The following is a 57033-nucleotide window of genomic DNA, read 5'->3' on the forward strand; positions in this document are numbered from 1 at the left end:
GACAAACAAAGTAATTTGCATGCTCCAATCGGAAAAGTATCTTTCGGTGCTGACAAATTGATCGAAAACTTTAAAACTATCCAAGATACAGTGTTGAAAGCTAAACCTGCAACTGCTAAAGGGGTTTACATCAAAAATGTTACAATCACTTCAACATTTGGTCCTGGGGTAAAAGTTAACCCTCAATCATTCTAAAAACCAAAAAAGTTCTTGACCTAGGCGATGAGAATTGGTAAACTCGTCTAGGTTAAGAATAAATTGAATTATTACCGAAGACAGTAGGTGGCTTTTGCCTTAATTTCCTACCGAGGATGATATGTCGTGAATACACACTACACAATCTCTATGTCTACGGTGACATGGGATTTTTTATTTGTATAGGACTTTTTTGAAAAGTCTGAATGGAAAATTCCCGCCAATTGATCAGGAGGTGAAATGTTAATGAGTGAAGCAGCAATCGCTAAAAAACAAGAATTAGTAGATTTAGCTACAACAAAATTTAAAGATGCTGCCGCAGTAGTAGTAGTTGACTACCGTGGATTAACAGTTGAAGAAGTTACTGAATTACGTAAACAATTGCGTGACTCTGGAATCGAAATGCGTGTTATCAAAAACTCTATTTTATCTCGTGCAGCTAATGCAGCTGGACTTGAAGGAATGGACGACGTATTTAAAGGACCTACAGCTATCGCTTTCAGTAATGAAGATGTTGTTGCACCAGCAAAAATTATCGCTAATTTTGCTAAAGAAGCAGAAGCTTTAGAAATCAAAGGTGGAGTTATCAGTGGTAAAGTTTCTTCAGTAGAAGAAATCAACACACTTGCAACACTACCAGACCACAACGGTTTACTTTCTATGTTGCTATCTGTACTTCAAGCACCAATCCGCAACACTGCACTTGCAGTCAAAGCTGTTGCAGAACAAAAAGAAGAAGTTGCTTAAACCTAAGCGCTACTCTTTTAATGAACAAACAAGCAAGCTAATAAAAAACTAAAACATTATAATGGAGGAACTAACAATGGCATTAAACATTGAACAAATCGTTGCTGATTTGAAAGAATCAACAATCTTAGAATTAAACGACTTAGTAAAAGCAATTGAAGAAGAATTTGGCGTAACTGCTGCTGCTCCTGTAGCTGCTGCTGGTGGAGCTGGAGAATCTGCTGCTGCAGAACAAACAGAATTCACTGTTGAATTAACAGACGCTGGATCTGCTAAAATTAAAGTAATCAAAGCTGTTCGTGAAGCTACTGGCTTAGGCTTGAAAGAAGCTAAAGCATTAGTTGACGGAGCTCCTGCTGCAATCAAAGAAGGCGTATCTAAAGAAGACGCTGAAGCATTGAAAGAAGCTATCGAAGCTGCTGGCGGATCTGTAGAAGTTAAATAATTATTTTTTAAATAATTAACTATCCTTTACAACCAATTAAAAGGCTTGAGTCATTGCGACTCTAGCCTTTTTTATTTGCCCACTTTTGAGTATAATTAAAGAAGAGAGTGCAGCAAACCGTTTAGAAGACCGTAGAGTTCATCTTTTCCGTTTGCTTGGGTGTCTTTCCCAAGAAAAAGGAAAAGTGAAATCATAGGACTTCTGGTTTGCGGAACTCGTCTAAAGAAGAGAGCGGAGCATGGCGTTCAGCTTACTGGATATAAGAATACGGCTTATAGGCGCGTAAGTTGCTATGTGCAGCTCGTCTAGAGACCGGAGCAAACCGTTCCGTTAACTGAATTGGTAGATAAGTCTAAAATTTAGCGTTCACATAAAGACAGATAGAACGCATAAGCAAGGAGTGAGTAATCATGTCAGATCATTATTATACAAGCAACCCGCATGCGAAAAGCGAGGTCGTTTCTTGGGAATATACGTTAAGAGGAAATGAATTTCAGTTTACGACAGACTCAGGAGTATTCTCTAAAGCGACAGTTGATTTTGGCTCACGTTTATTGATTGAAACAGTCGACTTTAATGAATTGCCTGAAGGAGATTTGTTAGACGTAGGGTGCGGATATGGACCAATGGGGTTAGCTTTAGCGAAAGAAGATCCGAAACGCATCGTTGAAATGGTGGATGTAAATGAACGTGCAATCGGATTAGCGCAGCAAAATGCACAAAAAAACAACATTTCTAATGTTCTTATTCATACATCTAATATTTATGATGAAGTAAAAGGTACAGAATTGGCAGCTGTTTTTAGTAATCCTCCAATCCGTGCCGGAAAAAAAGTGGTGCATGAAATTTTGACCGGTGCATTTGAAAAATTGACAGTCGGCGGCATGTTGATGGTTGTCATCCAAAAGAAACAAGGTGCTCCAAGTGCAATGTCTAAAATGGAAGAAACCTTCGGCAATGCGGAAGTTGTGACCAAAGACAAAGGCTATTGGATTATAAAAAGTGTAAAAGAATAAAAGCATTCGTCCTTTGAGTAAGATTTTTATCTTGCGAGAGGGAGGAATGTTTTTTTATTGAAAAAGTTGTCGTTGTCCACTAAATAGACAAAATATAGAACAAAAATAGGCTTGACTATTTAAGTAGATAAGAGTAAAATCAATAGATGCAGTAGTATCTAAAAAAATAAGCTGTTGATTTGAAATATTGTCCAAATCAATGGGTTATGTATGCAAAACAAAAGAAAATGTGCTTTTTTTGAAAAAGTTACGGATCTTTTGGTTTTTTTTTGCCTAAAAACAGGGTAGGAATCGCCTTTTTCAGCAAGTTTTTCATTTGTAACACAAATGTAATATAAGGTGGCATACAGGAAGATACGAATAATCTTTTTAAGGGGTGAACAGGTTGGCAGGCCACTTAGTAAATTACGGTAAACACCGTACACGTAGAAGTTATGCACGTATCAATGAAGTTTTAGAACTGCCGAATCTGATTGAAATCCAATCAGACTCATATCAATGGTTCTTAGATGAAGGATTACGTGAAATGTTTAGAGATATTTCACCAATCGAAGACTTCGCAGGAAACTTATCACTAGAGTTTTTGGATTACACATTACAAGAACCAAAATACTCTGTTTCAGAAGCTCGTGCTCATGACGCAAATTATTCCGCACCTATATATGTAAAATTACGCTTGATCAACAAAGAAACTGGGGAAGTAAAAGACCAAGAAGTATTCTTTGGTGATTTCCCATTAATGACTGAAATGGGTACTTTTATTATCAATGGAGCTGAGCGTGTTATTGTTTCTCAATTAGTTCGCTCACCAGGTGTGTATTTCAACTTGAAGATTGATAAAAATGGCCGCGAAAGTTTCGGTTCTACATTGATCCCTAACCGTGGAGCTTGGTTAGAATTTGAAACAGATGCTAAAAACATTACGTATGTACGTATCGACCGTACGCGTAAAATTCCTTTGAGTGTACTTGTTCGTGCGTTAGGGTTCGGTTCTGATGATCAAATCTTAGACATTTTTGGTTCAAACGAATCATTGAACTTAACATTAGAAAAAGACATTCATAAAAATGCGAGCGACTCTCGTACAGAAGAAGCCCTTAAAGATGTATACGAACGACTACGTCCAGGTGAGCCGAAAACAGCTGACAGCTCAAGAAGCTTACTAACAGCTCGTTTCTTCGATCCAAAACGTTATGACTTGGCAGCAGTAGGTCGTTACAAAGTAAATAAAAAATTAAGCCTGAAAACTCGTTTGTTCAACCAAACAGTAGCAGAAACATTGATCGATTCTGAAACAGGAGAAATCATTGTAGAAGCTGGTACGCTATTAGACCGCGACCAAATGAACAAATTGGAAGAGCACTTGGACAATGGATTGAACAATGTTACTTTCTATCCAAGTGAAGATGGTGTAGTTCCAGAACCTATCACATTGCAAATCGTAAAAGTTTATTCTAAAGAAGATCCTGAACGCATTGTAAACGTGATTGGTAACGGAAATGTTTCAGAAGACCACAAACATGTGACTCCTGCAGATATCCTTGCATCAATGAGCTACTTCTTCAACTTGCAAGAAGGCATCGGCAACGTAGACGACATTGACCACTTAGGTAACCGTCGTATCCGTTCAGTTGGTGAATTGCTGCAAAACCAATACCGTATTGGTTTGTCTCGTATGGAACGTGTGGTTCGTGAACGTATGTCTATTCAAGATATGTCTACTGTAACACCACAACAATTGATCAATATTCGTCCAGTTGTAGCATCAATCAAAGAATTCTTTGGTTCTTCTCAATTGTCTCAATTCATGGACCAAACAAACCCATTAGGAGAGTTGACGCACAAACGTCGTTTATCTGCCTTAGGGCCCGGCGGTTTGACAAGAGACCGTGCTGGATACGAAGTTCGAGACGTTCACTATTCTCACTATGGCCGTATGTGTCCTATCGAGACTCCTGAAGGTCCCAACATCGGATTGATCAACAGTTTATCTAGTTTTGCTAAAGTAAACAAATTTGGTTTCATCGAAACACCGTACCGTCGTGTGGATCGTGAAACTGGAAAAGTAACAGAGCACATCGATTATTTAACAGCTGACGAAGAAGATAATTACGTTATCGCTCAAGCGAATGCTCCATTAAACGAAGATGGTACATTTACAAATGATATCGTTCTAGCTCGTTACAAAGATGAAAACTTAGAGATGTCTGTATCTCGTGTAGACTACATGGACGTTTCACCTAAACAAGTAGTTGCCGTTGCGACAGCATGTATTCCTTTCTTGGAAAACGATGACTCCAACCGTGCCTTGATGGGTGCCAACATGCAGCGTCAAGCTGTACCGTTGATCAAACCAGATGCTCCTTTAGTAGGAACTGGTATGGAACATGTAACTGCAAGAGACTCTGGAGCAGCTATGATTTGTAAGAATGACGGAATTGTTGAGTATGTAGATGCTGATCAAATCCGTGTTCGCCGCGACAATGGCGCTTTGGACAAATATTCAGTAATCAAATTCCAACGTTCTAACTCAGGTACTTCTTACAACCAAAATCCGATCGTTTCTAAAGGCGACCGTGTAGACAAAGGTGAAATTTTAGCTGATGGTCCATCAATGGATCAAGGTGAAATGGCACTTGGTCAAAACCCGGTAGTTGCTTTCATGACTTATGACGGATACAACTTTGAGGATGCTATCATCATGAGTGAACGTTTAGTAAAAGATGACGTTTATACTTCTATCCATATTGAAGAATATGAATCAGAAGCTCGTGATACAAAACTTGGACCTGAAGAAATCACTCGTGAACTTCCAAACGTCGGTGACGACGCATTGAAGAACTTGAACGAAATGGGTATTATCCGTATCGGTGCTGAAGTTAAAGATGGCGACTTGTTAGTAGGTAAAGTTACTCCTAAAGGGGTTACGGAATTATCTGCTGAAGAACGCTTGCTGCACGCGATCTTTGGAGAAAAAGCTCGTGAAGTCAGAGATACTTCATTACGCGTACCTCATGGTGGCGGCGGAATCGTTCATGATGTTAAGATCTTTACTCGTGAAGCCGGCGATGAATTATCACCAGGTGTAAATATGTTAGTTCGTGTTTATATCGTTCAAAAACGTAAAATCAACGTTGGGGATAAAATGGCTGGACGTCATGGTAATAAAGGGGTCGTTTCCCTGATCTTGCCTGAAGAAGATATGCCGTTCTTACCAGATGGTACACCAGTTGATATCATGTTGAATCCACTTGGGGTTCCTTCTCGTATGAATATTGGACAAGTATTTGAAACACATATGGGTATGGCTGCTCGTCGTTTAGGTATTCGTATCGCAACTCCAGTATTTGACGGAGTTCGTGAAGAAGACTTATGGGCTACTGTTAAAGAAGCCGGTATGGCAGCAGATGCTAAGACAGTATTGTATGATGGACGTACAGGTGAACCATTTGATAACCGTGTAACCGTTGGGGTTATGTACATGATCAAATTGGCTCACATGGTTGACGACAAATTACATGCTCGTTCTACTGGACCATACTCTCTTGTTACACAACAACCATTGGGTGGTAAAGCTCAATTCGGTGGACAACGTTTTGGTGAGATGGAAGTTTGGGCTCTTGAAGCTTATGGAGCTGCTTATACTTTACAAGAAATCTTAACGTACAAATCCGATGATGTTGTTGGACGTGTGAAAACATACGAAGCAATCGTTAAAGGTGAACCAATTCCGACTCCTGGTGTTCCTGAATCTTTCCGTGTATTAGTAAAAGAGTTGCAATCTCTTGGACTAGACATGAAAGTATTGGACGCACAAGACGAAGAAATTGAATTACGCGATATGGACGATGACGATGACATCGGTACTGTTGATGCGTTGAGCAAATACGCTGAAGAACAAGAAAGAGTTAGACAAGAACAAGAAACTGAATAAATGCGTAAGAGAGTTGGTTTCAAAGCCGAGACCAACTCTGCATCTTATTCAATTAAGTACGAAACAATTCGAGCAGTTAGGGCAGCTCAACAAATAAAGGGAGGTTGGCCCCTTGATAGACGTTAATAATTTTGAAAGTATGCAAATAGGTTTGGCTTCTTCTGATAAAATCCGCAGTTGGTCTTATGGTGAAGTTAAAAAACCGGAAACAATCAATTACCGGACGCTGAAACCTGAACGTGATGGTTTATTCTGCGAGCGCATCTTCGGCCCATCTAAAGACTGGGAATGTGCCTGTGGTAAATACAAACGTATCCGTTATAAAGGAATCGTTTGTGACCGTTGTGGTGTTGAAGTTACTCGTTCAAAAGTACGTCGTGAACGTATGGGACATATCGAGTTAGCAGCACCAGTAACACACATTTGGTACTTTAAAGGTATTCCAAGCAGAATGGGTCTTGTTTTAGACATGAGTCCTCGTGCTCTAGAAGAGATCATTTACTTTGCTTCTTATGTCGTTATTGAACCAGGCAACACACCGCTTGAAAAGAAACAATTGCTGACTGAAAGAGAATATCGCGAAAAACGTGCTCAATACGGCAACGAGTTTAAAGCCGGAATGGGTGCTGAAGCGATCAAACAATTGTTAGACGATGTAAACATTGAAAAAGAAGTAGCTGAATTAAAAGAAGATTTGACTACTGCAACAGGACAAAAGAGAACTCGTGCGATCCGTCGTTTAGACATCATGGAAGCTTTCAGCTTGTCCGGTAACGATCCTACATGGATGGTTATGGATGTTGTTCCAGTTATCCCTCCGGAAATTCGTCCGATGGTTCAATTGGAAGGTGGACGCTTTGCAACAAGTGACTTGAATGACTTGTACCGCCGAGTGATCAACCGTAACAACCGTTTGAAACGTTTATTAGACTTAAACGCACCAAACATCATTGTTCAAAATGAGAAACGTATGTTGCAAGAGGCAGTAGATGCGTTGATCGATAATGGTCGTCGTGGCCGTCCAGTTACTGGACCAGGTAACCGTCCACTAAAATCACTTTCTCACATGTTGAAAGGGAAACAAGGTCGTTTCCGTCAAAACTTGCTGGGTAAACGTGTTGACTATTCAGGTCGTTCAGTTATCGTTGTTGGTCCAACATTAAAAATGTACCAATGTGGATTGCCGAAAGAAATGGCTGTTGAATTGTTCAAACCTTTCGTAATGAAAGAATTAGTTGAACGCGGAATCGCGAACAACATCAAAAATGCTAAACGTAAAATCGAACGCCAAGATGAAGATATCTGGGATGTATTGGAAGAAGTTATCCGTGAACATCCAGTTCTATTGAACCGCGCACCGACATTGCATAGATTAGGGATTCAAGCATTTGAACCGATCTTAGTAGAAGGTAAAGCGATTCGTTTGCACCCATTAGTGTGTGAAGCTTATAACGCCGACTTTGATGGGGACCAAATGGCTGTCCACGTTCCATTAAGCGACGCTGCTCAAGCTGAAGCACGTATTTTAATGTTAGGTGCACAAAACATCTTGAACCCTAAAGATGGTAAACCAGTTGTTACACCATCTCAAGATATGGTTTTAGGTAACTACTACTTGACGATGGAAGAAGACGGTCGTGAAGGCGAAGGAATGGTATTTAGTAGTATCGAAGAAGCTGAAATGGCTTATCAACAAGGATATGTTCACTTGCACTCTAGAGTGGGTATCCAAGTTTCTGATATTAAAGACAAACCATTTACTGAATGGCAACGCGATAAAGTATTGATTACCACTGTTGGTAAATTAATCTTTAACCAAATCATGCCAGTAGAATTCCCTTACTTGAACGAACCAACACAAGTAAACTTAGAAGTCCAAACACCAGATAAATACTTCGTTGAATATGGAACAGACATTCCAGCATTTATTGCTGAACAAGAATTAGTTAAACCGTTCAAGAAGAAAAATCTTGGTAACATCATCGCTGAAGTATTCAAACGATTCAAAGTTGCTGAAACTTCAAAAATGTTGGACAGAATGAAAAACTTGGGCTACAAACACTCAACTAAATCTGGTATCACAGTAGGTATCGCCGATATCGCTGTGTTAAGAGAAAAAGAAGAAATTCTAGATGATGCTCATAAACAAGTTGAGAAAATTACTAAACAGTTCCGTCGTGGTTTGATCACTGACGAAGAACGTTACTCTAAAGTAATTGATGTCTGGAATGCTGCTAAAGACACTATCCAACAAAAATTAATGGAAGTGTTGGACGACAGAAACCCAATCTTTATGATGAGTGACTCTGGAGCCCGTGGTAACATCTCCAACTTTACTCAGTTAGCTGGTATGCGTGGATTGATGGCTGCTCCTAATGGACAAATCATGGAATTACCGATCACTTCGAACTTCCGTGAAGGTCTAAGCGTTATGGAAATGTTTATCTCTACCCATGGGGCTCGTAAAGGTATGACCGATACAGCCTTGAAGACAGCCGACTCTGGTTACTTGACTCGTCGTTTAGTTGACGTTGCTCAAGATGTTATTATTCGTGAGACTGACTGTCATACTGACCGCGGTTTAGTTGTTCGCGCTATTGTGAACGGCAACGAAGTTATCGAACCTCTTGAAGAGCGTTTGATTGGTCGTTACACGAACAAATCTGTTATTCACCCTGAAACTGGTGAAGTGATCGTTGGAAGAAACGAATTAATCACAGAACCATTATCAAAAGTTATTTTAGATGCTGGTATCGAAGAAGTAACAATCCGTTCTGCATTTACATGTAACACTCCTCATGGGGTATGTAAATACTGTTACGGACGCAACTTGGCTACTGGTAGCGAAGTTGAAGTTGGAGAAGCAGTTGGAACAATCGCCGCTCAATCAATCGGTGAGCCAGGTACTCAGTTAACAATGCGTACTTTCCATACTGGTGGGGTTGCCGGAGACGATATTACTCAAGGTCTTCCTCGTATCCAAGAGATCTTCGAAGCTCGTCATCCAAAAGGACGTGCAACAATTACTGAAGTTACCGGTGAAGTTATCTCTATTGAAGATAAACAAGCTGAGCGTATTAAAGAAGTAACGATCAAAGGTGCAACAGATACACGTACCTACACTGTTCCTTACACTTCTCGTATGCAAGTAGCTGAAGGAGATATCGTTCAACGTGGACAAGCCTTGATTCAAGGTTCTATTGATCCGAAAGAATTGATCGACATTAGTGATGTATTGACGGTCGAAAACTATATGTTAGCCGAAGTTCAAAAAGTATACCGTATGCAAGGGGTAGAAATTGGGGACAAACATATCGAAGTTATGGTTCGTCAAATGTTGCGTAAAGTTCGAGTTCTTGACCCAGGTGATACTGATCTATTGCCAGGTGCGAAAATCGATATCGCTGAATTTACAGAGAAAAATAAAGCAGTCTTAACGACTGGCGGTCTGCCAGCTACAAGTCGTCCTGTATTGCTTGGAATCACTAAAGCATCACTTGAAACAAACAGTTTCTTGTCTGCTGCATCATTCCAAGAAACAACTCGCGTCTTGACAGATGCTGCTATCCGCGGTAAACGTGACCCATTATTAGGATTGAAAGAAAATGTTATCATCGGTAAGATCATTCCAGCTGGTACAGGAATGCGTAAATACCGTAAGATGGATCCTAAAGGAATTGGCGTTGTAAGCGAAAATGTTTACAGCATCAATGATTTAGAAACAGAAACTCCTTCAGAATTTTAATGGATCATAAAAAGCCAAGCCAGTTAGACACCTAGTCTAGCGGCTTGGCTTTTTTGTTTTACATAATCGTATTAATTGAACTGCATTATAAAAATGAGTCTATTGATGTAGATTTTTTTAATTCTGTGTTAACGTAAAAGCAAATAGTAAATAGAAGCTGGAGGGGAATTTATTTGGCAAATACACAATCATTACCAAATGTACAAACAAAACTATTCATTGATGGAAAATGGGTAGAAGGGTCGAGAGAGAAACGTGCGGTAATCAATCCTGCTACAGGAGAAGAATTGGTAAAAATCTCTCAAGGCGGGAAAGAAGAAGTCCACCAAGCGATTGAAGCAGCGAAAAAAGCTTTTCCGATCTGGTCAGGGATGGAATTGAAAGAACGAGTAGCCATCATGCACAAAATGGCAGATTTGGTCGAAGAGAATACAGATCGTTTGGCGTTGATCATGACGTTGGAACAAGGGAAACCCTTCAAAGAAGCAAAAGGCGAAATCAAAACCAACGTAGACAACCTGCATTGGAATGCTGAAGAAGCTCGTCGTGTCTATGGCGAAACCATTCCTGCACCGAACAACCATAAATATGAAGTGAAAAAACAACCTGTTGGAGTAGTCGGAGCCATCACACCATGGAACTTTCCGTCGAATATGATCGTTCGTAAAATTTCTCCAGCAATCGCTGCTGGCTGTACAGTAGTATTGAAGCCGGCAGGAAATACTCCGCTGTCAGCTATTGCATTGTTTGAACTATTTGAAAAAGCTGGGCTGCCAAACGGTGTAGCCAACTTAGTCATGGGGCGGGCGAGCGATATCGGAGAAGTATTTGCAGAAAGCAAAGATATTCGCAAGTTGACCTTCACTGGTTCTACGGAAGTTGGTCAAATGTTGTATGAGCAATCAGGCAAGACTTTGAAAAAAATGTCGTTGGAACTAGGCGGACATGCTCCTTTTATCGTCTTTAAAGATGCTCCTATCAAACAAACCGTTGATACTTTAGTCGCTATGAAGTTCAGAAATAACGGACAAGCTTGTACTGCGCCTAATCGAATTTTTGTTGAAGAAGCGATCAAAAAAGAATTTACCGAAACATTAGTAGAAGCTGTTGAGAAAGTAACAGTTGGAAATGGATTGGATGATGTTATGGTTGGACCACTAATCAATGAAGATGCCAGAGAAACCATTGATGCACAAATCGCGGATGCAAAAGAAAAAGGCGCTGAGGTATTGATCGGCGGAGGACGATTAAATGAGGGAGAATACGAAAAAGGTTTCTTCTATCAACCAACTGTATTGGACAAAGTGACAACAGAAATGGATATCTTCTATAATGAGACATTCGGTCCGGTGATTCCTTTAATTGGCTTTACGAACGAAGAAGAAGTCATTGAGCTGGCAAACGATTCAGTATTTGGGTTAGCTTCTTATGTATTTACAAAAGACATGCGCATTGCTGAAAAAATCAGCACAGCTTTGGAATACGGTATGGTAGGTGTAAATAATACTGGTGTATCGCAATCAGAAGCTCCTTTCGGCGGTGTGAAATACTCAGGATTAGGTCGTGAAAACGGCAAATACGGAGTAGAAGAATTCATGGAAGTGAAATTCGTTCATACCACTTATTTTATGGAAGACTAAAATTGGACAGTGTATTTAAACAAAGAGAGGGATAACCTCTCTTTGTTTTTTTGTCTATTGGATGAACAACAACAGATTTAGCCACTCATAGAATGCTGGACCAATGAAATAAGCTAGAAGAGCACCTGTAAAAATAAAAGGAGCAAAAGGGATGGCTTGCTGCGAATTAACTTTTTTAACAAGCAGTAACGGGATTTGTATTGCAAAAACCAGCAGACAAGCTAACAGCAGAGCTAGCACACAGGTCTGGTATCCTAAAAGAAAGCCCAGAATGCCGTAACATTTCACGTCACCTCCGCCTATACTGTTTGGAAGACGTTGATAGAAAAGATAAAACAGGAGAAAGAACACGATACCAGTTGCCGAATAGAATAAAAAGTCTTTCGTGCCGTTAAGAACGTGGACAGCGAAAACAGCAGCTGCAAACCATCTCATGATTCGGTCGGGCAGGATTTGATAAGTAAGATCAGAAACAGAAAAAACGATCCCGAACGTGAGCAAGAGCCCTGAAGTAGCTAAGTTAAATATATGATGGTCAACGTATAGATAAATTAAACAAAATGAAGCGGCTGATACCAGTTCAATAATAGGATAAAGAAGAGAAATGCGTTGATGGCAGTGACGACATTTACCCCTTTGGTATAAAATAGAAAAGACTGGGATCAATTCCACGCCAGTTAATACATGATGGCAATTAGGGCAAGCTGAACGACTAAGAGTTATTGGCTGTTTCAATGGGACTCTTAAGCCGACTACGGTTAAAAAAGAGCCCCACACAACACCGTAAACACATAGAATCAATAAATAGACTGTTTCCATACGGATCCCCTGCCTTTGTTTTTTGTCATTAGTACTGTACGAATAAAGCGTGCAAAACCGTTTTAAAATTTTAGGCAAAAAAGAAGAAAAAAACTTTTACGGTTTGTTGACAAAAAAAATTAGACGTGGTATTATTCATAAGGTGCTTTTGTACGCAGATTCCTGTAAACCAGTCGTTCTGACTGTTGCAAAGGCGTATATCCATATTGTCCAGAAGTTGCGTCATGCAGCGTATATTTTTTTAGAAATAAAAGGAACGCCTGGATGTGTGGGATTAGAATTTAATAACCGGAAGGGAGGAAACAAAAAATGCCAACAATTAACCAATTGGTCCGCAAACCTCGTAAATCAAAAATTGAAAAATCTGAGTCTCCTGCTTTAAACAAAGGGTATAACAGTAAACAGAAAAAACAAACTACTGTATTCTCTCCACAAAAACGTGGTGTATGTACTCGTGTAGGTACTATGACTCCTAAAAAACCTAACTCTGCTTTACGTAAATATGCTCGTGTACGTCTATCTAACTTGATCGAAGTTACAGCATACATTCCAGGTGAAGGTCACAACTTACAAGAACATAGCGTGGTACTTCTTCGTGGAGGCCGTGTTAAAGACTTGCCAGGGGTACGTTACCACATCGTTCGTGGTGCTTTAGATACTGCTGGAGTTACTGATCGTAAACAAGGTCGTTCTAAATACGGTACTAAAAAACCTAAATAAATCTCGTGTTAAAAAACACAACAAACTAAACATATTCGAAAGGAGGAATTTGAATGCCTCGTAAAGGTCCTATCGCAAAACGTGAAGTGTTGCCAGATCCAATTTACAATTCAAAATTGGTTACTCGTTTGATCAACCGTTTAATGGTTGATGGAAAACGTGGTAAAGCTGCAACTATTCTTTATAACGCATTTGATACAATCAAAGAAACTACTGGAAATGATCCTATGGAAGTCTTTGAAGAAGCAATGAAAAATATTATGCCAGTTCTTGAAGTTAAAGCTCGCCGTGTTGGGGGTTCTAACTACCAAGTGCCTATCGAAGTTCGTCCAGAACGTCGTTCAGCGCTTGCACTACGTTGGTTAGTAAGCTATTCTCGTCTACGTGGAGAAGATACTATGGATCTTCGTTTAGCACGTGAGATCATGGATGCTGCAAACAACACTGGTTCAGCAGTTAAGAAACGCGAAGATACACATAAAATGGCAGAAGCAAATAAAGCATTTGCTCATTACCGTTGGTAAGATTCTGCTTTCTGTTTTTCAAAGCTGCCCTATAGCAGCTTTGGGAAATAAACAGATTTAAAAATTTACAAAAAAGAGGTGTATATTCAAGATGGCAAAAAGAGAATTTTCTCTAGAAAAAACTCGTAATATCGGAATCATGGCCCATATCGATGCTGGTAAAACAACAACGACTGAGCGTATCCTTTATTACACTGGACGTATCCATAAAATTGGTGAAACTCATGAGGGAGCTTCACAAATGGACTGGATGGAACAGGAGCAAGAGCGTGGTATCACAATCACTTCTGCTGCGACAACTGCTGCTTGGGATGGTCACCGTGTTAACATCATTGATACACCTGGTCACGTGGACTTCACTGTTGAAGTTGAACGTTCATTACGTGTATTAGATGGTGCTGTTGCTTTACTTGATGCTCAATCAGGTGTTGAACCTCAAACTGAAACAGTTTGGCGTCAAGCAACAACTTACGGTGTTCCACGTATTGTATTTGTAAACAAAATGGATAAAACAGGTGCAGACTTCTTGTACTCTGTAAACACTATCCACGACCGTTTACAAGCAAACGCTCACCCAATTCAGTTGCCAATCGGTGCTGAAGATCAATTTACAGGTATTATCGATTTAGTTGAAATGAAAGCCTACAATTACACAAATGATTTAGGTACTGACGTTGAAGAAATCGAAATTCCTGAAGATAAAAAAGAACTTGCTGCTGAATGGCGCACTAATCTGTTAGAAGCACTTGCTGAAACAGATGAAGAGTTCATGATGAAATATCTTGAAGGTGAAGAATTCTCTGTAGAAGAGATTAAATCAGCTATCCGTACTGCAACAGTTAAAGTAGAATTCTACCCTGTTCTTTGTGGTACTGCATTTAAAAACAAAGGTGTTCAATTATTATTGAATGCTGTTGTTGATTACCTTCCATCACCACTTGATGTTCCTCCAATTCAAGGACATTCTGTGGATAATCCAGATGAAATCATCGAACACCATGCTGATGACAACGAGCCATTTGCTGCTCTTGCATTTAAAGTAGCAACTGACCCATTTGTTGGTCGTTTAACATTCTTCCGTGTTTACTCTGGTACTTTGCAATCAGGTTCATACGTTATGAATGCAACTAAAGGTAAACGTGAACGTGTAGGTCGTATCTTGCAAATGCATGCGAACTCACGTAGCGAGATTCCTGAAGTATTCTCAGGTGATATTGCTGCTGCAGTTGGATTGAAAGATACAACTACTGGTGATACTTTATCTGACGAAAAAGAACAAGTTATCTTAGAATCAATGGACTTCCCAGAACCAGTTATCCAAGTTGCTATTGAGCCAAACTCAAAAGCTGACCAAGATAAAATGGGTATCGCTCTTCAAAAATTAGCTGAAGAAGATCCAACTTTCCGTGCTGAAACTGACCACGAAACTGGCGAAGTTATTATCGCTGGTATGGGTGAGTTGCACTTGGACATCATCGTTGACCGTATGAAACGTGAATTTAACGTTGCAGCAACTGTAGGAGCTCCTCAAGTTTCTTACCGTGAAACATTTACTAAAGCTACTGAAGCTGAAGGTAAATTTGTACGTCAATCAGGTGGTAAAGGTCAATACGGACACGTATGGATTGAATTTGCTCCTAACGAAGAAGGTAAAGGTTTTGAATTCGAAGATGCTATCGTTGGTGGATCTGTTCCTCGTGAATACATCCCTGCAGTTAAAGCTGGTTTAGAGGCTTCTCTAGACAACGGTGTTCTTGCTGGATATCCTTTAGTTGACGTTAAAGCGAAACTTTTTGATGGATCTTACCATGATGTTGACTCGAATGAGACTGCATTTAAGGTAGCTGCTTCAATGGCATTGAAAAATGCTGCGAAGAAAGCTGGTCCTGTAATTTTAGAGCCTATGATGGAAGTTGATGTTACTATTCCTGAAGATTATTTAGGAGATATCATGGGACACATCAGCGCTCGTCGTGGACGCATTGAAGGTTCAGAAGTACGTGGAAACACTACTATTGTTAAAGGTATCGTTCCTCTTGCTGAAATGTTCGGATACGCAACAGCGTTACGTTCATCTACACAAGGACGTGGTACATTTACAATGCAATTTGACCACTACGAAGCTGTACCAAAATCAATTTCAGAAGAAATTATCAAGAAAAACGGTTCTGCAGCTGAATAATATTATTTAGCGTAAAACTGTTAAGTATTGCTTTTCTCTACTAAAATCGTTATAATTTTTACTAAAGAATTGGGTTAGTTTGCCATTTGCTTAGGTCTTTGACTTAGGCAAATGCAGACAACTGGATTCGATTAAAATAGCAACTCAATATGAGGAGGAAATTAATAAAATGGCAAAAGAAAAATTCGAACGTACAAAACCCCATGTTAATATTGGTACAATTGGACACGTTGACCACGGTAAAACTACGTTAACTGCTGCAATCACAACTGTATTAGCTAAAAAAGGTTTTGCAAGTACTGCAACTGACTACGCTTCAATCGATGGAGCTCCAGAAGAACGCGAACGTGGAATCACTATCTCAACTTCTCACGTTGAATACGAAACAGACGCTCGTCACTACGCTCACGTTGACTGCCCAGGTCACGCGGACTACGTTAAAAACATGATCACTGGTGCTGCTCAAATGGACGGAGCTATCTTAGTAGTTTCTGCTGCTGACGGCCCAATGCCACAAACTCGTGAGCACATCCTATTGTCTCGCCAAGTTGGTGTTCCATACATCGTTGTTTTCTTAAACAAAGTTGACATGGTTGATGACGAAGAATTATTAGAATTAGTAGAAATGGAAGTTCGTGACTTGTTATCAGAATACGAATTCCCTGGCGATGACACTCCAGTTGTTGCTGGTTCAGCTCTTAAAGCTCTTGAAGGCGATGCTGACTACGAAGACAAAATTATGGAATTAATGGCTGCTGTTGATTCTTACATTCCAAACCCAGAACGTGATACTGACAAAGCATTCATGATGCCAGTTGAGGACGTATTCTCAATCACTGGACGTGGTACTGTTGCTACAGGCCGTGTTGAAGCTGGTGTTGTTAAAGTTGGGGATGAAGTTGAAATCATCGGTCTTCATGACACAGTTAAATCAACTGTTACTGGAGTTGAAATGTTCCGTAAATTATTAGACTACGCTGAAGCTGGAGATAACATCGGTGCTTTGTTACGTGGGGTTTCTCGTGAAGATATCCAACGTGGTCAAGTATTGGCTAAACCAGGTTCAATTACTCCACATACTAAATTTACAGGCGAAGTTTATATCTTATCTAAAGAAGAAGGTGGACGTCACACTCCATTCTTCGGTAACTACCGCCCACAATTCTACTTCCGTACAACTGACGTAACTGGTGTTATCGAGTTACCAGAAGGTACTGAAATGGTTATGCCTGGAGACAACGTTACAATCAGCGTTGAATTGATCGCACCTATCGCTTTAGACCAAGGTACTAAATTCACTATCCGTGAAGGTGGACGTACTGTTGGAGCTGGCGTTGTTGCTTCAATCGAAGCTTAATCAACTAAAGACAACTTTCTTACGCAAGTAAGATTCAAAAGAAGCTTTCCTTTAACGAGGAAAGCTTCTTTTTTTGTGTCTTTGAGTGTGAGTCATTTTTGCTTGAAGGTTTGGATCTTGAGTATTGAGATGGTGTGGTGAGTTCGGTCGTGAAGGTAGAGAAGAAGAGGCTAATGGCTGAAAAACTGAAGTAATTGGTCATCAAGAAGAAGGATAAGCTGCTCATGGACGATGCGGGAGTTCATTTGGGCCATGACGAGATGAATTGCATTGCTCAAGACCGGAACAGCAAAAAAGAAAATTACCTAAGAGCATTCTCATAAGATCAAGTAAAAGGGGAGAATCTACTATATATAGAAGGGGAAGACTCTATTACATAGGCTAACTGTTTTTTGAGTGTATAGGTCGTTGGTTAAAGGGGTGAATTTTCATGCTGACGGGTGGTGAATCGGCCATGAAGCAAAAGCGGATGTTGCTGATGGCCGGAAAAATATCTTTTGCGGCCATCAGGACAAAAAATATCCAGCTCATGGACAATTCAACGGTTCACTTCGGCCATGGCGTAGAAATTATAACTGCTCATGGCCGAAAGTTTAAGAAACTACATCGACATTCCGTAAAAAAATACCTAAAACTAAAAGTAATCTCTTTTTTCTTCTATTTATTGTGTTACACTAAGTAACAAATTTATTAAGGGGGATTCAAATGGGAAAAGAAGTTTCGATCGACTGGGGAAATTTAGGGTTTAATTACATCAAAACGGATTTACGCTACCTATCTCATTGGAAAGATGGAAATTGGGATAACGGTGTATTGACTGAAGACAATCAATTACATATCAGTGAAGGTTCAACTGCGCTGCACTATGGACAATCTTGCTTTGAAGGATTGAAGGCTTATCGCACAAAAGATGGAGATATCAATTTGTTCAGACCGGAAGAAAACGCCAAACGCATGCAAAGAAGCTGCCGCCGTCTGCTGATGCCGGAAGTGCCGACTGATGTATTCGTAGATGCGGTCAAACAAGTGGTAAAAGCTAATGAACATTATTTGCCTCCATACGGAACGGGCGGAACATTATATATTCGACCATTTCTAATAGGTGTTGGAGATAATATCGGAGTTAAGCCTGCTTCAGAATACATTTTCTCTGTATTTTGTATGCCGGTCGGTCCTTATTTCAAAGGTGGACTGACACCGACAAACTTCTTAGTATCGGATTACGATCGCGCAGCTGGCAGAGGTACTGGTGCTGCGAAAGTTGGCGGGAATTATGCAGGAAGTTTACTGCCTGGAGCAGAGGCGCACAAAAGAGCATTCAGCGATGCGATTTATTTGGACCCTATCACTCATACTAAAATAGAAGAAGTAGGGGCAGCGAATTTCTTTGGAATCACAAAAGACGATAAGTTCATCACGCCTGAGTCTCCATCTATTTTGCCGAGTATCACTAAATATTCTTTATTGCATCTGGCAGAACATCGTTTAGGATTAACGGTGGAGCAAGGGGACGTTTATATCGATCAGCTGGATCAATTTAAAGAAGCAGGGGCTTGTGGAACAGCAGCAGTAATTTCTCCTATCGGCGGTATTCAATATGGAGATACCTTCCATGTGTTCTATAGTGAGACTGAAGTAGGACCTGTGACAAAAAGATTGTATGACGAACTGGTCGGAATCCAATTTGGTGATGTAGAAGCTCCAGAGGGCTGGATCGTCAAAGTGTGACAATAAATGTCCAAATCTGGCAAGGAATTATGAAATAAAAATTTGTATCGATAGACAAACAATTTTAAATAAGCTACTATCTTAATATTGCTGACAAATAAGATAGTAGTTTTTTATTAGGTGAACGAAAAACTTTTCAGAAAACTTAAAAAAACGTTGGAATATGCTTGATTTAGTATTGTATTTCCGTTATACTATTTAAGGTGCTGATTTAAAAGAGAGAAGCACAGACCCCGATTTCATTTCGGAATCGATGGCTAAGAAACGGGAGGTTGCGATACACCCGGCCGCTTTGCCACGGCGAGTGTGTCGGAAATTTTCGTGGAGCAATGTCTACTTTATAAGAATAGGCGAAGGAGGGAAAATTATGGCAAAACAAAAAATCCGTATCCGTTTAAAAGCATACGAACACCGTATCTTGGATCAATCAGCGGACAAAATTGTAGAAACAGCAAAGAGAACTGGTGCTAGCGTGTCTGGTCCAATTCCATTACCAACTGAGAGAAGTGTATATACTGTGATCCGTGCGACTCACAAATACAAAGACTCTCGTGAGCAATTTGAAATGCGTACACACAAACGTGTGATCGACATTGTTAACCCAACACCAAAAACTGTTGATGCATTAACAAAACTTGATCTACCATCAGGCGTAGATATCGAAATTAAATTATAATACAAACTAAAAATAATGGAGGTGTACTCATGACCAAAGGAATCTTAGGAAAAAAAGTAGGTATGACACAAGTGTTTACTGAAGCTGGGGAATTAATTCCTGTAACAGTAATCGAAGCTACTCCAAACGTTGTTTTACAACTTAAAACAATGGAAAACGATGGCTACGAAGCAGTTCAACTTGGTTACCAAGATAAACGCGAAGTATTGTCAAACAAACCTGCTAAAGGTCATGTAGCAAAAGCAAATGCTACTCCTAAGCGCTTCATACGTGAATTCGACGATGTTGAGCTAGGGGAATACGAAGTAGGAAAAGAAGTAACTGTAGAAGTATTTGAAGCCGGAGACATCGTTGATGTAACGGGGACAACAAAAGGTAAAGGATTCCAAGGTGTTATTAAACGCCATGGCCAATCTCGTGGACCAATGTCTCACGGATCTCGTTACCACCGTCGTCCTGGTTCTATGGGTCCCGTTGATCCTAACCGTGTATTCAAACGTAAATTATTACCAGGTCGTATGGGTGGAAACCGTGTAACAATTCAAAACCTTGAAATTGTACGTGTTGACGCTGAAAAAAATGTTATCTTAATTAAAGGTAATGTACCTGGAGCTAAAAAATCCTTAATCCAAATCAGAACTGCTCTTAAAGCAGTTAAATAAAGATCGAAGAAAGGAGGAGCAAAGGAATGGCAAAATTAGTCTTATTTAAACAAGACGGTTCTCAAAATGGCGAAGTTACATTAAACGATGCTATTTTCGGAATTGAACCAAATGAAAATGTTGTTTTTGATGCAATCATCATGCAACGTGCTTCATTAAGACAAGGAACACACAAAGTTAAAAACCGTAGTGCAGTAAGAGGCGGTGGCCGTAAACCATGGAGACAAAAAGGTACTGGACGTGCTCGTCAAGGATCTATCCGTTCACCACAATGGCGTGGCGGTGGTGTTGTCTTTGGACCTACACCTCGTTCTTACAGCTACAAACTTCCTAAAAAAGTTCGTCGTTTAGCAATCAAATCTGTTCTTTCTTCTAAAGTAGCAGACGAAAACGTAATCGTTGTAGATGCATTGAACTTCGATGCACCAAAAACGAAAGAATTTGCACAAGTGTTAAACAATTTAAACGTTGATACAAAAGTATTAGTAGTTGTAGAAGACGGAAATGATTTTACAGCATTATCAGCTCGTAACCTTCCAGGAGTAACAGTAGTATCTCCAAGCAACGTTACAGTTTTAGATGTTGTAGCTCATGAAAAATTGATTTTTACACAAACTGCTCTAACTAAAGTAGAGGAGGCTCTTCAATAATGGAAGCACGCGAAGTAATCTTGCGTCCGATGATCACTGAAAAAGCTATGCTTGCTGAAGACAGCAAAAAATACACTTTTGAAGTTGACGTTCGCGCAAACAAAACTCACATCAAACAAGCAATTGAAGAAATCTTTGGCGTAAAAGTTAAAAACGTGAATGTTATGAACGTACGTGGAAAATTGAAACGTATGGGTAAATATTCTGGTTACACTAAAAAACGTCGTAAAGCTGTAGTAACTTTAACTGCAGACTCAAAAGATATCGAATTTTTCGAAGCTGAATAATTCAAAATACTATCAAATAGGAGGGAAATCACGTGGCGATTAAAAAGTACAAACCTACCACTAACGGCCGCCGTAATATGACAGGTTCTGACTTTTCAGAGATTACATCTACAACACCTGAAAAGACTTTACTAGAACCTAACAAAAAAAAGGCTGGTCGTAACAACGCTGGTAAAATCACTGTACGTCACCAAGGTGGCGGGCACAAACGCAGCTACCGTGTTATCGACTTCAAACGTAATAAAGACGATGTTGTCGGTATCGTAAAAACTGTTGAGTATGATCCAAACCGTTCTGCTAATATTGCATTAGTACACTATACAGATGGGATCAAAACTTACATTCTTGCACCAAAAGGAATTGAAGTAGGGCAACATATTCTTTCAGGAGAAAATGCTGATATTAAAGTAGGTAATGCTTTACCTCTATCAAGTATTCCAGTTGGTACTGTTATCCACAATATTGAGTTGAAACCAGGTAGAGGTGGACAATTAGTTCGTTCTGCTGGAACAAGCGCTCAAGTTTTGGGTAAAGAAGGTAAATACGTATTAGTTCGTTTAGGTTCAGGCGAAGTTCGTCAAATCTTAGCTTCTTGCCGTGCTACAATCGGTGAAGTTGGTAACGAGCAACACGAATTGATCAACATCGGTAAAGCCGGACGTTCACGTTGGATGGGTAAACGCCCTACTGTTCGTGGATCTGTAATGAACCCTAACGATCACCCACACGGTGGTGGTGAAGGTAAAGCTCCAATCGGACATGCTGGTCCATTAACTCCATGGGGTAAACCTGCATTAGGATTGAAAACACGTAACAAAAAAGCTAGATCTAACAAACGAATCGTACGTCGTCGTAAAACAAAATAATCTAGGCGAATTGGAAAACCAATTTGCTGCATAACTGGAAGGAGGTTCAACTATGGGTCGTAGTCTTAAAAAAGGACCTTTCGTCGATGAACACTTAATGAAAAAGGTAGAAGCAATGGATGCTAGCGAGAAGAAAACAGTTATCAAAACTTGGTCTCGTCGTTCAACAATTTTCCCGAACTTTATTGGACACACAATTGCGGTATACGATGGACGGAAACATGTTCCTGTTTATGTACAAGAAGACATGGTCGGACACAAATTAGGTGAATTTGCACCAACAAGAACTTACCGTGGACATACTGCGGATGACAAGAAAACTAAACGTTAATATTTGAGGGGAGGATTACTCATGTCAGAACAAATTACAGCAGCTAAATCTACTGCTAAAAGTGTTCGCATTGCCGCTCGTAAGGTTCGTTTAGTTGTCGATCTTATTAGAGGTAAAAGTGTAGGAGAAGCAATTTCAATCTTGAAATTCACTCCACGCGGCGCTTCACCAGTAGTCGAAAAAGTATTGAAATCTGCTATTGCTAATGCAGAACATAACTATGATTTAAACATTGAAAACTTGGTAGTAAGCGAAGCCTTCGTAGACGAAGGACCAACGATGAAACGTTTCCGTCCTCGTGCTAAAGGTTCAGCTTCACCAATCATGAAACGTACAAGCCACATCACTATCGTGGTATCAGAAAAAAAGGAGGGCTAATCTGTGGGTCAAAAAATTAATCCAAAAGGCTTGCGTGTAGGTATCATCCGCGACTGGGATTCTAAATGGTATGCAGAAAAAGAATTCGGCGCTTACTTGCATGAAGATATCGCTATTCGCGAATACATCTTCAAAAACCTTAGCGATGCATCAATTTCATTAGTAGAAATTGAACGTGCTGCTAACCGTGTAAATATCTCAATTCACACTGCTAAACCAGGAATGGTTATCGGTAAAGGTGGATCTGAAGTAGATGCTTTACGTAAGAAATTAAACGAATTATCAGGCAAACGTGTTCACATCAACATCGTGGAAATCAAAAAACCTGATTTAGATGCAAAATTAGTTGGAGAAGGAATCGCACGTCAACTAGAAAATCGTGTAGCCTTCCGCCGCGCTCAAAAACAAGCTATCCAACGCACAATGCGTGCTGGAGCTAAAGGTATCAAAACTCAAGTTTCTGGTCGTTTGAACGGTGCAGATATGGCTCGTAGCGAGACACATTCTGAAGGAACTGTTCCATTGCACACATTGCGTGCAGACATCGATTACGCTTGGGAAGAAGCTGACACTACTTACGGTAAACTAGGCGTTAAAGTTTGGATCTACCGTGGAGAAGTATTACCAGCTAAAAAGAATGCAGAGAAAGGAGGGAAATAACATGTTAGTACCTAAACGTGTAAAATTCCGTCGTGAATTTAGAGGTAAAATGCGTGGAGAAGCTAAAGGCGGTAAAGAAATCGCTTATGGTGAATTCGGCTTACAAGCTATAGAATCACACTGGATCACAAACCGTCAAATTGAAGCTGCTCGTATTGCTATGACTCGTTACATGAAACGTGGCGGGAAAGTATGGATCAAAATTTTCCCTCACAAATCATACACATCTAAAGCTATCGGAGTTCGTATGGGTTCTGGTAAAGGTGCTCCTGAAGGATGGGTTTCACCAGTTAAACGTGGAAAAATCATGTTTGAAGTTGGCGGCGTATCTGAAGAAGTAGCTCGTGAAGCTTTACGTTTAGCATCACACAAATTACCAGTCAAAACGAAATTCGTAAAACGCGAAGAAATTGGTGGTGAATCTAATGAAGGCTAATGAACTTAAAGAATTATCCACTTCAGAAATGATTGAAAAAGAAAAAGAATTTAAAGAAGAATTATTCAATCTAAGATTCCAATTGGCTACTGGTCAGTTAGAGAATACTTCAAGATTGAGCGAAGTTCGCAAATCTATCGCACGCATCAAAACTGCGTTGCGTCAAGCTGAATTACAAAAATAGTTGATCGATAAAGGAGGTCGCTAACGAATGACTGAAGAACGTAATCAACGTAAAGTTTATCAAGGACGCGTAGTTTCTGACAAAATGGACAAAACTATCGTAGTTCAAATTGATACTCAAAAACGTCATCCAGTATACGGTAAACGTATGAAATACTCTAAAAAATATAAAGCACATGATGAAAACAACAGTGCAAAATTAGGCGATATCGTTAAAATCATGGAAACTCGTCCACTATCAGCAACTAAACACTTCCGTTTGGTTGAAATCGTAGAAGAGTCAATCATTATCTAATAAATACCCTAATTGAAAAAAATGAAGTTTCTAATTCCGAAAGGAGGATACGAAAGTGATCCAATCAGAAAGTCGTTTAAAAGTAGCTGACAACTCTGGAGCACGTGAAGTACTTACTATTAAAGTACTAGGTGGTTCTGGCCGTAAGACTGCTAACATTGGTGATGTAATTGTTTGTACGGTTAAACATGCAACACCAGGTGGCGTTGTCAAAAAAGGTGAAGTTGTAAAAGCTGTTATTGTACGTACAAAAACAGGAGCTCGTCGTGCAGACGGTTCTTACATTAAATTTGATGAAAATGCTTGTGTTATCATCCGTGATGACAAGAGCCCAAGAGGAACTCGTATCTTTGGACCTGTTGCTCGTGAATTACGCGACAGCAACTACATGAAGATCGTTTCATTGGCTCCAGAAGTTCTTTAATACCCAACCATCCACGAAGGAGGTGCGAGAAAAATATGTTTATTAAAACAGGAGATAAAGTTAAAGTTATCACTGGTAAAGATAAAGGAAAAGAAGGCGTAGTTACTGCTGTATTTCCTAAGAAAAATCGTGTTACCGTTGAAGGTGTAAACATTATGAAAAAACACCAAAAACCATCATCATTTGAACCAAATGGCGGGATCTTAGAAATCGAAGCTCCAGTTCATGTATCAAATGTTATGTTGATCGATGCTTCAACAGGTGAACCAACTCGCGTTGGCTACAAAGTTGAAGATGGTAAAAAAGTACGTATTTCTAAAAAATCCGGTGAAGTTTTAAACTAATATATTAAGGAAGGAGGGACTAACTTCATGAACCGCCTTAAAGAAAAATATCAAAAAGAAATTACTCCATCTATGATGGAAAAATTTAACTACACATCAATCATGCAAACTCCAAAAGTTGACAAGATCGTTATCAACATGGGTGTAGGTGATGCTGTATCTAACACTAAAAACTTAGACAAAGCTGTTAATGAATTGACAGTAATTTCTGGTCAAAAACCAGTAATCACAAAAGCAAAAAAATCAATCGCTGGCTTCCGTTTACGTGAAGGTATGCCGATTGGTACTAAAGTAACATTACGTGGAGACAGAATGTACGATTTCTTAGACAAATTGGTTTCTGTTTCACTTCCTCGTGTACGTGACTTCCGCGGTGTGAGCAATAAAGCTTTCGACGGACGTGGTAACTACACGCTAGGAGTTAAAGAACAACTTATCTTCCCTGAGGTTGAGTACGATATGGTTGATAAAGTTCGCGGAATGGACATTGTTATTGTAACTACTGCTAACACTGACGAAGAATCTCGTGAATTATTAACACAACTTGGAATGCCATTCCAAAAATAATATAGGAGGCGAAGATAGTGGCTAAAAAATCAATGATTGCTAAAAGTAAACGCCCTGCTAAATTCTCAACTCAAGAATACACTCGTTGTGAACGCTGTGGTCGTCCACATTCAGTTTACCGCAAATTCAAACTTTGCCGTATTTGCTTACGCGAACTAGCCTATAAAGGTGAAATTCCTGGTATGAAAAAAGCAAGCTGGTAAAACGAAACTCGCAAAAAGGAGGCTAAAAAATCATGGTCATGACTGATCCAATCGCAGATTTTCTAACTCGTGTTCGTAACGCTAACTCAGCTAGACACGAATCGTTAGAAGTACCTGCTTCAAAATCTAAAAAAGATATTGCTAACATTTTAAAACGTGAAGGTTTTGTAAAAAATGTTGAATTTGTTGAAGACGACAAACAAGGCGTTATCCGTGTTTTCTTAAAATATGGACAAAACAACGAACGTGTTATCACTGGATTGAAACGTATCTCTAAACCAGGTTTGCGTGTTTACGCTAAAGCTGGCGATGTACCTAAAGTTCTTAACGGACTTGGTATTGCGATCGTATCAACTTCAGAAGGCGTCGTTACAGACAAAGAAGCAAGAGCAAAAAATATCGGTGGCGAAATACTCGCTTACGTTTGGTAATATTTAAGATTAAATAAGGAGGTGCCCTGCTATGAGCCGTATTGGAAATAAAGTTATTACTATTCCTGCTGGAGTAGAAGTTACTCAAAACGATGATGTAGTAACTGTTAAAGGTCCTAAAGGAGAACTAAACTTCTCTAAAAGCCCAGCTATTACAATGACTGTTTCTGACAACGAAATTTCTTTCGACCGTCCAGATGACAGCAAAACTCACCGTACAATCCACGGAACTACACGTGCCATCGTTAACAACATGGTTGTTGGAGTTACTGAAGGATTTGAAAAAACTTTAGATTTGATTGGGGTTGGATACCGAGCTCAATTACAAGGTAACAAACTTGTATTGAACGTTGGTCTTTCACATCCAGTTGAATTTGAAGCAAGAGAAGGCGTAACTGTTGAAGTTCCTTCAAACACTAAGATTATTGTTAAAGGAATCAACAAAGAACACGTTGGAGAACTTGCAGCTAACATTCGCGCAGTTCGTCCTCCTGAGCCTTACAAAGGTAAAGGTATTCGTTACACTGACGAATTCGTTCGTCGTAAAGAAGGTAAAACAGGTAAATAACCTGGCAGCCTAAATCGTTACAAATAAAATAAAGAGGTGACAATTGTGATTTCAAAACCAGACAAAAACAAAGTCCGTCTAAAAAGACATGGACGTGTGCGTGCTAAAATTTCTGGTACTGCTGAGTGCCCACGTTTGAACGTATTCCGTTCAAATAAGAATATCTACGCTCAAGTAATTGACGACGTAGCGGGTGTCACGCTCGCAAGTGCATCTACATTAGATAAAGAAGTTTCAGGCGAATCAAAAACAGAACAAGCATCAGCTGTCGGAGCATTAATTGCTAGCCGTGCTGTTGAAAAAGGTATTAAAGAAGTAGTCTTTGACCGTGGTGGATACCTATACCATGGCCGTGTTCAAGCTTTAGCTGAAGCTGCTCGCGAAAATGGACTAGACTTTTAAGAAAAGGAGGAAAACCACACATGGTATACATCGATCCAAACTCAATGGAATTAGAAGATCGTGTTGTTACAATCAACCGTGTAACTAAAGTAGTTAAAGGTGGACGTCGTTTACGTTTTGCTGCATTAGTTGTTGTCGGAGACAAAAACGGACACGTAGGATTTGGTACTGGTAAAGCTCAAGAAGTACCAGAAGCTATCCGTAAAGCAATTGAAAGTGCTAAGAAAAATCTTATTGAAGTACCGAGAGCTGGTTCAACAGTACCTCATGAAGTTGTTGGTCGCTACAGCGGTGGAAATGTTTTAATCAAACCTGCAATTGAAGGTTCTGGAGTTTCTGCTGGTGGTCCAGTTCGTGCCGTAATGGAATTAGCTGGTATTGCTGACGTAACAAGTAAATCATTAGGTTCAAGCACTCCAATCAATATGGTACGTGCAACAATCGAAGGATTAACTCAATTAAAACGCGTTGAAGAAGTTGCAAAACTTCGCGGTAAATCTGTAGAAGAAATTATCGGATAAAAGGAGGACAATAAGAAATGGCTAATTTAGAAATTACTTTAAAACGTAGCGTTATCGGACGTCCTCAAAATCAACGTGATACAGTTAAAGCTTTAGGTCTTAAAAAGACTAACAGCACTGTAGTTAAACCTGCTAATGAAGCAATCAAAGGTATGGTTAACACAATTTCACATTTAGTGGACGTTAAAGAAGTTTAATTAATGTAAACTTTCGTAAGATTCAAATTGAAGGAGGTGCCCAAATAATGAAACTTCATGAATTACAACCTGCAGAGGGTTCTCGTAAAGTACGCAACCGTGTAGGACGCGGAACTTCTTCTGGTAACGGTAAAACTTCAGGTCGTGGTCAAAAAGGACAAAAAGCACGTTCAGGTGGTGGCGTTCGTTTAGGTTTTGAAGGTGGACAAACACCTTTATTCCGTACATTGCCAAAACGTGGATTCACGAATATCAACCGCAAAGAATACGCTGTTGTTAATCTTGATACACTTAACCGCTTTGAAGACGGAACTGAAGTATCACCAGCTTTACTAGTAGAAACAGGAGTCATCAAAGACGAAAAATCAGGAATTAAAGTGCTAGGAAACGGAACAATTGAACGTAAATTGACTGTTAAAGCAAATAAATTCTCCCAAGCAGCTAAAGAAGCAATCGAAGCTGCTGGCGGTTCAGTTGAGGTGATTTAATGTTAAAGGTCCTAAAAGATGCATTTAAAGATAAGGACATTAGAGGAAGAATTTTCTTCACTCTAGGAATCTTGATTCTCTTTCGTTTAGGAACCCATATAACGGTTCCTGGCGTGAATGCAAGTGCGTTGGGAGATTTATCTTCATCGGGACTATTTAGCTTATTGAATACCTTTGGTGGTGGAGCACTTAGCAGCTATTCTATATTTGCGCTTGGTGTTTCTCCGTATATCACCGCCTCTATCGTTGTCCAATTGCTGCAAATGGATATTATTCCTAAATTTGCAGAGTGGGCTGATCAAGGGGAAGTTGGACGTCGTAAATTGAATCAAGTGACTCGTTACTTGACGATTTTTTTAGCGTTTGTACAAGCGGTCGGTATATCCTATGGATTCAATGCCTTAACAAACTTAGGGTTGGTTAATAATCCAAGTGTGACGACATATCTGTCCATTGCACTTATTCTTACTGCAGGAACAATGATGGTTTTATGGTTAGCTGAGCTCATAACTGTTAATGGTTTTGGGAACGGCACTTCAATGATCATCTTCTCAGGTATCATTGCCCGTGTTCCTTCAGACCTTTACAATTTTTACAACACTCAAATTCGAAATGCGGGTTCTGAAATGACAGAAGCGATCCTATTCTCCATGTTGATTGCTATTGGGTTTATCCTTTTAGTGATTGCAGTGGTTTATATGGAAAACGCCAGACGCAAAATTTCAGTACAGTACTCTAAACGTGTTTCGTCTAATGACCAAAGCGCCCATATACCATTGAAAGTAAATTCAGCTGGTGTTATTCCAGTTATTTTTGCGAGTTCCTTTATCATGACTCCTCAAACCATCTTAGGTTTCTTTAGTCAGAGTTCTGGAAATGAGACTTGGTATCAAGTGCTTAATCAAATTTTCAATTTGGAAGAACCAATAGGAGCTGTGATCTATACGGTCTTGATCGTAGTGTTCACTTACTTCTACGCCTTCATCCAAGTTAATCCGGAGAAAGTTTCCGAAAACTTGCAAAAACAGGGTGGTTATATCGCAAGTGTACGCCCCGGAAAAGCAACTCAAGATTATTTATCGAAAGTTCTTGTCCGATTAAGTACAATAGGTGCACTGTATCTAGGCATTATTGCTTTGGTACCGATTCTTGCATCTAACTTGTGGAATTTACCTTCTTCTGTGGCTCTTGGCGGAACCAGTTTACTAATTGTAGTAGGTGTGGCTCTTGAATCAATGAGACAACTAGAAGGACAAACTGCAAAAAGAAGTTATCGTGGCTTTATCCAATAAGAAGAACGTGTTGAGGATTTTCCTCAGCACTAATTCTTACATTTAAGGAGGAAAAATGATGAATCTCATTTTAATGGGGCTTCCTGGTGCAGGAAAAGGGACGCAAGCAGAACAAATTGTAGATGCTTATCAAATACCTCATATTTCAACAGGAGATATGTTCCGGGCTGCAGTTGAAAACCAAACTGAATTAGGACTAAAAGCAAAATCTTTTATGGATTCTGGAAACTTAGTACCTGATGAAGTAACCAATGGAATCGTCAACGAACGTTTGGCTGAATCCGACACTGAAAGAGGATTTCTTTTAGATGGTTTCCCTCGTACATTGAATCAAGCGGAAGCGTTAGAAGAAATCACCAACAACTTAAACAAACCAATCGATGCTGTTTTTTACATTGAAGTGAACAAAGACATTTTAATGCAAAGACTTACTGGTCGTTTTATGTGCAGCAATTGTGGAGCAACATACCACAAACTGAATAAACCGACACAAGTTGAAGGTACGTGTGATCGTTGCGGAGGGCATGAGTTCTATCAAAGAGAAGATGACAAACCTGAAACAGTCGAGAATCGTATAAACGTAAACGTTGAATTAACAGAACCTCTTTTGAACTTCTACAAAGAGCGTGGGGTTTTGTACACCGTAAACGGCGAAGATGATGTGAAAGATGTTTTTGCTGCAATTAAAGCAGTCATTGATCAAAGCAAATAATCTTTACCATTTATTACAAAATCCATCTTTTCTTTTATTTGTTTTTTAAGCAAATAAACTTCACATTTGTTCAAAAAAGTCAATAAATGATTTTTGAGAAACTTGTAGAAGAATTTGGGTTATGCTATAATATTAAAGGTATTGACTTTAAAATGCTTTTTTGTTGTGTTATAATCTATAAGTTAAGATGAAAACAAGTGGGGGCAAGATCGCGCTCACTGTTTATCGCGTGTTAGAAGCGAAAAAACTAAAGGAGGTACTAGGCGTGGCGAAAGACGATGTCATAGAAATTGAAGGAACAGTCGTTGAAACTTTGCCAAATGCAAGTTTTAAAGTTGAACTTGAAAATGGCCATATTGTATTGGCGCATGTTTCCGGTAAGATTCGTATGAATTACATTCGTATATTACCAGGGGATAAAGTTACAGTTGAGTTATCTCCATATGATTTATCACGTGGACGTATAACTTACCGCTTTAAATAATTGCACTCCGTCACTAAAATAGGAGGGTTAGTTCATGAAAGTAAGACCATCAGTTAAAAAAATGTGTGATAAATGTAAAGTTATCCGCCGTAATGGTCGGGTAATGGTCATTTGTGAAAATCCAAAACATAAACAACGTCAAGGATAATATAAAATATTAGGAGGTGTAATTGTAATGGCTCGTATTGCAGGTGTAGATATTCCACGTGACAAACGTGTAGTAATTTCTCTAACTTATATATATGGAATCGGTAAAAAAACAGCTAGCGATGTTTTAGCAGCAGCTGGTGTATCAGAAGATGTTCGCGTACGCGATCTAACCAACGATCAATTAGACGCTATCCGTGTGGAAGTGGACAAATTGAAATTAGAAGGAGATCTTCGTCGTGAAGTAAGCCAAAATATCAAACGTTTGATTGATATTGGTTCATACCGAGGCATGCGTCACCGTCGTGGATTACCAGTTCGTGGACAAAACACGAAAAATAATGCACGTACTCGTAAAGGCCCAGCTAAGGCAATTGCAGGTAAGAAAAAATAATTAAGAAGTAAGGAGGTAAACCTTAATGGCAAGAAAAGTTCAACGCAAACGTCGTGCGAAAAAGAATATTGAGAGCGGAGTAGCTCATATCCGTTCAACATTCAATAATACTATTGTAATGATTACTGATACTCATGGAAACGCAATTTCATGGTCATCAGCAGGATCACTAGGTTTCCGCGGATCAAAAAAATCAACTCCATTTGCAGCTCAATTAGCAGCTGAAGCAGCAGCTAAAGTAAGTATGGAAAATGGAATGAAAACAGTCGAAGTTGCAGTTAAAGGTCCTGGTTCAGGTCGTGAAGCAGCAATTCGTTCGTTGCAAGCAACAGGTTTAGAAGTTACAGCTATTCGTGACGTAACTCCAATTCCTCATAATGGATGCCGCCCTCCAAAACGCCGTCGTGTTTAATTGAGAGCTGCTTCATTTTTTGTAGGTTTGCACTCGATAACATGAACTTAACGTTTTGAAAGGGGTAAATAGCAGAATGATCGAAATTGAAAAGCCAAGAATTGAAACGATTGAGATCAGCGATGATGCCAAGTTTGGTAAATTCGTTGTAGAACCACTTGAACGCGGGTATGGAACTACGTTAGGAAATTCCTTGCGTCGTATATTATTGTCTTCTCTTCCGGGAGCAGCTGTAACAAATATTCAAATTGACAGTGTTTTACATGAATTTTCTACTATTGATGGTGTTGTTGAGGATGTTACAGCAATCATCTTAAATATTAAAAAATTGGCACTCAAATTATACTCTGAAGAGGACAAGACGATTGAAATCGATGTGAAAGGCCCTGCAGTGGTAACAGCAGCAGACATCATTTTCGATAGTGATGTTGAAATCTTAAACCCTGACTTGTATATCTGTACTGTATCTGAAGGCGGACATTTCCATGTTCGTATGACAGCTAAAAAAGGTAGAGGTTATGCAAGAGCTGAACACAATAAAAAAGACGATATGCCAATTGGTGTATTGCCAGTCGATTCAATTTACACCCCAGTTAGTCGTGTGAACTACCAAGTCGAAAATACTCGTGTTGGTCAAAAGGATACTTTTGATAAACTGACACTTGATGTATGGACAGACGGTTCAATTAGCCCTGAAGAAGCAGTTAGTTTAGCTGCACGTATTCTTACAGAGCATTTGAATATCTTCGTAAATCTAACGGATGAAACACGTAAAGTGGAAATCATGGTGGAAAAAGAAGAGACTCAAAAAGAGAAAAAACTTGAAATGACAATAGAAGAACTTGATTTGTCTGTACGTTCATACAACTGTTTGAAACGTGCTGGAATTAATACCGTACAGGAATTAACTGACAAATCAGAAGCTGAAATGATTAAGGTACGTAATCTTGGACGTAAATCACTTGAAGAAGTTAAATTCAAATTGAATGAACTAGATTTAAGCTTACGCCACGATGACTAGTCGTACTGTATCAAGGGAGGATAATATACAATGGGTTACCGTAAATTAGGACGTACAAGCTCTCAACGTAAAGCTATGTTACGTGACTTAACTTCTGACTTAATCATCAACGAACGTATTGTAACTACTGAAGCTCGCGCTAAAGAAGTTCGCAAAACGACTGAGAAAATGATTACTTTAGGAAAACGCGGAGATTTGCATGCTCGTCGTCAAGCAGCTGCTTTCGTTCGTAACGAAGTTGCTTCTGTTAAAGAAGAAGAAGATGCAATCGTCGTACAATCAGCTTTACAAAAATTATTCGGGGACATTGCACCACGTTATACTGAACGTCAAGGTGGATACACTCGTATTTTGAAAACTGAAAACCGTCGCGGTGATGGTGCTCCAATGGTTGTTATTGAATTAGTTTAATTCAACTATTGAGTACTTCAGATTTAGCCATTTGTCAAAAACGTTCGCGTTTAGACAGATGGTTAAATAATATGGTAATAAATGACGTTCACTTTTTAGATGTATGAAACGGAGTGTTATGATGATGAAAGATCCGTCTTTCTAGTCTAGCTCTAAACTTCTCTTAGAGAATCAGTTCTCTAAGAGAGGTACATTCATCAATAAAAGTGATTTTTTTTATTTTAAAGCAGCTGGAAAATAAGTTTATCTTTATTTTTCAGTTACTTTAAACTAAAAAGACTAAATGAACGAATTTCTCAGATACTCTATAAAATGAACAGGTCTGTATAGTATAATGTAACGTAGAATAACGTAATGGGCTATGAGAGATGACAGACTGCGGTTAAGCTGGGATAACAGCCGACTAGTCTGGATAGAACCATCTTTACTACAAATGAGTATGAGAACTGATTTGCAGCCTAAAAGAATACGCGGGGAGTTAGCTATGAATAAAATCATTACATTAAATAATCTAGTATATACTTACAATGAAACGGATCAAAGACCTGCTCTGAATGGGGTTTCTTTAGAGATCGAAGAAGGCGAATGGATAGCGATCATTGGACCTAACGGCTCAGGGAAGTCGACGTTGGCAAAAACGATCAACGGACTGATTGCTCCTGACAGCGGAGAAGTCTTTATTGATCAATTGCCGCTGACAGAAGAAAATATCTGGAGCATCCGTGAAAAAGTAGGGATGGTCTTCCAAAACCCTGACAACCAATTCGTCGGATCTACGGTTCAAGACGATGTCGCTTTTGGGTTGGAAAATCAAGCGGTCCCAAGAGACGAAATGGTTCAGCGAGTAGAATCTGCATTAGCGCAAGTTAAGATGCTGGATTTCAAAGAGAGAGAACCGGCGCGTCTTTCTGGCGGACAAAAACAACGTGTGGCTATTGCCGGAGTTGTTGCGATCGCCCCTAAGATCATCATCTTGGATGAAGCAACAAGCATGCTGGATCCGCAGGGACGTCAAGAAGTTATTGAGACTGTCCAACGCATTAAAGAGAAAGAAAACCTGACTGTTATTTCGATCACTCATGATATCGACGAAGCTGCAAATGCGAATCGAATCCTAGTGATGCAAGCTGGCAAACTAGTGAAAGAAGGAACTCCGCAAGAGATCTTTTCTAATGGCGACCAGCTGATCGATATGGGATTGGACCTTCCTTTTCCTGAAAAGCTGAAAGTGGCTTTAGAAGAAAGAGGCATTACAGTTCCCGAAACTTATTTAACTGAAGAAGGGATGGTGGAATGGTTATGGACATTACTTTCGAAAAAGTAGGGTACACATACCAAAAAGGCTCACCATTCGAAAGCCGTGCTTTATATGATATCGACTTTGATATCAAACAAGGCAGCTACACAGCACTCGTTGGGCATACAGGAAGCGGAAAGTCGACGATTCTTCGTCACTTGAACGCCTTGAATAAACCCACTGAAGGCAAAGTGATCATCGGCGATCGGGAAATCATTTCAACCACAAACAATAAAAACTTAAAAGGCATCCGTAAAAAAGTCGGGATCGTGTTCCAGTTCCCTGAAGCTCAATTGTTCGAAGAAACGATCGCAAAAGATATTGCGTTTGGTCCGAAGAACTTTGGTGCAACAGAAGAAGAAGGCATTGAGATCGCGAAGCGTATGCTGCCGTTAGTCGGGCTAGACGAAACGTATATGGAACGTTCTCCATTTGATCTGTCAGGCGGACAAATGCGCCGTGTGGCAATCGCAGGTGTGTTGGCGATGGAACCGGAAGTATTGGTCCTAGACGAACCAACAGCCGGCTTAGATCCTAAAGGACGTACCGAGATGATGGAGATGTTCTACAGCTTGTATAAAGAGCAAGGCATCACGATCGTACTCGTAACGCATCAAATGGAAGACGTAGCGAATTACGCCAACCATATGATCATCCTTGAAAATGGGACTGTCGTTAAAGAAGGTGCTCCGCGTGAGATCTTTAAAGACGAAGCTTGGTTGGAAAGCAAACAATTGGATGTTCCGGCAACAGTATCTTTTGCCAGCCGTTTAGAAGAACGTATCGGTCTTCAATTAGGCGAGATCCCATTGACGACAGAAGAATTGGCAGACAAATTGGTTGCTGAACTGAATCGGAAAACTGCTGCTGGTTTGAACCCTTTTGAAGGCGGTGATGCCAAATGATGGAGAAATTGATCTTTGGGCGTTACATTCCAGGTAATTCTTGGATTCACCGCTTAGACCCGAGAGCGAAATTATTGAGTACGATTTTCTTTATTTTTGTTATCTTCTTAGCAAATAACTGGCAAACGTATCTGACCTTATTCATTTTTGTCTTAACTGCTGTACTGTTATCAGAAATCAAAATGAGTTTCTTTATCAACGGGATAAAACCGATGATCTGGCTGATCCTATTTACCGTTATTCTCCAAGTGCTGTTTACTGGGGGAGGAGAAGTTTACTTCCAGTGGGGCATTTTGATGATAACCTCTCAAGGATTGATGAACGGGGTATTCATTTTCTGCCGTTTTGTGTTGATCATCTTCATGTCGACACTCTTGACGCTGACGACAATGCCTTTATCGCTGACAGATGCATTAGAGTACCTTATGCGTCCTTTGACAGCTTTGAAGGTTCCTGTTTACGAAATCGCATTGATGCTCTCTATTGCGCTTCGATTCGTTCCTACATTGATGGACGAGACAGAGAAGATCATGAATGCGCAGCGAGCACGTGGGGTAGATTTCGGAGAAGGAAATGTCTTCCAGCAAATGAAAGCTATCGTACCATTGTTGATCCCATTATTTGTGAGTTCATTCAACCGTGCTGAAGAATTAGCGACCGCTATGGAAGCACGAGGCTACAGCGGCGGAGAAGGACGTACCAAGTTCCGTAAACTGGACTGGAGCGCTTCTGACACGCTTGTAATGGCCGTATTCGTATTGATGACTGGTGCACTGGTCTTATTAAGAACTTAAATCGTTTGAATTTAAAGATGCCTCACCACAGTCACTTCCAACGAAGCGTTGTGTGAGGCATTTTTTTTGGATATATTGGTAAAGTAATTTTTCCGGTAGTGTTGTCAAAGAAATCCCCTTCGGTCTATGGGTGACTAAGTGAGAGCCATGGGACCGCCTTGAGCCAAAGAGCGTCTCAAGACTTGCAAGCTTCAAACTTATTGTAACGGCTGAAGCCGCACACTAAGTAATTCTCATTGCATCCTTCTTCATGGCTACAAGCCACCCATATTCCTCCTGAAATTTCTAGGAGTGGATTAAAAAAAAAAACTTAGATTTTGCTTACAAACATCAAATGTCGTATAAACTTATAAATGTAGGTAAAAGAAGCAACCAGCAGTTTTACGTTCCCTAATCAGCAATAAATCGTAGAAAAAGTAACGCAAGAGGGGATTGCGTTCCCTAATGAGAGTAAAAAGAATAAAAATGACACGCAAGTAAAATTTGCGTGCCGTTATGGGCTGAAATAGAGGAAAAAAGGAACGTAAAACGAAGTCAATCCCTTTATAAAGTATAAAAGTAATCAATTTTCAAGTTAGGAGACAGCAAATGACAAGCTACCGCTATAAAGTGACGTTGCAGTACGATGGAAGCCAGTTCGTCGGGTTCCAGATCCAGCCAAATGGACGAACTGTCCAAGAGGACATCGAAAAAGCTTTAAAAATTATGACAAAAGGAGAAGAAATCAAGTTGCGCAGTGCCGGTCGCACGGATTCAGGTGTTCACGCCAAAGCGCAAGTCATCCATTTTGATTACCCAGTCCATTTGCCGCCTGAAAATATGAAACGCGCATTGAACAGCTTGACGACAGATGAGATTGCTATTTATCAAGTAGAAGTGGTGGATGAAAGCTTCCATGCGCAGTACTCTTCTGCTGGAAAGAAATACCAGTACCGAGTGGACATCAACGAAGTCATGACTCCGTTTAAACGACTATACGCGCTGCATCACCCGTACAGGATCGATATGGAGGCCTTAGAAGAGGCTTTGGCGGTTATTGTAGGGAAACATGACTTCACAAGTTTCTGTGCCAGCAACAGCGGCAAAGAAGACAAAGTCCGGACCGTCTATGAAGCGAAAGTCGAACGAGACGAATTGAACGGAGAAATCATTTTTACCTTTAGAGGGAACGGCTTTCTATACAATATGGTCCGCATTTTCGTCGGTACTCTATTGCAAATTGCGAACGGCTTGCGTCCTGCAGATGACATGAAACGGATATTAGAAGCTAAAGACCGCAACCAAGCTGGACCGACTGCCGCAGCTCATGGATTGTATATGATGCAGACATATTATGACAAACGAGAAGCGACTAAAGGAACGATCTTCGAGCAAACGGAAGATGCTGAATAAAAAGTGAGGTAGGAAATCAATATGAAATTACTGATATTACTTTTGACGTTAGGTTTATTAGCAGGATGCAGTACAGAACAACAAACTGATTCAGAGCAGGATTCTACTGCAATAGTCAGCAGTGAAGACGCAGTAGAAGAAAGTGTTTCAAAAGAAGAATTGAATGAAGCTGAAGTGATTGATGATCTAACGGAATATCCGGAGACAACGGCAATTCAAGAAACTATCGAACTGACAGAGTTAACTGGATACATCGTCTCAGATAATCCCGGTACTCGAATCCTCATCTTCACCAATGAAGAGAAACAAGTGTATAAGAGCATTTTGGTTAAAGATGAGAAGCAATTGAAAGTCATTGATCTGGAACAAAATGAAGTGTTGATTGATGAAACGGTGCCGGCATCTTAAAGTAAAAAAGAGCTGAACAGAATCCCGAGTTTTTAAATGTGAACTAAAAGTAGCAGAGTGAAAAAAACTTGCAGATTTGCCGGATTTTATTTCGCGTTTTATTGACAAAGGATTGAAAAAAAGGTAAGATATTATATGGTATTGTTTGCCCCATGATGAGCCCCGGAAACTTATTGTGCATCAAACAAACAGAAGAAAATGGAGGAAATTAACGTGCGTACAACTTATATGGCTAAACCAAGCGAAGTAGAACGTAACTGGTATGTAATAGATGCTACTGATATTCCATTAGGACGTCTATCTACCGTAGTTGCAACTTTCTTACGCGGAAAAAATAAACCAACTTTTACTCCTCATGTAGATACAGGGGACTTTGTAATTGTAATCAATGCTGATAAAGTCAAATTAACTGGTAAAAAAGCAACTGACAAAATCTATTCTCGTAACATCGATGGAAACCCAGGTGGATTGAAACAAATCTCTGCTGGTGACCTACGTGCTAAAGACTCTCGTAAATTAATTGAATTGTCTGTAAAAGGTATGCTTCCTAAAAACACTTTAGGCCGCAAACAAGGCATGAAATTACACGTTTATGGTGGTTCAGAACACAACCATCAAGCACAACAACCAAAAACTTTAGACATCACAAACTTAATTTAAGGAGGGAATTTCATTGGCACAAGTACAATATAGCGCAACAGGACGTCGTAAAAACTCAACTGCACGTGTACGCCTAGTACCAGGTACTGGTAACATCATTTTCAATAACAAAGATATTGCAGAATATCTTCCATACGAAAGTTTACACGTTATCGTAAAACAACCTTTAGAAGTAACTGAAACTACAGGAAGCTACGATATCTTGATCAACGTTAATGGTGGTGGATACGCTGGACAAGCTGGAGCAGCTCGTCACGGTATCGCACGCGCGTTGTTAGAAGTTGACCCTTCTTTCCGTTCTCCATTAAAATCAGCTGGTCTATTAACACGTGACCCACGTATGAAAGAACGTAAAAAACCAGGTCTTAAGAAAGCTCGTAAAGCTAGCCAATTTTCAAAACGTTAATTTTACGATATATTTTATCAAAGAGAATTGCCTATATGGCAGTTCTCTTTTTTCGTATGCGAAAATTGTCGCTCTCAATTTGCTTCAGCCGTAAGAACGCAGTGATGTACGGATGTAGTACAAGGCGAGCGGAGGGAGCGTTGCTCAAAACGTTAATTTACTTTATCAATACTGTAATCAAAGTTATATCAATTAGTCTAAGTGCATTATTATATGGAATAAAAGGATTTAAGGAGATGTAATCGTGACTAAGACCAACACATTAAAAAATCAGGACTAATAACAGAATCAGCCCTGATTGACACTCTAGTTATTTACTATTAAACGCTCTACTTCCTTAAGCATCTCATAAGCACCTTCTGAATGATTGGAGCAAACAATGATGGTAAGATCTTGATCTGGATAATAAACAGCACGATAATTCACTCCTGGATCATAGCCCATTTGTATATATTTTACGACACCCTGTTCATTTGATTCCATATACCCGCCGTAACCGTAAAAGATGTCTTCTACAACGTTTTCTTGAGGAGTCAATAATAGGCGAGTCATGTCTTCTGATAACAATTTCCCATTCATTAAAGCTTCCCAAAATATCCCCATATCAGTTGCTGTAACATAAGCACCACCATCAGGCCCGCCTTTGGCAGGTAGAGAATAAATATTTGATTTCCACGTACCATCAGGTTTTTCTATATACCCGATTGAAGTGCTCTCAGGCAGTTCGTCCATTGAAAAGTATCCTGAACCAATCATGCCAACTGTTTGGAAGATATTTTGTTCGATATAGTCAGTAAAATTCATCCCACTGACAGACTCAATAACAAGTCCTAAAATAATAAAGCCTGTATTATTGTATTCAAAAGGACTTCCTACTTTGTCCTGCATTTTTTCATATTGGAACATGGGCAAAAAGTCTTCAACACAACGAATACGATACATTGGCACGTTTTCCCAGAGCATTTCGTAATCATCCATTTCATCTTCGTCAAAATAATCTGGCACACCAGAAGTATGCATTAGTAAATGATGGATGGTGATGTCTTTATCAAAATGCGGGAAATCAATATCCAAACAATCCATGATTTTCGTGTCAAATGTGAGCTTGCCTTCTTCCACCAACTTGCAAATCGCAATAGACGTAAAAATCTTGCTGCCAGATGCAATCGAAAAACGAGTGTGAGGTTGATTTGCAATTTTATCGGAGCGGTTTGCATAGCCAAATCCCTCTGTACTGATGGTTTTACCACTTTTACGAACGTGAATGCTTCCAGAGAATTGAAGTTCCTGTTGTTTTTCGAACAGATTAGTTCTGTTGATTTGATGATCCATTTTTTATTCCCCCTGAATGTGTTTTTTTGCAAAAAATCAGCTGCATGTTAAAACACATTCTAGGACCTTCTTCACATTTGATAACGAATCATATTCATCTCCTCCTTTATTATTTTGAGCATAGCATTTAGATGGAACTCTTTCAAAAATAAGCCATTGGTTTTCAGTCTCTTACCACTGGATTGTTTTCGTAACTGACCCAGTCACTGTAGCCTCCTGGATATAACCTCGGTTTTAATCCAGCTTCTTCCATAAATAACACATTTACTGTCCCGGTTATTCCAGATCCGCAGTGAACGATAATATCTTCATATTCTTCCAGAGACTTGAACTTTTCGTTTATCTTTTGGTTGTCTGCTATAGTACCTTCATTAACCAACTCCATCCAAGGATAGTTTAAAGCACTAGGAATGTGTCCAGGCAATCTATCTAAGGGTTCCACTTGTCCAGAATACCGTTCGTACGCTCTGGAATCGATTATGGCTGTTTGCTCTAAGTCAACAGCAGTCTTTACTTCAGAAAATTCTGCAATCATGGATTCATTTAAATTCAAGCTTAAAGTCCCAGAAGATTGCGGTTCTACAATATCAGTAGTCATTTCTAACCCATTATCGACCCATTGTTTTATACCGCCTTCTAATAAAAACACTTTAGCTTTGCCAGCATATTTTAACAACCACCACAATCTGCCTGCCATTGCCAGTTTCCCATCATCATAAATGATAACTGTGGAAGAATCAGAAATACCCAGCTGCATCATTTCCTTAATAAATACTTCCATATCTGGTAAAGGATGCCGACCACCGTGCTCGCTGACTTTTCCAGTCATAGTATCTTCTAAAGAGACGAATTGAGCTCTTTTGAGGTGTCCTTTTTTATATTGATGATATCCGGCTTTTGGATCATTTAATTCTGCTCGGGCATCAAGTATGATTAAATTGTCATTTGAATAATTCTCTAATAACCATGTTTGTGTAACGAAATTTTTCATAAAATCCTCCTGAATGAACGATGTATTTAGAATAATAGATATGTAAGATATTTTAACGCTTAAAACTATAGAGAAAAGATGTCCTGAGAATGCAAACTATTTTGTTACTTCATGCTTTATTATGTCTGATTCAATGAAGAATGTAAAATTACATATTGAAATATTAAAAAAATAATTTATTTGGATATTTTGATGGGGTTTAGTTGATATCAAAAAGAGAATAGTTTCATTCTGTTTTTTTTATGCCTAAAAATGATTGAGTATACTTTTAAAATAAGAATACTTAGGAAAAGCAGTTCCCTCAAATGTACTGACGGGTCTTTTAAGGTAATCAGTCCTGAAAAACAATTGTATTATTATGTTAATTAGCTCTGTTATTTCATTCGCTGAGAGTGTTTAGTTTCACATCAATAGGGTGGTAAAAAAAGTGAATTCAAAAGAAAGAGCAGCGGCTGATATCAGTCGCTGCTTATTTTGAATTATTGTTACCTAAACTAGAACAGCCAAAAAATCAAACCAATTGCTAGAATAATTTGGAAGCAGCCGATCAGTAAGCCATATAACATGGTACGAGGCCCTTCTTTCAAGATATCAGAGAACTTGACCTGAAGACCAATTGCAGCTAAAGCAGTAATCTCAAATTGATTACTGATGACTTCGGAACTGTGAATCACGAAAGAAGGTAAGGGTAGAAAACTTCTAAGCAAGAATAAAATGAAAAATCCTACAATAAACCAGGGAATAGTCAATAGGTTTGTATTTTTTTTCAAATCAGCAGATGTGGAATCAACTGCTGATTTAGAAAATAGCGGTTCTTCCTCTTTAGTGTTTAGTTTACTGAAGGATAAGGCTACTCCGATGATAAGGAGTACTCTCATAAGTTTGAATACTATAGACAGATTAGTGACGTCCATACTCACCAATTTAGCTGAAGCAACGACTTGTCCTATGGATTGGATCGTACCTCCAATCAAAGCTGATGTTTGAACGACTTCGTTGTGGTACAGAACAGAAGCGAGAATAGGCAGTGAGACCATCAATATGGTTCCTGTTACATTAACTATAGTGATGGACATGGCTTTATCTTTCTTATCGGCACCAATTATCGGAGAGACAGTACCAATAGCAGAAGAGCCGCAGACTGCATTGCCGGCACCCATCAACAAAGACATTTTTTTATTGAACTTCATAGTTCGACCGATCCAATAAGCGAATAAAATCGTCAAAACCATTTGAAGAATAACAAAAATAAATCCAGTAAAACCAACTTGCTTGATGATTTGAAAATCTAAGATTATTCCATTTAACACGATCGACCATTCTAAGAGGGATTTTTCAGAAAATTTAGTTCCTCTTTTAAAATAAGGCTTGTTTAAAAAAGTATTTCCCAACAAAATTCCTAAAAAAATTGCGATCAGTGCTGCTCCTAAATTTGGCAGAAGGGCAGATAGATATTGGCTGATTAATGAGATCAAAACACTGATTAGAAGACCGGGTAAAATAGTATAGCTTCTTTTGAACTTTGCGCGCATGTTAAACCTCCTCCAAATATTTATAGTATTATGGTATACCGAAGATTGTATAAAATAAAATAATCATTTATTATATATTTATAAGAAATTGTTATTGAGGAGTGGCATTAGATGTTAGATTACCGGTACCAAACGTTCCTTACTTTGACAGAAGAAATGAATTACACGACCACAGCCAAAAGATTGCACATTACCCAACCGGCTGTCACCCAGCATATTCAGTCTTTGCAACAGGAGTTAGGGGTTGAACTGATTCATTATGAAAAGAGACAATTATCATTAACGGCTAAGGGAAAGCAGCTGCAAAAAGATCTTTATTTGCTCCAAAGAGAGATCGCTAAGGTGGAAGAGCAACTAACTTCTACTGTAGAGCACAATACCCTTGTATTTGGAGCTTCCTTGACAATTGGGGAATACATGATGCCTGGACTCATTGAGTCGTATTTGAACCAGTATCCAGCGCATGATATCTCGATGGTAACGGACAATACCCAACACTTGATTGAATTGATGGAACATGGAAAAATTGATTTTGCGTTCGTAGAAGGAGAATTCAATCAGTCTGTATTTGAATTCCAGAAAATTGGTGAAGAACCGTTTATCGCTGTTTGTTCAGAAAAAAGTTCTTTATGGAAACAAGAACAGAGCATTAACGACTTATTTTCTACACCTCTTCTAGTCCGTGAAGAAGGATCGGGATCACGGCTGATTTTCGAAACAGCCATAAAAAGTAAAGGGATCCACTTAGACAGCTTTTCGAAAGTTATGATGATTGGGAGCATTGGTGCAACTAAAAAATTGGTCGAAAAAAATTTAGGGATCAGTTTTATTTATCAGAGGGCTGTTGAAGCGGAACTCAACAAAGGAATATTGAAAAAGATACCTCTAAGTGATTTTAATGTAATTCATCCGTTTTATTTGATTTATCTAAAAAGAATCCAAGTGAGAGGGATGGAGACGATGAAGAACTTTTTAAAAGTCGCAGAATCAAACTAAATAGGCCTAATGTACAAGGCATGTTAAGTTTAACCGCTTTTTTGATTCTAAGCAGCAGAGTTGAAAAAATTCAGGTCTTAACAACTCTATGATCAAAGAGCATGAAATCAATCCAATAGGGAGTGGGAGTGATGTAGATGTCAAAAGCTATATACATTATTCCTTTAATTCTGATTTAGGAAGCAAACACTTATGAAAGAACTAGATTTGTATAAAAATGGCTTTCCAGAATCGCGGTAATTAAATTAATTGCTATAATTCAGGTTAGATATTTATGGAATCCAACGTTTTGCGCCATTTCTTTGGTATAATAATTAAGATGATTTTTTATGGGAACAGACAGAGACAATAGAGTCAACTCGTAAAAGAAAAAGTATGTCGAAAAGAATACACAGACTTAAAATGAAGAAGCCTGTGTATTTCTTTTTGTGCATTGCAGTAAATAGTTACACGGGGTGGTTTGTTGTAAGAAAGTAAGGAAAAGTATTCGTTATTAAGAAAATTGTTTAGTTGAAAAAAGAAAAGAGGACATAGAATTGAACGAAAAGATATACGATAAGAACAGCATCAAAAAAATCAAAGGGTTAATGATTGGTCTTTTAGTCATCATCCTATTGGTAGGCGGATTTTTAGTGTTTTTTGAAAAGATTGAAAATGGTTATGTTGGGGTTCGTTATTCCATGAATGGCGGGGTAAGAGATCAAACGCTAAGCCAAGGGGTTAAATTTGTCGGCTTGGACAAAGTAACTCAGTACCCTATTCGATTACAGACAGTTAAAGCAGAGAAATTGAACTTGGCTACAGAAGATGGAAAAGCTACTCATGTATCAATTACATATGCTTATAAGGTAGATTCGAAAAAAGTTTCTGATGTGTTTAAAGAATTCGGGAGCATCAGCGTAGAAGATATTGAAGCAAACTGGTTGAAGGCTCAATTGCTGAAATCATCGCGTAGTGTCGTTGCCAGATATAGCTTGTTGGATGTGACGGGATCGAAATCGACAGAAGTTCAGCAATCGATTTTAGAAGATTTCACTAAAGCTGTTGAACCAAAAGGATTCTTAGTAGAAGACGTGGCTTTTGGAGTTCCGGATGTTGATGCGGAAACGCAAAAATCGATTGATGAGATCATCAAAGCGGGTCAAGAAAAAGAAAAAGCTATCTTAGAAGCTGATACAGCCAAAACAAAAGCGGACAGTTTAGCTTACCAAAAAGTAAAAGCAGCAGAAGCAGAGGCGGAAGCCAATAAAAAATTATCTGAATCCATTTCTGAAGAATTGATCAAATTAAAAGAAGTAGAAGCTCGCTTGGAACATGGTTGGGTTGAAGTACAAACGGGTCAAGCAATTGTAGATACTAACGAGTAGGTGATAAAATGGTTTTCTTCTTAGCGAAGTTTATTTTTGCAACGATATTGGTCGTTTTTATAGGGAGTTTATTGTCTGTGCTTTTTAAAATAGATAATAAGTCTGAAGATGATGATTTGAACTTTTAAGGATTTGTTGGAAAAATAAGAATTGAGATTGTTGAGTGCTGACCCCTAAAAGTCAGAGTAGAATCTAAATTTTTAGGGGTCTTTTCCATGAGTATAGAAATTAAAACAGCCAACTTATATTGAAATTCTCTTTAGCTTAGTATATGATTCAAGGGAAGTAACGTACTTTTTGAAACTGTAAAAATTGAAATGAGGGATCATATGTTAAGTAAAGAAGAGTTGCCTTTTTGCCCAGTGGCTACCACAGTGGATTTAATCGGAAACAAATGGAAGTTGTTGATTATGCGGGAATTATTAAAGGGAACCAAGAGATTTAATGAACTGCACAAAGCTATTGAAGGCATTAGTCAAAAAGTGTTAACAGAAAACCTGCGTAAGATGGAAGAAGACGGCATTATTAATCGCAAAGCGTATGCAGTAGTTCCTCCTAAAGTTGAATATTCTTTGAGTGAGTTGGGAGATTCTTTGCGTCCAATTATCAATTCAATGAGTGATTGGGGAACCGCGTACATCAAAGAAAATTTGATATAGAAAAAAACATTTAAGAAAGACTTTTTCTTAAATGTTTTTTTATGGATTTTTACAGAATAATCAATTGAGCTGGCTTAACGAGAAAAACTTGAAACGGTTGTCATGTATGTTGAACCAAATCCATCTAAAATGGTTTTCACTGCTTCGTTTGGTTCACCATATACAGTACAGCTTGTAACCGTGCCTAAGGCCATAAATCTATCCGCAAATTTTTCATTGAACGTATTTAGATGATCAAAAGTGGCTTCATTGCTATCGTAATGTTCGATCGTATGACAAATATTGTCATTCAACGCCCAGTGATAATGTAACGTTCCTGGTTCTTTTGCTGTACTTTCTACCATCTCTTCAGCTAATTCGCGTAATGCTTCTTCTTTTCCTTCAGAAACTTGTAATTCTACTAAATATAAAATCCCTTTTGACATATTATTTTCCTCCGAAAGCTGTGATATTGCACATCCAGCTTTTTTTACGTGCATTTGTTGAATGATCTTATTTAATTCAATGATTCAAAGTAATCTTTTGCTACTTTTTGATAATCTTCTCCATCAATATCGACCTTGGCGTTTAAATCAATAACGGTCTGTGTATCTAGATTTTTATTGATATCATTGATAATAGTCTCTACTTCTGGATGATTTTCAAGTACATCTTGACGAACAACAGGTACAAGATTGTACGGTGGCCAGAAGTTTTTGTCGTCTTCTAAAATAGTGAATTCTTCAGTGTCGGATAGCTGCCCTTCTGTCGTATAAGCAGGAGTCGCATCAGCTTCGTCACTTTTCAGGACTTGGTATTTCAAACTATTATCATAAACAGTTGAGGACTTGAAGTTGAACTCTCCATAAACTTTTTCCAGACCAGGTAAACCATCTTCACGTTGATCAAATTCACCTTGAGAAGCAAAACGAATTTGATCCGCATTCTCTTGTAAGTCACTCAACGTTTTGATGCCATACTCTTCTGATACGCTGGTTTTTATTGCAATTCCGGCAGAGTCATTCGCTTCTGCATAGTCAAGAGTAGTTAAAACTCCATCTTCTTCATACTTCTCCCGAATTGTTTGGGCTACAGCATCAGGATCGGTCTCCAAAGGCAGTTTAAAAATAGTCAATAAAGACGTACCAGTATATTCTGGGTAAAGATCTACTTCCCCTTTTTCAATAGATTGAGGGATCACTGAACTTGCGATGTTAGGTACTCTTTCGACATTCAAACCTTGGTCTTCTAATGCTAGAGCATAAATCTCGCTTACTACCAAGCTTTCAGTAAAATCTTTGGAACCGATTTTTATCGCTTCGTCTGATGAAGCAGAAGAACAACCGGCTAAAATTAAGCCAAATATTGCTGCAAAAAAACTTATCCTTATTCTTTTTTTCATAATTGTATACCTCTCTTTCTTGAGCTTATTGTATAGTGGCAAACAATGGATGGGAAGTAGGCACTTTTTTATAAGTCACTTACCTTTAGGTAACTATCTAATAAAAAAGTGCGTACTTCTTTTATCTTTTAAAAAATTTATAATAAGTATGAAGAGAGGAGTTTTGAAAATGGATTCTCTAGATATTTTTTTTTCAGTCATTAATCATCCTATAAAAATTACCATTTTGAAATTTATGGAAGAAAATGAACATATGGGTATTTCTTTTACCGATTTAATGGAGTTTTTTTTGATCGATCATCTTTCAATAGAAAGAGTCGTTTTGATCACTAATATTTGGGAAATGTACAATGATCATTTATTAAGAAAAAGAAACAGCCCTATAGGGACACTGTTTGAATTAACAGAAAGCGCAAAAGAGTTGAATAAAATCATCACTGATTTTGATTATTGGTCAAAATCGCATCAGTTTTATGGGGGTATATAGTTTGGTTACAGAAATAGTTCAATATTTTAAAAGTAGTGGAAGTCAGTATGAAGAGTATCTTATACAACATATCCAGTTGAGCATAACTGCGTTGCTGATTGCATTAGTGATAGGAGTTCCACTGGGTTATATCAGCTATAAACATCCAAAAGCAGCCGAGTTTTTTACAACCACTTCTCAGTTATTGAGGATTATTCCAAGTTTAGCGATTTTGTTTATTTTGATACCTATTATTGGTGTAGGCGAATTGCCGGCTTTGATCGCGTTGGTATTTTTAGGTATTCCTCCCATCTTAGTAAATACCATTCTTGGATTTAAAGAGATTCCTGCTGTTACAAAAGAAGTTGCTTCAGGTTTAGGTATGGATACTAAACAATTAATGAAAAAAATCGAATTCCCTCTAGCAACACCGTTCATCTTAAACGGGATAAAATTATCTTTAGTGGAAATCATTGCCAGTGCTACACTTGCCACTTATATTGGAGCAGGTGGTCTGGGCACACTTATTTTTACAGGATTAGGGTTGTACAGAATGGATCTGCTAATTATCGGTGGAGGAACAGTTACGTTTCTATCCCTATTAAGTATGTTTATTTTGGATATTACGATTAGAAAGGTGTCGAAAAACAGTGTCGAATTCAGCAGTTAAATTTAAAAATGTCGAAAAAAAGTTCGCAGCAGAAACTATCATTGAAAAACTTTCCTTTGAGGTTGAAGATGGGGAATTCATTACAATACTAGGTTCATCAGGATCTGGTAAAACAACAACTTTAAAAATGATCAATCGCTTAGTTGAACCAGATGGAGGAACGATCGAAGTCAATGGGCAAAGCATAGAACAAATCGATTTGATTGAGTTGAGAAGAAACATTGGATATGTGGTACAACAAATCGGATTGTTTCCTCACTTAACCATTGAAAAAAATATCGCAACTGTACCAGAGCTGCTTGGCTGGGATAAAGAAAAAATCTTGGTTAGGGTAAAAGAATTGATGGAACTTGTCAAATTGCCTTATGAACAATATGGCAAACGACATCCTAAACAGCTCTCCGGCGGACAACAACAGCGTGTGGGAGTTGCAAGGGCGTTGGCAGCTAATCCGCAAATCATGCTGCTTGATGAACCATTTGGTGCCGTAGATGCCATTACGCGAAAAGAGCTGCAAAAACAAATCAAATCGATCCATAAAGAGTTGTCAGGGAAAACTTTTCTCTTTGTCACACATGACATCAATGAAGCCTTTTATCTGGGCGATAAAGTAATGATTATGAACAATGGTGAAATCAGTCAATATGATACACCAAAAAATATCGTTACCAATCCGAAAACAGATTTTGTCAAAGAGTTGTTAGATACGATTTATGAAGAAGAGGCTTTATGGAGGGAGTTAAAATGATCGACTACTGGAGTTATTACCATACAAGACTAATAGATGCTGCGCTGATGCATTTACAGCTGGTGACCATCTCTTTGGTTGCTGCTTTAATCATTGCGATGCTGGTCATATTTACTTGTATAAACAAGGACAAGTGGTTAAGCGGGTTGATTTATTTTTTTTCAGCCCTATATTCCGTTCCCAGCTATGCTTTTTTTGCTCTTTTGATTCCATTAACGGGTTTAGGAACAACCACTGCCATTATCGTCTTAACGTTATATAGTGAATATGTACTATTGCGTACGTTTTCTACCGGGATCAGACAGATCGACCCATTGATCATTGAATCAGCCAGAGGAATGGGTATGACAGACCGTCAAGTCTTTTTCAAGATCCAACTGCCTCTATCATCCAAATCTATCTTCAGCGGGATTCGATTAGCTTTAACTTCCATTATTGGAATAGCCACAATTGCGGCCACGATCAATGCCGGTGGATTAGGGACCATTTTATTTGATGGGTTGCGGACACAAAGTATTGAAACCATTATTTGGGGAGCGGTATTAACGATTATCTTATGTATTTTCAGCAATGTGGTTTTGCGTTTGATTGAAAAAATCACTTTAAGAAATCTAGAATTGGGGGACTAACATGAAAGCTGCAGTTGTTTATGAAGCAGGCGGACCGGAAAAATTGATTTATGAAGAAGTTCCGACACCTAGGCTTAAAAAAGGCTGGTCTTTAGTCAAAGTTATGGGTTTTGGTATCAATCATTCCGAAGTTTTCACTAGAGAAGGGAAATCACCATCTGTCCAGTTTCCTCGTATTTTAGGGATCGAATGTGTGGGGATCATTGAAGAAACCAGCGATGAAAATCTACTGCCGGCAGGACAAAAAGTTATTTCTATCATGGGTGAAATGGGTAGAGCATTTGATGGGAGTTATGCGGAATATGTTTTACTGCCTAATGATCAGATTTTCCCCGTAGAAACCGATCTTTCATGGGAGGAATTAGCAGCGATCCCTGAAACGTATTACACTGCTTTCGGTTCTATGAAAAATTTGCAGATCAAAAAAAATGATCAGGTTTTAGTACGGGGAGCAACCAGTGGTGTAGGCGTTGCTTTTTTAAACCTATTAAAGAGTCGATTTGAAACGATTATCATAGATGGAACCAGTCGGAATTTGGCTAAAAGAGATGTATTGATCCAAGCTGGATTTGATGATGTCATCGAAGATAGAGAGGGTCAGTTACAAACTGAAAAAACGTATAATAAAATTTTTGAATTGATTGGACCAGCTACGATAAAGAACAGCTTTAAACACCTCAATGAACAAGGGATCGTTTGCAGCACTGGACAATTAGGCGGTCAATGGTTCTTGGAAGAATTTGACCCAATCATAGATATTAAAGCAAATAGTTATCTAACCAGTTTTTACTCGAATAATGTGGATGAAACTAAGTTGAACCAGTTGCTGGAGTTTATTGATGAAAATAAGACCATAGTCAAGCCGGAGAAAGTATTTGAATTAAAAGAAATTTCTAAAGCTCATGAATATCTCGAAAGCAGCCGCAGTTTTGGAAAAGTGATCATTTTAAATAAGGAATTACCCAATGATGAAGACAGATAAACAAAAAATCCAAGTATTGAATCGGCTGGTTGAGTATTACGGATTCCAGCATTGGTGGGAAGATGAGAACCGCATTTCAGATTGGGTGTCCATGATCTTGATTCAGCAAACGACGGAATCGAATGCGAAAAAAGCACTTAAAAACTTAGAACCGTTTTTAACCGTTGAAGGTCTGCAGCAAATAGAGTTAGAAAAACTGCAAGAACTGATTCGGCCAGCAGGATTTTTCAAACAAAAAAGTCGCTATATTAAAGAGTTGATCCAATGGTTTGCGGCAAATGGCGGAGATTTTGAGCGATTCCGCAATTATTCGACGGCTGAATTGAGGAAAGAATTATTAACCATTAAAGGAGTAGGGTCTGAAACAGCTGATGCTATGCTTTTATATATTTTTGAAAGAAATGCATTTATTGCCGATCAATACGCGATTCGCCTATTTACCCGGTTAGGATTTGGAGAATACAAAAATTATGAAGCAATGCATAAAGAGTTTAATCGCCTGACAGAACAAGTTACCCATGATGTATGCAAAGAGTGGCACGCTGCAATTGACCTTCATGGGAAACAATATGGGAAAAACAAAGATCTAGACGAAAGCTGGTTGTTGAGCGAACGTGAACAACTTGATATTGCGACATTTTAAGTTGAAGAAAGGAAGCAGTTATGGACTATAAAACAATAGACAATATTATTTTTGTCAGAATCGATAAGGATGAAGAAATTTTAACGAGTATCCAACACATTTGCAAAAAAGAAAATATCTTATCCGGCTATTTTCAAGGAATTGGTGCATGCGGGGAAGTAATTGTTTCTACTTATCAACCGGAAGCAGATGATTTTACAGATCATAAGAAAACCGGAATGCTGGAGTTGGTGTCTTTGATGGGAAATATTACCATAGGGGATGATGAAAGTCCAGTACTCCATAGTCATGCAAGTTTTTCGTATTTAAATGACTCTGACGAACTTTCTATGATAGCGGGTCACTTAACAAAAGCAACTGTTCGGTATACTGCAGAGATTACGATCGTCCCTGTAAAGAATGAGATTGAAAGAATGGTTGATCCGGCAACAGGAATTAATGTATGGAAATTTGAGCATTAGGAGAAGTTGGGATTTGTTTTAGGATATTGTCAATAAAGAAGGAGGCAGGGTATGACATTATATGCTGAAAATATCAATTTGTTAATGGAAAACGTGGTACCGGTCCAAACATTTGTTAAAAATGGAGCTGTCGACGAAACTGAGGCTCTTCGAGTGGTTAAAGATGAGGCAGTCGTTGATGTAGACGAACCTACTTATGCGAGGATAAAAAACAGTGTTTTTCATAATGGAATTATTGAAGTAAAGGTGTTAAGCAGACTTTTGCCAGATGCTCCTGAGTATGCACGGGGATTTATTGGTGTTGCCTTTCGGATCGATGAAAATAATGAGGATTTTGAAAGTATTTATATCCGTCCAACGAATGGCAGAAACGAAAATCAATCTAGACGAAACTCTTCCACACAGTATTTTTCTTATCCCGACTATAAATTCGACCGTCTACGGTCAGAAGCGCCAAAAATGTACGAATCTTATGCTGATATGGGCTTAAATGAGTGGATTGATCTGAAAATCGAAGTAATAGATGAATGTGCTAAGCTCTATTTGAATCATTCTGTACATCCAGTTTTGATTGTCAATGATTTAAAAAAAGGTTCAAATGCACAGGGCGGTATTGGTCTTTGGGTCGATATAGGAACAGAAGGTTTTTTCAAAGATTTGAAGATTACTTCGTACTAAAATTTTAAAAAGCTTTGTTTAGAGGTGGACTGTTTCTAACTAGGGCAGAGAATTCTTGCTTAGCTTAATTCTGAGCAGAAATATCGTCATTTATTCGACAAGTTATTTGGGTAATAAATCAAAAATTGTTTGTCACATCGCGGTTTATCCTGTATGATTTAGTGAAGAATGTAAACCGGATATTGTGAAGTTGGGCAAAGGATATGGGAAATCATATTGAATGTAGAATAGTACAATTTTTTAGAATGAGTTAGTCATTTTCAAAAATCTCCATTCATGTAGTTGCCGCTCCTCTTATCTCACTGAGAGTATTTAGTGTTACACCAATGAGGTGGTGGAAAAATGAATTCAAAAGAAAAAATGTTAGAGTTGATCAAAAAGAAACAAGCAGGCGGGAAATCTAAGCAAACGACCGAACCAAAGAATGATATGAAAAACATGCGCAAGGGTCCGAAAATCTTTAATAAATAATTTATGCGAAAAAGAATAGCTGCTGGCTATTCTTTTTTTGTGCGTAGAAATACTTTAAAAGAAGGATTGAAGGGACCGCGAAGTAACTGCAAGTAGAAAATTAGTATTCAGCTGACTTTTTTGCTTTAATGATAAATATGATGAGTTTTAATAGAGGTCATAGGAGGGAATAAGATGATAGATGTTGTAGTGATTGGTGGAGGTCCTGCGGGAATGAGCGCTGCTTTAGTGGCAGGAAGAGGCAAAAAGCAAGTCCTGCTGATTGATGAAGAAAAGCCAAGGAATGCTGTAACGCATGCTTCTCATGCATTCTTGACACAAGATGGAATCAAACCGGAAGTGTTCAGAGAAAAAGGCAGAAAAGATTTGCTCAAATACCCAACCATTTCTATCAAGACAGATAAAGTTCTGTCGGTTGAAAAAGCAGAGGAAGATTCTTTTGAAATAACTGTCGAGTCGGGTGAAAACATCACTACTAAAAATGTCGTCTTAGCTGCAGGATTAAAAGAAAAGCTTCCAGATGTTAAAGGAATTGAAGACTATTATGGAAGCAGCATTTTTTCTTGTCCTTTTTGTGATGGGTGGGAAATGAAAGATAAACCGTTGATATTGATCACAGAATCGAGTGTGGGGCTGCACTCTGCCAAGTTATTGAAAAATTGGACGGATGACTTGATTATAGCCACTAACGGAAATGAAATATTTGACGCTGATCAGAAAAAACTGCTAGAAAAAAATCAGATTCGTTTGATAGAAGAACGAATTGTTGAACTAGAGGGCACAGATGGAGAACTTCAAGGTGTTGCATTTGAAAGCGGAGAGAAAATCAACGTATCAGGCGGTTTCTGTACGACACTATTAGATAAACACTTTTCAATTATCGACTCATTAGGTATCGAATTAAGTGAAGCTGGATTCGTTATTGCAGATTCTTTAGGACGGACAAATATAAAAGGTATTTACGCTGCAGGAGAGATTACAGGACCCTCTCAATTGGTTGTTTCTGCCAGCCAAGGGCATATGGCAGGTATAGGCATTATAAATGACTCAAGCGAAGCAGCCTTTGAAGGAATATAAAAATACCTATAACTGGAGTCAAGGTAAAAAGAACAGTTTTTAAGCTGTTCTTTTTTGTGTCTAAAAATCGAATCAATCGATAAGTAATTCAGAGTTGATAAAAAGTGGCAGCATCCCCTAAAAGTCGAAGTAGAGCCTAAGCTTTTTGAGGTTGCTACCATGTGGTAATTCTTTTATATTTAGATAAATTAAGTAAGCATCATTAGTTGCTTAAATAGCAAAAAATTACTGGTATGAGTTAGTAGATATTAAGATAATAAAAACATCTCTTAATTACTATATTATTCCTGCCCAGCCTCCAAATACCGATAAAGATTAACCTCAATCGGTACTAAAAACTTCAAAAACATTTCTACCACTTTCTTCTTTTCGCCGTTTTGTAGAGGTTTTTCTAATTCAATGATGGAATCTTGTACAGGTTTTACTTCTCCAAGGTAATAAAATTCTGTTCCTTCGTTGTCTGATTTCTTCGCAAATACACGAATGTGCCATTTTTCAGCTTCCTTTAGCTTCTGTACTTCTGGAGAAGCCATCGTTCTAGGAGACTTCGTAAACCACTTCATCGTGGAATAATCGATCAACTCATCTTCGTAAGCCATTTGGGCACCTGAGAAATTCTCACCTTTTTTCAGAGTGACGAAAATAACAAATTCATCTTTGCTTGATGTATATCCACCCACATTTTGATCCACCATTTGTTTCTCCCAGTTCAACAAACGCAAAACATCTTTTCGTTTGTATTTTTGGTAACGCGTTAAGGGTTCGGTAGAAGAATACTCTTTAGATTTTAGTAATCCTGTTTCAAGAATATCATTCATCAAATGTGTAAAATAGTTGTTTTCCATCGCTTCTTTAAATGAAGGCGACAAAGATACTCCTGTTTCTACTCGCTCAATAAAAGCTTGTTGTTTATATAGAGCGGCTGCAGAACCAGTGTAAAAGCTTAAATCTAGAGTATTAAGGACAGAATGGACTGTTTCTTCATCTGCTAGAATTCCGTGCTTTGTAAATAACTCTTTGATCCTTGTTAATGAGATACTTTGTGCTGAATCCCTCATCAATTGTTCCAATAAAACCAATTCTTGCTTTCTCTTTCCTGGCAACAGTTCTCTTGAAGCAATCATCAAGAATTGATTTTCTACTTCAGAAATAGTTCCTTCGTTTTGTTTGATGTTGACTAGAAAATCGTAATAACTATTTTTCTTATTAGCAACCAGCAAAGGATCAATCGTATGTTGTTCTTCAAAATCTTTCAAGTACGGTACACGACCAAGGCGATTATAAAGCAATTGGAATGATTTTCTTAATTCGTTCATGCTGTCCATAGAAGCTTGATTGATGGACGAGAAGATCTGTTGTTTCGCAATCTTTTCAAAGTTGATAGAAGAAACGCCAGAAATAAAATTCGTATCAAAAGTGTCTTTACGCAAATTATTCTTATCTCTAGATACATCACCAGATAAAGCCATTGGAATCATATAGTTATTTTTGTAATTACCAATAAAATCAATTACCGTGACGAATTCTTTCGAAGGATCTTTTCTTAACCCTCGGCCTAATTGTTGGACAAAGATAATACTCGATTGAGTGTTCCGAAGCATGACCACTTGGTTGATTTTAGGAATATCAATTCCCTCATTAAACACATCAACAGTAAAGATGTATTCAATCTCGCCATCTTCTAATCGTTCGACTTGTCTTTCTCGTTCTTCTAGCGAGTGTTCTCCAGTTAAATAAGAACTAGGATGTCCTTTTTGCTGGAACAAAGCAGACAACGTCTTTGCTTCTTCTTTGCGGCTACAAAAAACCAACCCTTTAGGAATATTGCCAGAACAGCCATAATAGTCAAGTTTTTCTAACAAATAAGTGACACGTTCTTCCTCAATCAAATACTTTAGATCTGTCGACTCAGAAATCAATTCTCCATCTTTTACATAATCGGTTACGCCAAAATAATGGAAAGGAGAAAGCATATCTTCTTCCAATGCTTCTTGAAGACGAATTTCATAAGCAATGTTGTAGTCGAATAATTCAAAAATATTGAATCCATCGGTTCGCTCAGGTGTTGCTGTCATGCCTAATAAGAAGTCTGGTTGAAAATAATTCATTACTCGATGATACGAAGGAGCGCCAGCTTTATGGACTTCATCAATTAAGATGTAATCAAAATGGTCCTTAGCAAATTGTTGCAAGACTAGATCTTTAGAAATGGTTTGGATTGTAGCAAATAAATAAGTAGCTTCTATTTCCTTTTTGTTTCCAGAAAGAATACCATAGTCTTCATTGTTACCACCAAGGATCTTTTGAAAATCACTTTTAGCTTTATTTAGGATTTGTTCCCTATGGACAATAAATAAAACCCGTTTAGGTTTAGCTTGTAAGACATCAAAAGCAGACAAATATGTCTTCCCAGTCCCTGTAGCAGAAATAACCAAACCTTTTTTAGCGCCCGTGTCTCGCAGTTCTTTAAGATTCAATAAGGCTGTTTTTTGCATGGTATTTGGTACAATGTAGGGAGTAGGCTCATCAACGAGCTCTGGATCCTGGATAGTCGTCATTTCTTTATAATAAGTTATTGGTTGGTACGTTTTTTT

Annotated in this window: 69 protein-coding genes and 1 other annotated feature (2 of these 70 running past the window's edge); of the genes, 62 read left to right on the forward strand and 7 right to left on the reverse strand. The window is 38.7% G+C overall.

The window, feature by feature from the left end; all coding sequences use genetic code 11:
* From rplA to BM137_RS09290, 7 genes are all read left to right on the forward strand, one after another.
* Positions 1-195, forward strand: partial view of a 50S ribosomal protein L1 gene (rplA, locus tag BM137_RS09260; RefSeq protein WP_092480886.1) — the 3' portion only. 495 nt of this gene lie to the left of the window's left edge; only the last 195 of its 690 coding nucleotides appear in the window; its start codon lies beyond the left edge, outside the window; the stop codon is at positions 193-195.
* Between the two features lie 56 nt (positions 196-251).
* Positions 252-381 (forward strand) — a sequence feature (ribosomal protein L10 leader region).
* 60 nt (positions 382-441) lie between these two features.
* Complete coding sequence (rplJ, locus tag BM137_RS09265; RefSeq protein WP_092480887.1) at positions 442-942, forward strand: 50S ribosomal protein L10; 501 nt, start codon at positions 442-444, stop codon at positions 940-942.
* Positions 943-1018: 76 nt separating this feature from the next.
* A complete protein-coding gene (rplL, locus tag BM137_RS09270) occupies positions 1019-1387 on the forward strand; it encodes a 50S ribosomal protein L7/L12 (protein ID WP_092480888.1) in 369 nt (122 codons plus the stop codon).
* Between the two features lie 410 nt (positions 1388-1797).
* Positions 1798-2403 carry a class I SAM-dependent methyltransferase gene (locus BM137_RS09275; RefSeq protein ID WP_092480889.1) on the forward strand — a complete coding sequence of 202 codons (606 nt, stop codon included), beginning with the start codon at positions 1798-1800 and terminating at the stop codon, positions 2401-2403.
* A 376-nt stretch (positions 2404-2779) separates the two neighbouring features.
* Positions 2780-6337: a DNA-directed RNA polymerase subunit beta gene (gene rpoB / locus BM137_RS09280; RefSeq protein ID WP_092480890.1), complete on the forward strand. Its 3558-nt coding sequence runs from the start codon at positions 2780-2782 to the stop codon at positions 6335-6337.
* Positions 6338-6449: 112 nt separating this feature from the next.
* A complete protein-coding gene (gene rpoC / locus BM137_RS09285; RefSeq protein ID WP_092480891.1) occupies positions 6450-10082 on the forward strand; it encodes a DNA-directed RNA polymerase subunit beta' in 3633 nt (1210 codons plus the stop codon).
* 173 nt (positions 10083-10255) lie between these two features.
* The gene (locus BM137_RS09290) at positions 10256-11722 is read left to right on the forward strand and encodes an NAD-dependent succinate-semialdehyde dehydrogenase (protein ID WP_092480892.1); all 1467 of its coding nucleotides are present in this window, start codon (positions 10256-10258) and stop codon (positions 11720-11722) included.
* A gap of 54 nt (positions 11723-11776) precedes the next feature.
* Here BM137_RS09290 and BM137_RS09295 read toward each other — a convergent pair whose 3' ends face one another.
* Entirely contained in the window at positions 11777-12541 is a 765-nt protein-coding gene (locus BM137_RS09295; RefSeq protein WP_092480893.1) for a prepilin peptidase, read from the reverse strand.
* Positions 12542-12850: 309 nt separating this feature from the next.
* Between BM137_RS09295 and rpsL the strand changes: the two genes are divergently transcribed.
* From rpsL to rpsI, 42 genes are all read left to right on the forward strand, one after another.
* Positions 12851-13261 (forward strand): 30S ribosomal protein S12, encoded by a 411-nt coding sequence (gene rpsL / locus BM137_RS09300; protein WP_092480894.1) that lies wholly within the window; start codon positions 12851-12853, stop codon positions 13259-13261.
* Positions 13262-13314: 53 nt separating this feature from the next.
* The gene (gene rpsG / locus BM137_RS09305; RefSeq protein ID WP_092480895.1) at positions 13315-13785 is read left to right on the forward strand and encodes a 30S ribosomal protein S7; all 471 of its coding nucleotides are present in this window, start codon (positions 13315-13317) and stop codon (positions 13783-13785) included.
* Between the two features lie 91 nt (positions 13786-13876).
* A complete protein-coding gene (gene fusA, locus BM137_RS09310; protein WP_092480896.1) occupies positions 13877-15967 on the forward strand; it encodes an elongation factor G in 2091 nt (696 codons plus the stop codon).
* Between the two features lie 169 nt (positions 15968-16136).
* Entirely contained in the window at positions 16137-17324 is a 1188-nt protein-coding gene (gene tuf, locus BM137_RS09315) for an elongation factor Tu (protein ID WP_092480897.1), read from the forward strand.
* Between the two features lie 430 nt (positions 17325-17754).
* Positions 17755-18006 (forward strand): hypothetical protein, encoded by a 252-nt coding sequence (locus BM137_RS09320; protein WP_092480898.1) that lies wholly within the window; start codon positions 17755-17757, stop codon positions 18004-18006.
* A 23-nt stretch (positions 18007-18029) separates the two neighbouring features.
* Positions 18030-19052 carry a branched-chain amino acid aminotransferase gene (locus tag BM137_RS09325; protein WP_092480899.1) on the forward strand — a complete coding sequence of 341 codons (1023 nt, stop codon included), beginning with the start codon at positions 18030-18032 and terminating at the stop codon, positions 19050-19052.
* Between the two features lie 367 nt (positions 19053-19419).
* A complete protein-coding gene (gene rpsJ / locus BM137_RS09330) occupies positions 19420-19728 on the forward strand; it encodes a 30S ribosomal protein S10 (protein ID WP_143084253.1) in 309 nt (102 codons plus the stop codon).
* Positions 19729-19757: 29 nt separating this feature from the next.
* Positions 19758-20390: a 50S ribosomal protein L3 gene (gene rplC, locus BM137_RS09335; protein WP_092480900.1), complete on the forward strand. Its 633-nt coding sequence runs from the start codon at positions 19758-19760 to the stop codon at positions 20388-20390.
* A 26-nt stretch (positions 20391-20416) separates the two neighbouring features.
* A complete protein-coding gene (gene rplD / locus BM137_RS09340) occupies positions 20417-21040 on the forward strand; it encodes a 50S ribosomal protein L4 (RefSeq protein ID WP_092480901.1) in 624 nt (207 codons plus the stop codon).
* Positions 21040-21327, forward strand: a complete 288-nt coding sequence (rplW, locus tag BM137_RS09345; protein ID WP_092480902.1) for a 50S ribosomal protein L23 — start codon at positions 21040-21042, stop codon at positions 21325-21327. The genes rplD and rplW overlap by 1 nt, the downstream gene beginning before the upstream one ends.
* A 32-nt stretch (positions 21328-21359) precedes the next feature.
* Positions 21360-22193 carry a 50S ribosomal protein L2 gene (gene rplB, locus BM137_RS09350; protein ID WP_092480903.1) on the forward strand — a complete coding sequence of 278 codons (834 nt, stop codon included), beginning with the start codon at positions 21360-21362 and terminating at the stop codon, positions 22191-22193.
* A gap of 52 nt (positions 22194-22245) precedes the next feature.
* On the forward strand, positions 22246-22524 hold the full coding sequence (gene rpsS / locus BM137_RS09355; protein ID WP_092480904.1) for a 30S ribosomal protein S19: 279 nt from the start codon (positions 22246-22248) through the stop codon (positions 22522-22524).
* A 21-nt stretch (positions 22525-22545) separates the two neighbouring features.
* The gene (gene rplV, locus BM137_RS09360; protein WP_092480905.1) at positions 22546-22902 is read left to right on the forward strand and encodes a 50S ribosomal protein L22; all 357 of its coding nucleotides are present in this window, start codon (positions 22546-22548) and stop codon (positions 22900-22902) included.
* A gap of 3 nt (positions 22903-22905) precedes the next feature.
* Entirely contained in the window at positions 22906-23562 is a 657-nt protein-coding gene (gene rpsC, locus BM137_RS09365; protein WP_092480906.1) for a 30S ribosomal protein S3, read from the forward strand.
* Between the two features lies 1 nt (position 23563).
* Positions 23564-23998 (forward strand): 50S ribosomal protein L16, encoded by a 435-nt coding sequence (rplP, locus tag BM137_RS09370; protein WP_092480907.1) that lies wholly within the window; start codon positions 23564-23566, stop codon positions 23996-23998.
* Positions 23988-24182: a 50S ribosomal protein L29 gene (gene rpmC / locus BM137_RS09375; protein ID WP_092480908.1), complete on the forward strand. Its 195-nt coding sequence runs from the start codon at positions 23988-23990 to the stop codon at positions 24180-24182. The genes rplP and rpmC overlap by 11 nt, the downstream gene beginning before the upstream one ends.
* Positions 24183-24209: 27 nt before the next feature.
* On the forward strand, positions 24210-24476 hold the full coding sequence (gene rpsQ, locus BM137_RS09380; protein WP_092480909.1) for a 30S ribosomal protein S17: 267 nt from the start codon (positions 24210-24212) through the stop codon (positions 24474-24476).
* Between the two features lie 55 nt (positions 24477-24531).
* The gene (gene rplN / locus BM137_RS09385) at positions 24532-24900 is read left to right on the forward strand and encodes a 50S ribosomal protein L14 (RefSeq protein ID WP_092480910.1); all 369 of its coding nucleotides are present in this window, start codon (positions 24532-24534) and stop codon (positions 24898-24900) included.
* 35 nt (positions 24901-24935) lie between these two features.
* Positions 24936-25244: a 50S ribosomal protein L24 gene (gene rplX, locus BM137_RS09390; RefSeq protein WP_092480911.1), complete on the forward strand. Its 309-nt coding sequence runs from the start codon at positions 24936-24938 to the stop codon at positions 25242-25244.
* A gap of 27 nt (positions 25245-25271) precedes the next feature.
* Complete coding sequence (gene rplE, locus BM137_RS09395) at positions 25272-25811, forward strand: 50S ribosomal protein L5 (RefSeq protein WP_092480912.1); 540 nt, start codon at positions 25272-25274, stop codon at positions 25809-25811.
* Between the two features lie 17 nt (positions 25812-25828).
* A complete protein-coding gene (locus BM137_RS09400; RefSeq protein ID WP_092480913.1) occupies positions 25829-26014 on the forward strand; it encodes a type Z 30S ribosomal protein S14 in 186 nt (61 codons plus the stop codon).
* Positions 26015-26046: 32 nt separating this feature from the next.
* Complete coding sequence (gene rpsH / locus BM137_RS09405; protein WP_092480914.1) at positions 26047-26445, forward strand: 30S ribosomal protein S8; 399 nt, start codon at positions 26047-26049, stop codon at positions 26443-26445.
* A 31-nt stretch (positions 26446-26476) separates the two neighbouring features.
* The gene (gene rplF, locus BM137_RS09410; protein WP_092480915.1) at positions 26477-27013 is read left to right on the forward strand and encodes a 50S ribosomal protein L6; all 537 of its coding nucleotides are present in this window, start codon (positions 26477-26479) and stop codon (positions 27011-27013) included.
* Between the two features lie 36 nt (positions 27014-27049).
* Positions 27050-27415, forward strand: a complete 366-nt coding sequence (gene rplR, locus BM137_RS09415) for a 50S ribosomal protein L18 (RefSeq protein ID WP_280521798.1) — start codon at positions 27050-27052, stop codon at positions 27413-27415.
* Between the two features lie 20 nt (positions 27416-27435).
* Positions 27436-27936, forward strand: coding sequence for a 30S ribosomal protein S5 (gene rpsE, locus BM137_RS09420; protein ID WP_092480917.1), 501 nt, complete (start codon positions 27436-27438; stop codon positions 27934-27936).
* Positions 27937-27953: 17 nt separating this feature from the next.
* Positions 27954-28133 carry a 50S ribosomal protein L30 gene (gene rpmD, locus BM137_RS09425; protein WP_092480918.1) on the forward strand — a complete coding sequence of 60 codons (180 nt, stop codon included), beginning with the start codon at positions 27954-27956 and terminating at the stop codon, positions 28131-28133.
* 47 nt (positions 28134-28180) lie between these two features.
* Positions 28181-28621 carry a 50S ribosomal protein L15 gene (gene rplO, locus BM137_RS09430; RefSeq protein ID WP_092480919.1) on the forward strand — a complete coding sequence of 147 codons (441 nt, stop codon included), beginning with the start codon at positions 28181-28183 and terminating at the stop codon, positions 28619-28621.
* Positions 28621-29913, forward strand: a complete 1293-nt coding sequence (gene secY, locus BM137_RS09435; RefSeq protein ID WP_092480920.1) for a preprotein translocase subunit SecY — start codon at positions 28621-28623, stop codon at positions 29911-29913. Before rplO ends, secY begins: the two co-directional genes overlap by 1 nt.
* Positions 29914-29971: 58 nt before the next feature.
* Positions 29972-30625, forward strand: coding sequence for an adenylate kinase (locus BM137_RS09440; protein WP_092480921.1), 654 nt, complete (start codon positions 29972-29974; stop codon positions 30623-30625).
* Positions 30626-30890: 265 nt separating this feature from the next.
* Positions 30891-31109 (forward strand): translation initiation factor IF-1, encoded by a 219-nt coding sequence (infA, locus tag BM137_RS09445; RefSeq protein ID WP_092480922.1) that lies wholly within the window; start codon positions 30891-30893, stop codon positions 31107-31109.
* A 34-nt stretch (positions 31110-31143) separates the two neighbouring features.
* Positions 31144-31257: a 50S ribosomal protein L36 gene (rpmJ, locus tag BM137_RS09450; protein WP_034299928.1), complete on the forward strand. Its 114-nt coding sequence runs from the start codon at positions 31144-31146 to the stop codon at positions 31255-31257.
* Positions 31258-31284: 27 nt separating this feature from the next.
* Positions 31285-31650, forward strand: a complete 366-nt coding sequence (gene rpsM / locus BM137_RS09455; protein WP_092480923.1) for a 30S ribosomal protein S13 — start codon at positions 31285-31287, stop codon at positions 31648-31650.
* Between the two features lie 25 nt (positions 31651-31675).
* Entirely contained in the window at positions 31676-32062 is a 387-nt protein-coding gene (gene rpsK, locus BM137_RS09460) for a 30S ribosomal protein S11 (protein WP_092480924.1), read from the forward strand.
* A gap of 76 nt (positions 32063-32138) precedes the next feature.
* Positions 32139-33083 carry a DNA-directed RNA polymerase subunit alpha gene (locus BM137_RS09465; protein WP_092480925.1) on the forward strand — a complete coding sequence of 315 codons (945 nt, stop codon included), beginning with the start codon at positions 32139-32141 and terminating at the stop codon, positions 33081-33083.
* 30 nt (positions 33084-33113) lie between these two features.
* The gene (gene rplQ / locus BM137_RS09470) at positions 33114-33494 is read left to right on the forward strand and encodes a 50S ribosomal protein L17 (RefSeq protein ID WP_092480926.1); all 381 of its coding nucleotides are present in this window, start codon (positions 33114-33116) and stop codon (positions 33492-33494) included.
* Between the two features lie 484 nt (positions 33495-33978).
* Positions 33979-34818: an energy-coupling factor ABC transporter ATP-binding protein gene (locus BM137_RS09475; RefSeq protein ID WP_092480927.1), complete on the forward strand. Its 840-nt coding sequence runs from the start codon at positions 33979-33981 to the stop codon at positions 34816-34818.
* Positions 34794-35696: an energy-coupling factor ABC transporter ATP-binding protein gene (locus tag BM137_RS09480; protein WP_092480972.1), complete on the forward strand. Its 903-nt coding sequence runs from the start codon at positions 34794-34796 to the stop codon at positions 35694-35696. Before BM137_RS09475 ends, BM137_RS09480 begins: the two co-directional genes overlap by 25 nt.
* Positions 35693-36490 (forward strand): energy-coupling factor transporter transmembrane component T family protein, encoded by a 798-nt coding sequence (locus BM137_RS09485; protein ID WP_092480928.1) that lies wholly within the window; start codon positions 35693-35695, stop codon positions 36488-36490. Before BM137_RS09480 ends, BM137_RS09485 begins: the two co-directional genes overlap by 4 nt.
* A gap of 588 nt (positions 36491-37078) precedes the next feature.
* A complete protein-coding gene (gene truA / locus BM137_RS09490) occupies positions 37079-37882 on the forward strand; it encodes a tRNA pseudouridine(38-40) synthase TruA (RefSeq protein ID WP_092480929.1) in 804 nt (267 codons plus the stop codon).
* Between the two features lie 21 nt (positions 37883-37903).
* Positions 37904-38290, forward strand: a complete 387-nt coding sequence (locus BM137_RS09495; protein ID WP_092480930.1) for a hypothetical protein — start codon at positions 37904-37906, stop codon at positions 38288-38290.
* Positions 38291-38503: 213 nt separating this feature from the next.
* Positions 38504-38950: a 50S ribosomal protein L13 gene (rplM, locus tag BM137_RS09500; protein WP_092480931.1), complete on the forward strand. Its 447-nt coding sequence runs from the start codon at positions 38504-38506 to the stop codon at positions 38948-38950.
* 13 nt (positions 38951-38963) lie between these two features.
* Positions 38964-39356, forward strand: a complete 393-nt coding sequence (gene rpsI / locus BM137_RS09505; RefSeq protein ID WP_092480932.1) for a 30S ribosomal protein S9 — start codon at positions 38964-38966, stop codon at positions 39354-39356.
* Between the two features lie 306 nt (positions 39357-39662).
* Here the strand turns inward: rpsI and BM137_RS09510 are convergent, their stop codons facing one another.
* The 3 genes from BM137_RS09510 to BM137_RS09520 all read right to left on the reverse strand — a co-directional run bounded on the left by BM137_RS09510 (position 39663) and on the right by BM137_RS09520 (position 43211).
* Positions 39663-40688 carry a serine hydrolase domain-containing protein gene (locus tag BM137_RS09510; RefSeq protein ID WP_092480933.1) on the reverse strand — a complete coding sequence of 342 codons (1026 nt, stop codon included), beginning with the start codon at positions 40686-40688 and terminating at the stop codon, positions 39663-39665.
* A gap of 163 nt (positions 40689-40851) precedes the next feature.
* Positions 40852-41679, reverse strand: coding sequence for a sulfurtransferase (locus tag BM137_RS09515; RefSeq protein ID WP_092480934.1), 828 nt, complete (start codon positions 41677-41679; stop codon positions 40852-40854).
* Between the two features lie 494 nt (positions 41680-42173).
* Positions 42174-43211: a YeiH family protein gene (locus BM137_RS09520; RefSeq protein WP_092480935.1), complete on the reverse strand. Its 1038-nt coding sequence runs from the start codon at positions 43209-43211 to the stop codon at positions 42174-42176.
* Positions 43212-43322: 111 nt separating this feature from the next.
* Here BM137_RS09520 and BM137_RS09525 point away from each other — a divergent pair, with 111 nt between their 5' ends.
* From BM137_RS09525 to BM137_RS09535, 3 genes are all read left to right on the forward strand, one after another.
* Positions 43323-44207 (forward strand): LysR family transcriptional regulator, encoded by an 885-nt coding sequence (locus BM137_RS09525; RefSeq protein WP_092480936.1) that lies wholly within the window; start codon positions 43323-43325, stop codon positions 44205-44207.
* Between the two features lie 587 nt (positions 44208-44794).
* Positions 44795-45574, forward strand: coding sequence for an SPFH domain-containing protein (locus BM137_RS09530; RefSeq protein ID WP_092480973.1), 780 nt, complete (start codon positions 44795-44797; stop codon positions 45572-45574).
* A gap of 329 nt (positions 45575-45903) precedes the next feature.
* Complete coding sequence (locus BM137_RS09535) at positions 45904-46233, forward strand: winged helix-turn-helix transcriptional regulator (RefSeq protein ID WP_092480937.1); 330 nt, start codon at positions 45904-45906, stop codon at positions 46231-46233.
* A gap of 74 nt (positions 46234-46307) precedes the next feature.
* Here the strand turns inward: BM137_RS09535 and BM137_RS09540 are convergent, their stop codons facing one another.
* Entirely contained in the window at positions 46308-46658 is a 351-nt protein-coding gene (locus BM137_RS09540; RefSeq protein WP_177192546.1) for a putative quinol monooxygenase, read from the reverse strand.
* A 71-nt stretch (positions 46659-46729) separates the two neighbouring features.
* Positions 46730-47617, reverse strand: coding sequence for a glycine betaine ABC transporter substrate-binding protein (locus BM137_RS09545; RefSeq protein WP_177192548.1), 888 nt, complete (start codon positions 47615-47617; stop codon positions 46730-46732).
* Positions 47618-47783: 166 nt separating this feature from the next.
* Between BM137_RS09545 and BM137_RS09550 the strand changes: the two genes are divergently transcribed.
* From BM137_RS09550 to BM137_RS09590, 10 genes are all read left to right on the forward strand, one after another.
* On the forward strand, positions 47784-48101 hold the full coding sequence (locus BM137_RS09550; RefSeq protein ID WP_092480940.1) for a hypothetical protein: 318 nt from the start codon (positions 47784-47786) through the stop codon (positions 48099-48101).
* The gene (locus BM137_RS09555) at positions 48088-48750 is read left to right on the forward strand and encodes an ABC transporter permease (protein ID WP_092480974.1); all 663 of its coding nucleotides are present in this window, start codon (positions 48088-48090) and stop codon (positions 48748-48750) included. Before BM137_RS09550 ends, BM137_RS09555 begins: the two co-directional genes overlap by 14 nt.
* Complete coding sequence (locus tag BM137_RS09560; RefSeq protein WP_092480941.1) at positions 48731-49498, forward strand: ABC transporter ATP-binding protein; 768 nt, start codon at positions 48731-48733, stop codon at positions 49496-49498. Before BM137_RS09555 ends, BM137_RS09560 begins: the two co-directional genes overlap by 20 nt.
* The gene (locus tag BM137_RS09565) at positions 49495-50127 is read left to right on the forward strand and encodes an ABC transporter permease (protein WP_092480942.1); all 633 of its coding nucleotides are present in this window, start codon (positions 49495-49497) and stop codon (positions 50125-50127) included. Before BM137_RS09560 ends, BM137_RS09565 begins: the two co-directional genes overlap by 4 nt.
* Position 50128: 1 nt before the next feature.
* A complete protein-coding gene (locus BM137_RS09570; protein WP_092480943.1) occupies positions 50129-51109 on the forward strand; it encodes a zinc-binding dehydrogenase in 981 nt (326 codons plus the stop codon).
* Positions 51096-51752 (forward strand): endonuclease III domain-containing protein, encoded by a 657-nt coding sequence (locus tag BM137_RS09575; RefSeq protein WP_092480975.1) that lies wholly within the window; start codon positions 51096-51098, stop codon positions 51750-51752. Before BM137_RS09570 ends, BM137_RS09575 begins: the two co-directional genes overlap by 14 nt.
* A gap of 20 nt (positions 51753-51772) precedes the next feature.
* Positions 51773-52213 (forward strand): PPC domain-containing DNA-binding protein, encoded by a 441-nt coding sequence (locus BM137_RS09580; protein ID WP_092480944.1) that lies wholly within the window; start codon positions 51773-51775, stop codon positions 52211-52213.
* A gap of 51 nt (positions 52214-52264) precedes the next feature.
* Positions 52265-52891: a hypothetical protein gene (locus BM137_RS09585; RefSeq protein ID WP_092480945.1), complete on the forward strand. Its 627-nt coding sequence runs from the start codon at positions 52265-52267 to the stop codon at positions 52889-52891.
* 342 nt (positions 52892-53233) lie between these two features.
* A complete protein-coding gene (locus BM137_RS11430; protein WP_280521799.1) occupies positions 53234-53362 on the forward strand; it encodes a hypothetical protein in 129 nt (42 codons plus the stop codon).
* Between the two features lie 174 nt (positions 53363-53536).
* Positions 53537-54439, forward strand: a complete 903-nt coding sequence (locus tag BM137_RS09590) for an NAD(P)/FAD-dependent oxidoreductase (protein WP_092480946.1) — start codon at positions 53537-53539, stop codon at positions 54437-54439.
* A gap of 281 nt (positions 54440-54720) precedes the next feature.
* Here BM137_RS09590 and BM137_RS09595 read toward each other — a convergent pair whose 3' ends face one another.
* A protein-coding gene (locus tag BM137_RS09595; protein ID WP_092480947.1) for a DEAD/DEAH box helicase crosses the window boundary here: on the reverse strand, positions 54721-57033 show its 3' portion. Its footprint extends 561 nt past the window's final position; only the last 2313 of its 2874 coding nucleotides appear in the window; its start codon lies beyond the right edge, outside the window; it ends in the stop codon at positions 54721-54723.

The sequence above is a fragment of the Desemzia incerta genome, from assembly GCF_900115825.1.
Classification (GTDB): domain Bacteria; phylum Bacillota; class Bacilli; order Lactobacillales; family Carnobacteriaceae; genus Desemzia; species Desemzia incerta.

Coding starts and splice junctions, on each gene's coding strand:
- rplJ (WP_092480887.1), top strand. CDS start 442: ATGAGTGAAGCAGCAATCGCTAAAAAACAAGAATTAGTAGATTTAGCT.
- rplL (WP_092480888.1), top strand. CDS start 1,019: ATGGCATTAAACATTGAACAAATCGTTGCTGATTTGAAAGAATCAACA.
- BM137_RS09275 (WP_092480889.1), top strand. CDS start 1,798: ATGTCAGATCATTATTATACAAGCAACCCGCATGCGAAAAGCGAGGTC.
- BM137_RS09295 (WP_092480893.1), bottom strand. CDS start 12,541: ATGGAAACAGTCTATTTATTGATTCTATGTGTTTACGGTGTTGTGTGG.
- rpsL (WP_092480894.1), top strand. CDS start 12,851: ATGCCAACAATTAACCAATTGGTCCGCAAACCTCGTAAATCAAAAATT.
- rpsG (WP_092480895.1), top strand. CDS start 13,315: ATGCCTCGTAAAGGTCCTATCGCAAAACGTGAAGTGTTGCCAGATCCA.
- fusA (WP_092480896.1), top strand. CDS start 13,877: ATGGCAAAAAGAGAATTTTCTCTAGAAAAAACTCGTAATATCGGAATC.
- tuf (WP_092480897.1), top strand. CDS start 16,137: ATGGCAAAAGAAAAATTCGAACGTACAAAACCCCATGTTAATATTGGT.
- BM137_RS09320 (WP_092480898.1), top strand. CDS start 17,755: ATGCTGACGGGTGGTGAATCGGCCATGAAGCAAAAGCGGATGTTGCTG.
- BM137_RS09325 (WP_092480899.1), top strand. CDS start 18,030: ATGGGAAAAGAAGTTTCGATCGACTGGGGAAATTTAGGGTTTAATTAC.
- rpsJ (WP_143084253.1), top strand. CDS start 19,420: ATGGCAAAACAAAAAATCCGTATCCGTTTAAAAGCATACGAACACCGT.
- rplC (WP_092480900.1), top strand. CDS start 19,758: ATGACCAAAGGAATCTTAGGAAAAAAAGTAGGTATGACACAAGTGTTT.
- rplD (WP_092480901.1), top strand. CDS start 20,417: ATGGCAAAATTAGTCTTATTTAAACAAGACGGTTCTCAAAATGGCGAA.
- rplW (WP_092480902.1), top strand. CDS start 21,040: ATGGAAGCACGCGAAGTAATCTTGCGTCCGATGATCACTGAAAAAGCT.
- rpsS (WP_092480904.1), top strand. CDS start 22,246: ATGGGTCGTAGTCTTAAAAAAGGACCTTTCGTCGATGAACACTTAATG.
- rplV (WP_092480905.1), top strand. CDS start 22,546: ATGTCAGAACAAATTACAGCAGCTAAATCTACTGCTAAAAGTGTTCGC.
- rplP (WP_092480907.1), top strand. CDS start 23,564: ATGTTAGTACCTAAACGTGTAAAATTCCGTCGTGAATTTAGAGGTAAA.
- rpmC (WP_092480908.1), top strand. CDS start 23,988: ATGAAGGCTAATGAACTTAAAGAATTATCCACTTCAGAAATGATTGAA.
- rpsQ (WP_092480909.1), top strand. CDS start 24,210: ATGACTGAAGAACGTAATCAACGTAAAGTTTATCAAGGACGCGTAGTT.
- rplX (WP_092480911.1), top strand. CDS start 24,936: ATGTTTATTAAAACAGGAGATAAAGTTAAAGTTATCACTGGTAAAGAT.
- rplE (WP_092480912.1), top strand. CDS start 25,272: ATGAACCGCCTTAAAGAAAAATATCAAAAAGAAATTACTCCATCTATG.
- rpsH (WP_092480914.1), top strand. CDS start 26,047: ATGGTCATGACTGATCCAATCGCAGATTTTCTAACTCGTGTTCGTAAC.
- rplF (WP_092480915.1), top strand. CDS start 26,477: ATGAGCCGTATTGGAAATAAAGTTATTACTATTCCTGCTGGAGTAGAA.
- rpsE (WP_092480917.1), top strand. CDS start 27,436: ATGGTATACATCGATCCAAACTCAATGGAATTAGAAGATCGTGTTGTT.
- rpmD (WP_092480918.1), top strand. CDS start 27,954: ATGGCTAATTTAGAAATTACTTTAAAACGTAGCGTTATCGGACGTCCT.
- rplO (WP_092480919.1), top strand. CDS start 28,181: ATGAAACTTCATGAATTACAACCTGCAGAGGGTTCTCGTAAAGTACGC.
- secY (WP_092480920.1), top strand. CDS start 28,621: ATGTTAAAGGTCCTAAAAGATGCATTTAAAGATAAGGACATTAGAGGA.
- BM137_RS09440 (WP_092480921.1), top strand. CDS start 29,972: ATGAATCTCATTTTAATGGGGCTTCCTGGTGCAGGAAAAGGGACGCAA.
- rpmJ (WP_034299928.1), top strand. CDS start 31,144: ATGAAAGTAAGACCATCAGTTAAAAAAATGTGTGATAAATGTAAAGTT.
- rpsM (WP_092480923.1), top strand. CDS start 31,285: ATGGCTCGTATTGCAGGTGTAGATATTCCACGTGACAAACGTGTAGTA.
- rpsK (WP_092480924.1), top strand. CDS start 31,676: ATGGCAAGAAAAGTTCAACGCAAACGTCGTGCGAAAAAGAATATTGAG.
- BM137_RS09465 (WP_092480925.1), top strand. CDS start 32,139: ATGATCGAAATTGAAAAGCCAAGAATTGAAACGATTGAGATCAGCGAT.
- rplQ (WP_092480926.1), top strand. CDS start 33,114: ATGGGTTACCGTAAATTAGGACGTACAAGCTCTCAACGTAAAGCTATG.
- BM137_RS09475 (WP_092480927.1), top strand. CDS start 33,979: ATGAATAAAATCATTACATTAAATAATCTAGTATATACTTACAATGAA.
- BM137_RS09480 (WP_092480972.1), top strand. CDS start 34,794: ATGGACATTACTTTCGAAAAAGTAGGGTACACATACCAAAAAGGCTCA.
- BM137_RS09485 (WP_092480928.1), top strand. CDS start 35,693: ATGATGGAGAAATTGATCTTTGGGCGTTACATTCCAGGTAATTCTTGG.
- truA (WP_092480929.1), top strand. CDS start 37,079: ATGACAAGCTACCGCTATAAAGTGACGTTGCAGTACGATGGAAGCCAG.
- BM137_RS09495 (WP_092480930.1), top strand. CDS start 37,904: ATGAAATTACTGATATTACTTTTGACGTTAGGTTTATTAGCAGGATGC.
- BM137_RS09510 (WP_092480933.1), bottom strand. CDS start 40,688: ATGGATCATCAAATCAACAGAACTAATCTGTTCGAAAAACAACAGGAA.
- BM137_RS09515 (WP_092480934.1), bottom strand. CDS start 41,679: ATGAAAAATTTCGTTACACAAACATGGTTATTAGAGAATTATTCAAAT.
- BM137_RS09520 (WP_092480935.1), bottom strand. CDS start 43,211: ATGCGCGCAAAGTTCAAAAGAAGCTATACTATTTTACCCGGTCTTCTA.
- BM137_RS09525 (WP_092480936.1), top strand. CDS start 43,323: ATGTTAGATTACCGGTACCAAACGTTCCTTACTTTGACAGAAGAAATG.
- BM137_RS09530 (WP_092480973.1), top strand. CDS start 44,795: ATGATTGGTCTTTTAGTCATCATCCTATTGGTAGGCGGATTTTTAGTG.
- BM137_RS09535 (WP_092480937.1), top strand. CDS start 45,904: ATGTTAAGTAAAGAAGAGTTGCCTTTTTGCCCAGTGGCTACCACAGTG.
- BM137_RS09540 (WP_177192546.1), bottom strand. CDS start 46,658: ATGTCAAAAGGGATTTTATATTTAGTAGAATTACAAGTTTCTGAAGGA.
- BM137_RS09550 (WP_092480940.1), top strand. CDS start 47,784: ATGGATTCTCTAGATATTTTTTTTTCAGTCATTAATCATCCTATAAAA.
- BM137_RS09555 (WP_092480974.1), top strand. CDS start 48,088: ATGGGGGTATATAGTTTGGTTACAGAAATAGTTCAATATTTTAAAAGT.
- BM137_RS09565 (WP_092480942.1), top strand. CDS start 49,495: ATGATCGACTACTGGAGTTATTACCATACAAGACTAATAGATGCTGCG.
- BM137_RS09570 (WP_092480943.1), top strand. CDS start 50,129: ATGAAAGCTGCAGTTGTTTATGAAGCAGGCGGACCGGAAAAATTGATT.
- BM137_RS09575 (WP_092480975.1), top strand. CDS start 51,096: ATGAAGACAGATAAACAAAAAATCCAAGTATTGAATCGGCTGGTTGAG.
- BM137_RS09580 (WP_092480944.1), top strand. CDS start 51,773: ATGGACTATAAAACAATAGACAATATTATTTTTGTCAGAATCGATAAG.
- BM137_RS09585 (WP_092480945.1), top strand. CDS start 52,265: ATGACATTATATGCTGAAAATATCAATTTGTTAATGGAAAACGTGGTA.
- BM137_RS11430 (WP_280521799.1), top strand. CDS start 53,234: ATGAATTCAAAAGAAAAAATGTTAGAGTTGATCAAAAAGAAACAAGCA.
- BM137_RS09590 (WP_092480946.1), top strand. CDS start 53,537: ATGATAGATGTTGTAGTGATTGGTGGAGGTCCTGCGGGAATGAGCGCT.